Here is a 53,403-nt window from a genome sequence, read left to right as displayed (position 1 = left end):
GGGGGAACAGATGAATCAAAGGAAATACATCACTACAGAAAATGTCATCACAGCATTGTTGCGGGTCCTCATCCGCTGCAATCATTCAGAAGCTACGTATGCAGAAGGTATAGCCCTCAGAGCCGTGACAATGTCCGCCTTTGAGGTACGATTTCGCTACCTGCCGTCCGGCCTCATCAACAAGGGAATGGAGTGCGGATGGCGATGTTTCAGCCGTATATTGCAGGCAGACGCAGAGCCATTTCACGGGACGTTCAATGATATCCGGACGTTCAAACCAGCCTGTCCCCGGAGAAAGCCAGGAGCCGCACAGCTTGTCAGAAGGAAATTTAGTCTGCACAGACCAGGCAAACTCACCGTCAGAGCTGTCGCGGCGATTGACGCCGGGGATATACAGATTTTCAGCTTCGCGGACAACACGAGAGGCGAGAGAAGAAAAGACGGAATCATCAGCGTCTGCCGGCCCTTCCACACATAAGGAGAGCTGGAAATATTCTGGCTGGCTCCATCCTTCAGGCTTTTTATCGGGATTGACAGGCAAAGCATCACGCTTACTTTTCGTGTGTAAAGAAGTATTTTTTCGGGACAAGAATAATATTATCAAAACAAAGAACACAATAACAAATGCACCGCCGAAATACACAACATAGTCATCAACGAAAGTCGGGACACTCTGTTGCGATGAGGAATAAGCGCCACCCTCTGAGGGGTGCGGATAAAAATCACTCGGCATCAATTCATGCGTATCAACAGATCTGGCAGATTCAGATGTTGCCATATATAACCTCTAAATTAAAAAAGATGAAATAACTCCGCCGATGGCGGCAACGCCTCACAGATGCACAAATAAATTGTGCAACTGCTCACCGTTCTGAGGAGGAATAAGCTGATTAAATGTCGAATTAACCTGACAGGCCAGGGAGGCGATGTCAGTCTGGCCCGGTATACCCGGGCCGTGAGGTGGCAAACTTACAGAATATTCGCGATAGATTTAGCCAGCTGGTCTTCCAGAACAGGCTGTGCTTCCGGGAACTTGAGATTAACTTTGTTCGCACTGGAGACAACGCGCGTCTGGTATTTATGCTGATTACCGGTTTCGGTGCTGGTTTGCACTTTCGCACCGGAGGTACCCTGGCGTAATACCGCGACATTATCCGTCTGTACCTGGGTTTTGGCCCGTTCGGAGATCTGAACATCGGTGATCATCGTGTAGTTCACGTCTTCCACCATCGCATCAGCCGCCATGCCTACCAGTCCAGCTGCCAGACCGACACCGAGGGTCGCGCCGGCTGAACTGGAATTATAGGCGGTGATCCCTGCACCCAGCGCAGCCGCTGTTGCCGCACCTTCATAACCCCGGCTTAGCCAGCCCTGGGTTTCACGCAGGTCCATTTTATCGGCCTTCAGGACATTTGCCTGAATCCAGTAACCCGCGGTATCGGGATTAGTGACGACCTGGTAGCCTTTTGCTGTGACGGTACTGGTGATTTTCGACTGGAGCCCGCTCATATCTTTATCAGAGGTATTTTTGATTTGCAGATAAACGGTCTTATTATTTGACGGCTCCAGCCAGATTGTTTCGCTCATCTGTGTTTTTACATCCAGATTACGCTTTTTAATTGCTGTACCCATTGCGCTACAACCGGAAAGCACCAGTGCTGAACTGATGACCATTACAGCCATGATTTTATTTAGTTTCATCCTGAATCCTTGAGACATAATCAATATAAGTGAATACACATTCTCTTATTTCTTCGGAATGCGCATTCACTATAAAGGAATTTTAAGGGAAAGGTATAAATTTATTACGGTTTGAACAATCAATAATAACCCAAAGAAACTCTTAGCCTATTAATAAACTACCATAATTAATAGGCCTGAGAGTTTTCATTTTACATCTAGGATAAGCATGCGAGTGCTGTGAACTAATGACAATTAATGCAACACCCACATAAAACACAAATACAAATACAAATACAAATACAAATACAAATGACAGCTTAATTTATAAGCAGCCGAGTAAACCACATTTACTTAAACTACAACTCAAAGCTTACTCATGTCTACTGTAACCATATGGATTCCCCGCAACATCAACACCACCATTCATTGGAAGACCTGTTGCTGGATTATGCTCATCTATTTTTATGCCATCAAAACTACTACTGGTTGATATTATACTTTCGCCAACACGTTTACATGGTGTTAAAATATATGCCAACTCATTTATTTTATATCGATTAAAATCTATATTCATGTACACAGAGAAACCAATCACTGAAGCAATGATTGCAGACAAAAAACATATCGTACTTAGATTAAATAAAGCACAAAAGACAACAAGCACAGCATACCAAAAAGAAAACACGGCAGCGTATCTTTTTATTTTCTTGGAGAGAAAAAAATACATTTTCGAGTTAATTCTAAAGCTGTACGGAGCAGACAAATATAAAGAACGAGCGCTACCAATAAAAATTAAAGATAACAATCCTAAAACAAAAGAAGTTCCTATAGACACGACGACTCCGAGTCGCTCCTCACTAATATTAAAAGGTGAATATAATCGACCACTAAAAAACATTAGCGGCCAAAAAACAAACCAACTGCAAAGCATAAGCCCTGGCCATACACTTTTCCAAAACGATACCGACTTCAAACCACTATAACTTAGCACTTTAACTAAAACGCCCAATTCTTTTTGAATAATTTTCTCAGTTATCATCTTCTATCCCCAAATCCTAAGGGAGCTTATCTTCAAGATCTTTTGATCTCTTTAAGGCATTCTCCCTGAGTTTTTCCGTTGTATCACTTATCAACGTGTCTCGTTGAGAACTTATCTCTTTATTATATTGCTCACTAAAATTATTTCCTTCTTTTTTGTGGTGGTTTTCCAGACCGGTCTGCTGTGTTTTCACATCATCCCCCTGCTGCTGAATTCCCTGACGGCTTTCCTCGTGTGCCTGTTTGTTTTGAGACACCATCGATCCCACTGTCTGACCCACATTACCCTTGATTCCAGCATTATGCGTCATTCCATCAATACTGCCACTGTGCTGGTTATAATCGGCTTCTACGGTACCAGCCCCTCCACCTCCTGACACAGTAGGCATTCCCTGACCGATTGTGCCTCTCGCATCCTGATAGGCGCCATCAACCTTAGGCTCTACCTGTGCCTTAACAAATTCACGGGCCAGCGATTCTCGTTGTGCTGCCACTTCCGGCGAACTGGTATTTGTCAGGATAGCTTCTGCATTCTGTGGAGACCGTTGTTGGACAAAGTTTGCAAACTGCTGCGTCAGATTCTCACTCATCTGGCCGCTCATACTCTCTGTTCGAGAAGCCATTTCGCTAAATTCATGGCTGCGAGTACGGCTGTTTGTATATTGGTCGTAGCTGTTTTTCGCACTGGAAAGTGACGCAGAGAACTGGTCCACGCGGGAGCTTGCATTATTATCTGTCGTGTTACCTGATGTACTGGTTTTATGGCTGGTGATGTAGTCAGCCCCCTCTTTAAAATCTTTCGCCGCCTGGCTACTGGTATCATGTCTGGTATCTACTGAGTGGCGGCCGGATTGCCCTACAGTATCAGTTGAACCCGTGCCCGCAGTACCACTTGCTGCAACTTTCAGACCTCCATCGATACTGGCTCCTGTAGCCAATTTACCCAGTTTACCGGCAAGCTGATCTCCCGAGCTCCATTTCACCCCACCGTAAGCTTCACCCGTGATTGAGCCCCTTGTCGATTCATCCATCAAGTTCTGGAACGACTGTTCGTTACTTATGTTGTTGGCTTTTGCATTTGAAACAACCGCGTTCCACATTTTGCTTTTCGCCATTGAATCCTGCGACGACTCGGTATTATCTGCCCCCGTGGTGGTTGACGCGCTGGTCCCCATATTTGTGCCAAATTGCTTCAGGCTGTTCCAGGCACTGGTCACGCTGCTGTTATAGCCCTGCAGAGAGCTCTCTGCCTGGACGTCAGATTCACGTGCCATCTGCTGCTGTGCACTGGCTATCTGACGGCCAACATTAATATCCACCGGCAGTTTTGACATCGCACCGCTGCTGTCCCAGACCATCGAACCATCCCGGGTCTGTGTACCCATGCCTCCGTTCCCCAGTTGCCGGGACATCTGTCCAAATGCCGTTGAACTGTTGGTGTTCCAGCTGTTTCCGCTGACATTGTCCGTTTGCATATTCGAAAACGAGTAATTCCCGTCCACGACGCTGGAAGAGGCCTGCGACGTCGAGCTGAGGCCCGACGAGGCAAAATGACTGTACGCGCTGGAAAACCCTGCCCCCATACTTTTAATCATGGCCCAGGTTAAGGGGGGGATCATCATCGAGATGTAGCCCGCAGTTGTCGCAATATCGGAGTTCTTGAGCTGAACCTGAGAGAGTTCAGACAGGACCACCGGTACTCCATTTTGCTTCGCATAATACGCCATCGCGCTGTTCAGAATGGCGTACAGCAGAGGCCAGGACTGCAGCCACATCAGCGCATAAAAGTAACCCTTGATGACCTGCATTGTCATCATGTTGAACATGGCGGCCATCACCATGATCGGAAACAGGCCAATCATGATCCCCATCACCACCGTCTGCATCAACGGCAGGGAGCGTAATGCCTGGTGGCCCATTGTCGCCTGTGCCAGGCGTTGTTTCTCCAGCGAAGAGGTGTTGGCGATGTTCACCAGGCTGGCCGTATCACCACTGCGGGCCGCGTAGCTCTGAATACCGCTGCGCAGTGCATTCATGGTGACATTCTGGCGGATTATCTGTCCCGCGCTCTGCCCCGAGCTGTAGAAGAAGTTATAGCTGTCACCGATCATCTGGCTGAACAGCAGGTCCGGGTTGGGTTTGCCGCCAAAGAGCTGGCGCACATAGTAGTTCCAGGTTTTCCCGCCCGTCTGGGTATCCAGAGCCAGCCGTTGCTTCAGCTCCGTTGCCGCCACCTGACAGCTGATAAACGTGGTGCCAATATAGTCTTTCTCCAGAAACTTATAGCTGTTATTAGGAACCTGACGAAGTGGACTCGGCTGAGAAAATATCAGCGAGTACGGGTCAGCAGATTCCATCAGCTCCTCAAAGGAATACTTATGGTTGAGAAAAATATCGCCCATGACGCAGTTCTGCACATAGTCAGAGAACAACGTGGTGATCTCCGGGTTCTGCGATAAAAAGTCGGTGCTTTTAGCGATTAAATTACTGCCAAACAGCATCCCTGTCTTGCTGTACGTCACGCTGTCGGGCAGGGAGAAAATCATCTCATAGCTCTGTACCAGCGCATTCCCGACGCGTGTTGTCAGTGAGGCAGGAATCGCCAGGCCTATCGGGACATTGTCGACCTGATAGACCTGAGAGACATTACTGTAGTCGATAATCTGCACCGGTTTGCGAATGACGACCAGCATCGAGACCAGCGTCAGGGCAAACACCCAGCCGACCAGATCCATGACGTTGTGCTTTTTCACCCAGCTGCTGGCGACAATCAGTACGGAAAAGGCGATACACATTTTCTCAATGGAGGACCAGGTACCGGTACTCATGAAAGCGGCAATGGCATTCAGGTTGCCCCGAAACCAGTCGCCGCCGGCTATCGTGTAGATTTCCAGCATCAGAGGCTCCCTCCGAAGTGATAGTTGTTCTGGTAGCGGGTCATCATGCGGGCGGATACCTGCTGACGCATGTAGCTCATCTGCCGGTCAACGACCAGCAGCGCGTCCTGCTGCACCTGTATCCGGGACTGAAAAGCGGCAATCTGCACACTCGCCTGGTTCAGGTTCTCGAGGATCATGTCCATCGTCGACTGCGGGTAGTTACCGGTCGAGACCATTGCACGGGCCTGCTGGATCAGCTCCTGGATGTACTGCAGCAGTATGTCGAAGCCGATATAGTCCGTCAGCTGGTACAGCAGCGAGTTAGAGACCCCGAGCATCTGCGGGTCAACCAGGTATTTAAAGACCGGGATGGTGGTGCTGGAGATAAACCCTTTCTCCTGCTCTGTCAGCGCGGTATCCGTTACTGCTTTGTTCTGGATACTGCTCAGCAGAGCGGAGATCTGGTTCTTCAGCGCCTTTTTGTCTGAAATCGTCACGCTGGCATCGGCCACCACCTTGAGACATTTTTCTGAATCATTGCAGTGGTAGATTTTAGCCGTCCCTCCCTCCATCATCGCCTTAATCAGGTCCTGATCCGTGGTCCGTGCCGGCAGCGGTGTGATTTCACTGTTCTCGCCAAAAATCAGGGTACCGGTCAGCGTCATCACAAACTCTTTCAGCTCTTTGTTATCGTCGAAGAGGCGGTTTTTGGACAGGGCATTCCACATGACATTGATGTTCTTCATGACCCGTTCCTTGTCCTTGTCGCTGGCTTTGTCCTGCACCTTGTCCATCTGCCCGCCCACCGAACAGCCCTGTCGGGACGCGGCCCAGTCCGAAAAGATATTGCTCTCGCCGGCGATATCCTGGCATACCTTCTGCTGAGCGACCTGGGTTCGAGGAAACAGCCCGCCGACAATTCCCTGCGCGGCCTGGCAGCTGCTGAGGTTCATGCTGTTGATGTCGCTGGCCATCTTCTGCAGGAAGTCCTTTGCGGTCTTGATTTCGGGTACAGTGGTCTGCAGTGCCAGGTCAAAGAAGTAGCCCGCGGCGTTGGACATGATTTGTTTGCCGAAGCGCTGCAGCTGTTCGCTGTTGATAAAAGAGAACGAACCCAGATATGCATCGATGCCGCCGCAACCGGCATTAATATCCGGCAGGGTCATGCTGACCAGCTGGATCGTTTTCACCTGCGTTCTGGCATACAGCGAACCGCCGGAAGCGTAACCCGCCGCCTGCCCCTGCCAGACCTGAGGCTGACTGGTATTGGACGCGAACCCCAGCTTATTGAAGAAGTTGTTCATGTCACCGTTAACATCTGCGGCCGCCGTCAATGACACCCCTAGCAACATTCCACAAAGCACTGATAATGGTTTACGGATGAACATCAGGCTCTCCTTCTTTCATTTTATTTTTCCGTCGGAGGTTGCGGTTTAAATATCGCTGGAAGCTTTTTTCAAGGGCATATTCAAACCAGAAAGCCAGTTCGGCCATCAGTACTCCCAGCAAAGCCGTTGCCAGACAACCAATGGAAAGTGAGAAAAGAATAAAGGGAACGAAATACATCAGGACATTCCACAGATTCATGACGTTCTCTGCAGACCCCAGCTTCTCCGACGGGGTTAACAGCTCAGTGAACACACTGAAATACGCATGACTTCCCCACCACAGAAATAATCCGGCAGAACCAAACATAAAAGCGAGACAATAATAAACATCGAATCTCTTTTGCCGTGATAGCTTCAGGCGTTTATTTCTTTCCAGTACGGGTAACGAAGAATATATTTTGTTGAGACTATCCATTATCAGGTGCCCCCATCATTTGAAATACCGTATCCATTCTGGCCATAAATCCCTGAGCATCGGTGGCGCCCTGCAGAATCGGCCAGGCCGCCAGCGTATTCACATTCACCAGAAACGTGGTCGGGGTAGCTACCGGGATATTCGGGAAAAAAGTCTGCATCACGTCAGGCGGTACCGGCAGGGCTTCAGGGAACGCCTCGTCCCCCTGACCGTCGATCGTGTAAGAGAACACCGAGAATCCGTATTGTCCGGACAGCTGCTTCAGAACCGGGTCAAACTTATGGCAGTACGGGCAGTGCCCCTGCATAAACAGCACCACTTTCCAGTCACTGAGATTAACCTGTTGGCCGTTGCTGAGCCGGTACCAGCGGGCCTGAGAGACCGGCTTCACGGGTGCGGACACGCCAGCAGATGGCACCGGCGTCGTGCCTGTTATGCCCTGCGGGTCCCAGAGGGATTTTACTTCATCGAGCGTACCAGCCCAGGTCACGGGAGAAAGCGCCAACAGCAAAGCAGCCGTTGTGAAACCCGCCCTAATTGTCTTCAGGTTGCTTTTCACGGGCCTTCTCCTGTTTTTCTGCCTCAGCAATCAGGGCGTTGATAATTTTGTACCCGCCGAAAATAACCATCCCTAACCCCAGAATTTCTCCGGCCTGAATGGCCATCTCAGGCTGCTTCCTTACCAGCCGGGCGATAAGATGGAAAAATACGCCCACGGCCAGCACCCACATCCCGGTAATGTCTAAATCGGGAAAACGAATCTTTCGCATGACACTCTCCTTAAAAATTGGGTTTAAAGTCGCTGGAGACATAGAGAAACTGTTTTGCCAGGTCGTCCTGACTGATAAAGCCGTAACTGAGGGGTTTCACCTGCCCGCTTTTCGGGTTGACCAGCATCATCGCCGGGAAGTACTTCACGCCGAGCTGCTGTGACTGGCCCTGGTCCATCCGGCTGTCAGGGAGCAGGGGATTCACCACGCCGTCCACAGAGACCGGTATCACGCTCAGGCCGTAAGTCTCGCGAAAGTTCTGAATCACCTGGACCAGCTGTCCATCGATGGCCTCACGCCCCCGGTAGAAGAACATCACACCGTAGTGCTGTGCGAGAGTGGCGATAGCCTTTCGCTGTTCGGCATAGTCGGCAGCCAGCTGGTTTTTCACAGTGCCGTTGTAGTGGCTGTACTGCAGGTTGTAATCGAGCTCCGGGTTTTCCAGCATGGCTTTCTTTGCGCTCATCGAGAACAGGCCAGCCTGCTGCGTCCAGTAGTTCTGGAGACGGAAGAACTTCACAAAAGCCGGCACTGAGGGGTACAAGATGGCTTCCGCTAATGCTTTTTTCGTTGCATGTTGCAGAGCTGCCTGTTTCTCCAGAATATCCATTTGCGGCGGTGAGGCCGCTGGTGCCGGCAGTTGCTCTTCTTCCCGGGACTTCAGTTTCTCGTTGTACCACTGCCAGCCCGCGTCTTTTGCGTAAGCCGGCATCAGGGTGCAGCAAAGGCACCCCGCCAGCATGGCGGCATGTATTGTTCGCATGGTAAATACCCTTTTATGAATTAACGCGGCTGGCGTGACAGATGCTGATAGACGCTGTACTTATCAAGAAGACGCCGTGTTTTTCCTGCGTCATTGCGGGCTTCAAAGCGATACCCGCTGCAGTACAGGGGAAGCGAATTCATTTCCAGGTTCACCCGCTCCCCTCCTTTAACCACCCACGCGGCCTGAGAAACCCGGTCACACTGAATACCCCAGGCCCGGTTGGTGGTCATAAACGCATTAATCTGCTTATCGCGCCACAGGCTGTACGACATGACACAGACCAGGAAGACGACAAACACGCCGACAAACAGCATCACCACCCCGTATGATTTTTTCTCTTCCATGCCCCCCTCCTGGTCACATCGTGAAAAATAGTGGCATAGGCTGAGTCATCTTTTTTTCTCCTTACGACTGGTTTTTATCAGTCCCGCCAGAGCAGAAAAAAACAGGTAACTCACCAGCCAGAAAAAACCGACCATGAGAATAAAAACCACACTCTCAATATAATCACTACCTGACGTCCCTTTGACGGCATCCCATGAGAAATACAGCACAGGGGAGATAATGATTATTGTCAGCAGTAATCTCACCAGAAAATCGACGGCAGGATATTTATGAAAGTTAATTTTCATGGTTGTGTTCCTTATTACTGTTATCCTCCTTCACCTTCAGCCCGGCTTTCCCCGCGGGAAAACTGTCAGCAAAGCGAGTGGTACATTCCTCTGCGCCTTTTGATGTAAAGAATCCGGGGTCATCCTCCCCGATAATATAATCGGGGTAGGTAGTAAATCGAATATCAGAGTGATCGTCATAGTTTAACCTGCTATTATCCCTGAAAAAATCAACCCCTCCCTTATTTTTAAAGCGTTTTGCATCCTCACCTGATACTTTCATAACCAGCGAGTCGGGGTCGACCTCCCACATATCACGAGTATCCAGCATTGTCCGGGTAGCTTTAAATTCAGCTTCAAATCGTAACGTTTTCAGACCGGTGGCGTACATGGCAACCCGCCCATCCATTTTTGTTTTATTTTCACTTTGCTCCGTAACCGTATACCGGGAAATCATTCTTATTTTTGTAAAAAACGTTTCATCTGTTCTCTTACACTGAATGACAGTGCCGGGCATCTGCATTGAATACAGCTTCTCGAGTTCCTCTCTGCTTGCGGCATTTGAAAATGGCATTATTAGAATAAAAAACAAAACCGTGGCGGACCTGACCAGTCTATTCATTTAAACCATCCTTATTATTTTCAATACGGGACAACGTGATGACATAAAAAACAAGCGACAGTGCCCCCATCCCCATACACTCAGCCCCGTCCCGACTGGAGAGCAGAGAAAACGCGACAGCAACTGTTGCCTGTGATGTCAGAGCACCGAAAAATATCAGGATCAGGCTGCGGCCTGACATGAACACAGCAAGGATGAATGGAATTAAAAACAAGGTCAGCAGCTGAAATATCATCATAAATGACGCTGTCATTTTATCACCTTTAAATTTAATTATTCAGAAATCATTTTGCTGAAGACTGCGTGAGAAGTTCTTTTATGCGTTGTTTTGTTTTATCAGTCAGCTCACTGTTATCCGGTATTTTCTGGTTATTTATCAGGTCCTCCATGAAGTTCGTGAAGTCCAGCTGATTAAAGTTAATGCCCTGCAGTTCTGCTACCGTGATCCCCCGGCAGTCCGGACTGCTGGCACCACCGAACCCAATATGCAGCTGTCCGTTACGGCCTTGCTCCTGGACTATCTGAGCCAGTTTTGAGTCAAACTGGCAGTAACTGCGTTTTTTCTCCAGACAGATCCCCAGTACCTTCTTCGAGCAGAACTCACCAATACTGACTGTCAGCTTGTTGGTTTTCGCTTTGGCCAGCGCCTTCTCTTCGCTGCTGCAGCGTGCCAGGCCCACATCCTGGCCCCATCCGCTGTCCTTGCAGCAGTTGCTGAAGCCTGCAGCGAACTTCTTACAGAATTTTGCCTTGCCGGTGAATGCCCTGACGTCCACCCCGTTCAGCGCCGCAACATCTTTACCCGCAGCGGCCAGCGCCGCGAGCTCTGAAACTGCCTGTCCAAAGCCGTTGTTCGTGCCGCTGACCGCTTTATCGCATTCACCATCAAGGCAGAATACATCCCCGCCGCAGATCATCTGCTTACCGCTGGTCCGGGTTTCGCAGGAGTACGTGGCATACTCATGCAGACAGGTCCCGTCTTCACCGGTGAAGGCACACTGACGTGAAGAGAGCGTGCAGGCTGTATTGTTCATCAGGCTCTCACAGGAGCCATGATCCGCAGGCTGTGTGAGCCAGGTGTCCTTGTATTTCCAGCATGCTTCTGTGAAGGAATACGCCTTCCCGCCCAGGTTGAGGGTTTTTGTCCCGCCCGGGCTGATACATTCTTCACCTGTTTTCGTGCCTTCGTCCTTGCTGAACGGACAACTTTCAACCCAGACCACCTCTGGTGCAAATACGGTTTCCGTCTCCTCCATGACCAGTATGACCGTCACCTGAATGGATTTAACATTCACTGATGGCTGGGTTTTCGACGTTTTCGTTACCGGAAAGCTCTGCCCGGCGACAACGTTCCGGTCCATGCTGAAAGACTGATGAATTTTCCCGGTGCCATCGTAGTAATGACTTGTACAGTGTGTGTTCTGGCCCCCGGAGCACGTCGTCACCGTATTCGGCCAGGTCATCACATCGACAGGGAATGTTTTATCAAAGAGGCTGATGTTTTCACTGACTGCAAGCTTGCAACTGTCTCTGACCTTTCCTTCGTTGTCACATTCATAAATCCAGGGAACCGGCAGAGGTTCACCGTCAACAGACACGCTGAGCAGCCGCCCTGTCGACGGGATGGTCAGCGTCCCGCTCCATCGGGTGCTGTTTCGGGTGAAATTCATCGGGACAGCCTGCTGGTAGGTACGACTGACCTTTTGCGTCGTGGCGTTGTCTTTCAGCGTCGCCTCCCGCGTGCAGAAGTTCTCCACCTGCAAATCCCGCTCGCACGTATGGTTCGTGAACTCGCTACGATTAACCACCTGTGCCGTACAGGCCTGACCGGTATCGCCGACAATGCTGTCCGCCCGGGATTCGGTGTCCTGTGCCGCCTGAATAAAGGGGGCATCCGCTGAAATACTGTCAGGGGGCCGGTTGGTGAACGACTCCGTGATACTTTGTCCGGCCTCGTTCTGGCTGAACTCCGAAGCAGAGTCACTTTTCAGGGAACTGTCACCGCTGGCTGTCACGCCACCGTAGTATTTCGTCTGGTCGGGTCGGGAGGTATAACCGGGTAAGGTCTGCTCACCATTAAAGTTTTTCAGAGCATCGAGCCCCCCTCCCTGAACCTGTTTTGCGAAATCCGAACCGGCTTTGTAATCCGTACTGCTGTCGGCACAGACCGGCGTCATAAACCAGATAAATGTCCCGAGCACAGCAGCGTGCAGAGTAATAATGAGGGGAACCTCTTTCATGAGAACTCTCCTTGTTTTTTCACATAGCACGCAATGACATTGAAATCGCCTCGCAGAGAGCCCCGACGCCAGCGGCTTAAGTGGTTATGTGGCTTCGTCGGGCTTAGCCGAAAACAGAGGGAATACGTTGAATCAAAACTGCCGGTGATATCCCATCCCCAGTTCAGTACAGGATCTCCTGATTCAGCATCTTCACGCAGACACTGGCTGAGCCGTGAGGCCTTCGCAACAGACGAGGTGAAAGCGATATAAGGCATAATGGAATCAACCGGTAACCCGTACCCCTGACAGGATGCGTAGGTCCTGAACTCATGGGCGTTCATACAGGCCACCAGGTACCGGATATCCTTGTCGATATAATGGTACGGTTTTCCATTCATGGCTGGCTCCTGATGGCACCTGAGGACAGGTCGAGCATCTGTCGGGCCGTCTGCGCGCAGTCCCCTTTCTCTGCGACCTTCTCCAGCGCCTGCTTCAGCCTGATATTGCCATGCACCACGTCGAAGCCGGCCTGACAGCGCACCACCAGGGCCGGCACGCTACGGATGTTGTACTGCGTATACAGCGTCGGGTCGATTTGCACACCGTCAGTCACCCCGTCGTTCACCAGGTTCATCACCGCATCGGTCGTCGCTTTCATATCGTTGTTAACCAGCCCTCGCAACGTGGCAGGAATGCTGTACTGCTTTGTTTCGTGAAGCATTCGCTTCAGACCTTCTTCCGGTATCGAGAAGGAGACAAAGTACAGCGCCCCTTCAGTCGGTTTTTCCTGGTTAGCCTCCTTTTGTTGACTGGCCAGGTTGTCAATAAACTGACGATCGGACTGTGCCAGGGGATTGCGGTTAATCTGCGCTTCCAGTTCCTGCTGCAGCTGTTTGTCCGGATGCTGACGTAACTGTTCACTGAGGTTTTCCTGCTGTTTCAGCCACTCCCTGTCTGCCGTAGTCGGACTGCCTGGGCTACCGGCAGCGACGACTGGGCCTGACAATACAACCAGCGTCATTAATACATTCTTTAACTTCATCAGGGACTCCATTCAGAGGTAGACACAGTTACGTTTACGCCACATCAGGTAGCCGTAGTTTTTCCGCGTGTTGGGTGGATTTCTGCCCGCCTCCCAGCGCATCACACTGCGCCCGAGAGGGTGGCACTGACCGCTGTCCGGATACATATTCACCATCTGATAGCGCCACCGCTCTTTTGGGATGATCGGAGACGGGTATTCGTAGCAGACCGCCACATCTGCGCCGACGGTCTCCATGATTTGTCCCTGCCGGTGAAGCTTGTAGGCCATTCGCTCACTGAGTAACAGCGATGACTGCAGGGGACTGGACTCGTTGCTGGCCCAGCCAGAAAACGGGTACATCGAACCCTGAGAGCCGGCGCACCAGAACAAAATATCGAGTGGTTTGTTGAATGCACTGGCAATCGCATCTGCCGCACAGGCGCCCTGGGCGATCGGGTTAGCAAACAAAATCGCTTCCGGATTCAGAATGGTGGTCAGGCTGCTGTCCACCCAGGTCGGGTCGATTTCGGATAAATAGGCAATATCCATATCGCCTCCTTCCAGGCACCCGGCTGAGGTCATGATGTTCAGCCAGTAGGTCAGCGGATACTTGTACCAGTGGACGTGATAGAAGGCCCCGTTCACCTGCCTGTCATCCTTCTTAGCCGTACCCATCCCGGTCTTGCCGAGATTGATACTGAATCCCCCGAGGTTCACCATGCAGCCAGGTGAACGGCTGACATCCGTCATGGCCATCGGCTCCCAGTAGCCAATCGCCAGACCGATACGAACAAATATCGGGGGCGGTGCGGGACAGTACTGAACCGGACTGGCCGGATTCACGGTATCCGGGCCACCTCCGGCCGCAACCGACACACTCCCGATGGACATCGGAAAAATGCATTGCCAGCAGACATCGGTGATCGGGTTAACAAAACGTCCCTCGCAGGAGGGGTCCGCAGCCGCACTGAGGCTGTATCCCCACATCATCAGGGCACTCAGAAACAGGGTCAGGGATTTCACTGAAACGTCCTTATTTAACAGGAAAGGTTTCGATATTCAGCCGCTCACCGGAGGGCGCCGGCGTAATACGCGCCGGCACACTGGTCAGGCCGAACCGTTTTGAAAGCACACCGTTCTGGTCAAAATAAATCCGGCTGTCCAGCGCAGCCGAGGTGTCAGGGACGCTGCCCCGGACCAGGATAATCTTGCTCATCAGCGTTTCCGGCACCTGGCGTTTCATCCAGGCTATCTGGTCAGGATCGTCGCCGTTGATAAAGTACAGGGTCTGCATAAAGGGCACGGTTTTCAGGGGATTGATGAGCTCGCCCTGGTGAGCAAACACCCGCCCTTCGTTATCCTTCAGGTCTTCCGTCAGGCGAATGCTGGGGTCAAACCAGCGTTGCGCATATTTCTCCGCTCTGTGCAGCCCCTCCACCGGGGCCGGGCGCTGGCTGTTCTCGATCACCCGCTGCTTAAACTCGCCCATTGTCTTATCCCACTGGCCGGATTGTTGCAGTCCCTGCAGCCGCTGCGTGATAAGTTCCAGCATGTCCTGCTCACGGACGGGCCATAAATCCCCCCAGGTTCCGAGGTCGGCGGCATAGGTCAATGGCGACAACAGACAACTGGCTAGGAGGTAACGACGAAGACGTATCATTCGCGGCCTCCTTTCATCCGGCGGGCGATGTCCGTCTGGATTGTCCGGGTCACATCGGGAGCGCCCTGAACCACCGCCGGCGAGACCAGGATGAGGACATGATGTTGTAGCTGGTAATCCGCCAGGCTCTGCTCCAGCGCACTGTTAAACCGCTCCGACAGCGCTTTGGACTGCGCCTCTGACAGCTGTTTCTGACTGACACTGTCCATAAAACTGTCGAGCGTTTTCTTCATATCAAAGGCCACCACCCGCGGCGTGGTGTACTCCAGTACCACCCGCGTGAGGAAGACGTTGGTCGCCAGCGTGAAGAGCACCAGGGCAACGATGACGGAAACCCGGCGGAAGGTTGAGGACGTCGTGCTTGTCTGTTTTTCTGTACTGTTTTCCATCAGGCTGTATTCCTTACGTTATCGCGTGCGATGCGGGCTTCCAGGTCAGACATTTCTGCCGGGAAATTCCGGCTGGCCAGCTCGTACACCGCGTCGTGAATGTCCGTTCCCTGCTTTTTGCGACCTTTGATGTACTCGAAATCGGCCCCGCTTGAGGAGTACATTGCGCGGCTGAGGGGATCGACGAACAGACGATGCCAGGATGTATGTGCCTCCACCTGCAGCATGAAGGAGCTGAACCACTGGTCTTTGGCTGACCCAAAGCTGTTAATCATGTCCCGCTGCATTTGCGTAAACTGATCCGGGTAGAGCTGGTTATATTTGGCAAACTCTTTGGCAGACTGCTTAAGGATGACTTTGTATGAGGAGTTACCCCAGGCCGCCCGGGCCGCACTGGATGCGGTGGGTGAGTCGAAATCCACAATATTTTGCGTGATGGTGATATATGACCCCAGGTGGCGGCGCGCGGTACGGTAACCCTTCTCAATAAAGGTGCCGACTTTTTCGTTTTTGAAGTCCAGCAGCCGCCAGCCCTCGTCAATGACGTTCAGTTTCTTCAGGCTTCGGGGGGACTGATACATCCGGTTTTCAATGTAGATAATGAGCGAGAACATGACCGCGACCAGCAGGGAAGGCCGCGATTCAAGACCGCCCAGCTCGAGGACCACCATCCGGGCATCATCGTGCAATGACGGTTCATCGGAGTTGAAGTAATCGCCGTAGATACCATTCACCGTGTACTGGTCGAGCAGAATAATCATCTCGTCCAGGCGGCTGCGAATGGTCGGTGACTCGGCGTACTCCTGACTCTCTTTCGCGGTTTTGAGAAAATCGACCACATCATCGATACGGGCCTTATTACGCTTGCTCAGCCAGGCCGCCTGCACCGCCTGTAGCAGCAGACCTTCATGCACCTCATCCAGGTTGCCGTTCGGGCTCGCCATCACCGACATCTGGTCGCGGATACGCTCAGCCGACAGGTCAAAATTGGCGTCATCCAGAATGTTGGCAAACGGGTTGAATTTCAGTGAGTCACCGTCGAGGTAAACCCCGCCCATGTTCTCGCATAAGGACTTATAGCCGTCGCCCATGTCGAATACCCAGGCAAAACCGCCAGAGTCCAGCACGCTGCGGATCAGTGGCTGAATAAGGCCGGTTTTACCCGCCCCGGAGGTCCCGCAGACCGCCATATTGAAGTTGGTGTTGTTCATCCCCTCATAGAACAGGTCGATGAACGCCAGCTGGTTGCGATAGGTGGGCGCCAGTAATCCGGCAGGCGCTAACGGACTGTCGGCAACAACCGGCAGCAGGTTGGCCACATTGAAGGTTTCTGCCCGCTTGACGACACCTGCAGCCTGAAGCTCTTTGAAAAGCCCCTCACCGGATTTAAACGGCAGCATGGCCAGATAATTTCGCAGATGGTGGTAACGTGCGGGCAGCAGCTCAAAGCCGCCTTTACGATAGCTGTTGAGGATCTGCTGCTCGGTCGCCAGAGAGGCTTCGGCGTTATCGTCGGTGTAGGCCGTGATATTAAAGAAGTAACTCACCAGCGAGGACTGATTCGTTGCCAGCCTCTGGCGGATGTCCCCCCACTCCTGAACCTCTTTTTCCACGGACGGGAAATACTTCGCATAGGACGTTTTGCTTTTTTTCTCCAGATCGAGGTACTTCAGGTTGGCCTCGTTCTGGGTCTTCACCTGGTCCTCCACCATTAACGTCAGCGTGATGACAAACGGGCAGGAGATGGAGAGCTCCGGGTTCAAGAGGTTGGCGTAGTTGTCCGCACTGGTCCAGAGGAAGGCGATTTCCGGATCGCGGGCCAGATGATAATTGGTAACACGGGTGACTTTCTCTTTACCGTTCCGGTCCAGCAGACCAATCTTCAGGTGGTTTGCAGTGACCTGCATATCAAAACTGTCATCCACACACTGATAATTCAGGTCCTGGTACGGGTCCAGTTTGTAAGGCTTACGGTACATTTCACCCGGATCAGGGTTCACCTGTTCACGCACGATATCGACCAGGCCCTGGGCATCCAGTATCCGCGTTGGAATTTGCGCCCCCTGCAGGGAAGCCCGGATGATTTTTACCTGGTTCTCCAGCTCGACGATCTGTGCTTTCGAATGTTTCTTTCGGGGTACACAGCAGGAGATAAAGACACGGTAGTTACGCAGAGTCAGGGGTAAATCCATCCCCGGAGGCAGGGAGAACTGTGTTTCAGCCGCCCGAAGATAATAGGCGCGGGTAATGGCATTAAACTTTTTGGCCTCTTTACCGCTCCAGCTGAACTCCCGTAACCCATACTCAATATCGTCCCCGACCAGCTTGCTCGAGATAAGATTAATGGTCACCGGAACACCGCGGGGAATTTTGGTTCTCAGCAGGTTTTCCAGTGAGGCCACGATATGTGCGTTAGCGCCCGGTAAAGGCCGGGCCTCAAACATAAAGCCGACGGTTTTGGTATTAATAAACAGTCCGGTCGCAGAATCATAATCCTTATAGGGCAAAACCCGGCTGAACTGTGGGAAATTCATGCTGCCCAGCATGTCGTTGGCTTTGGCAGATTCGTCGGGCAATTTAAACGCAGACACCAGCGAATTCACGGCCTGAGCGACGGTATCCATGATGTTATTACTCATGCAGGCGTTCCTTAATGAGGGGGTAATTAACCATCTAAAATACAAATCAGATCATCGCGAAAATATCAGTATTAACGGTTTAATCACCGCAGGAGAAGGTAAGCAGGCATAAAAAACAGCAATAACATGGCGGCCCCCAGTTGCCAGAAGAAAATAACGTCCCACAAAAGCGCTCCCCGCCATAAACAGATAAGAAACGTAATAACTAACGCGGCCACATGAAAACCAACAACAGACCAAAAGAGTACTGCTGAGATTTCACTACCACTGTCTTTAATTCGTAAACAAGCAAGATAGAACACCAGTAAGCTACAGATAATAAAAACACCATCATGACTAACGCTCTGAATGAAATCAGGCGTGTACTCTCCCGCCAGTCCGTTATAAGTTAATCTGACACCAAGATAGATTAGCCAGTAAATAGCAGGAATAAGCAGAAATCCATTTTTTTTAACAAACCCCATTGTCATCACCCCTTTCATTTATTGATACCGTTCAGAGCTTTCAGTTGTTTTTCGCGAAATTTATTCATTTCACCCTCACGGATTTTTTTGCTTTCCATTAGCATTTCTTTTTCTTTACACCCTGACGCGAGTTCGTTTGCGTAACCGAGAGTTAACGGCTCAGACGAATTATCATCGTTAACGTCAAGGGCCAGCAGCAATACTTTACCCGCACAGGGTGTTTCTTTCGCAATTTCGCTCAGTTGTTCTGGAGTAGCTGGTAGTGTTTCAAGATAATCCTTGTAAAAAATACACAAAAGTAACACGCCAGGGATGCAAACTAATATAAAAATCAAGGGAGGTTTTAAAAAAAATATCTTCATTTATTTTTAGCCTCATACAATTTCCACTGCCGGATATAAACGTCATATTCAGGTTTAGGGACATTGATAGTGACACCCGCACAATCCAGTTTGTTGACAGTATCAGTAAACGTACCTGTTGGAATGTTCACCTCCAGGAGCTTGCAGTCACTCTTCCAGTGTTTCCCGGCTTCTAGCTCATCCATCGTGAATGCCCCTCTGGTAAAGACGACAACCGTGACAAACGCAGCCAACGTTATAAGCACACTAAAGATAAATGTATTACCTCTGTTGACTCGCAGATTAATTTTTTTAGGGATGATAAACATGGCCAGTGCCACGACAAACCCGGCAAAGATAAGAAATAAGCATACACCATTCAGCCAGGCAATATTAACACCGTCGATATAGTAAGCAGTCATTTCCCACCCCGGTGTATAGAGTCCATCGCATCGTTCAAAGACTCACTGATTTTTATTTCAATGCAGTACCAGAGTCTGATGCAAATAAAATGATATTCTTTCACTATCGTCTCAATCGAGATTATTGAAATTGCATGACTTCCAATCCATTCATTCATATCAGCAGTGGCTTGCGTTTCATCACGAGAGATAAAGAATGAACTCTCTTTATCGCCAGGAAAGTCTATAAAGTTAATCATCCTGTATCACTCCTGATTTTTGGATTTGTCATAAGCAGATATGGCCATGTCGTACCTGTCCGTCGCGACATTAACAACAATACCTGAACAATCCAGTCGGTTAATGTTACTGGTTAAAAAGCCGGTAGGAATATCAACCTCCTTCAGGGTGCAGTCAGTCGACCAGTATTTACCGTCCCTAATTAAGTCATCATCGCTGGGTAAAGATTCCTTGTAAATTAATAAAGCAATTATCAACACGCCAGTCAGGCAACAAAAGAAGTTTAAAACGTTATCATTACCCATAATGCTCTCCAGAAGAAAAAACACGCTACCGCCCATCCCTTTCAACGCACAGGGCACTCGTTTTAAATCCGGTATTAATTCAGTATTCACAGCGCCATTAACGGCGCTGCTAATTAGTTAATGCGGGGCTGGCCCCACGCCGATGGTGTAACAACAAATACAACCGTTGTGGGCTGGTGATAGACATCCTCAGAATCAACGTAAGGCGCTATCCATAATGACGCTGTTTGCTCACCCTTTCTTAGCGGCCTTGGATAATTACCGGGTACCGTAGACGGAGAGGTATAGGTACCAACACTAACCGGCCTGATATATACCGGAGCAGTCCGGGTTCTCAGGACGTCATCATGATTGACCGGTACCGTATTCAGGAACCCGGATTTATTGCTCACCGTCACAGCTGGCGCAGTATTTCGCACCGGATTAATGACTGGCTGAGGCGGCAGCGGGTATGAGTTTGGCGAAGACGTCCTGAAATTTCCGTCAGCCAGTCGTGGCAACCCTGCCGCAGCCGGCTTTGCTGATGCGTTTTCCTCCAGGGCTTTTGCTTTCTCATTCGCCTGCTCCATCGTCATACAGGTATCGGATGTTGTGGCATTACATTCAAAATCGGACTCTGTGCCCGCGCACCCGGTTAAGAGCAAAGCGCTGCCCAGAGGAATTAACAGTATTAATTCCTTCATATATTCCCCTTTATATTCCTGGTGGGTTATTTATGGTGTTTAACCCTTGTTGATACCCTGACTTACTGACCTGAGTTTTCGCCCCTCGACATGGCTCCCGGCGAGAACTGATGCGGGTCCAGCTTGCCCAGCTTCTTCAGCATCTCATCGGTATTAAAACCATTCAGGTTCCCGCCGGATTGCTCTGACCTGCTCTCAGGTTGTTCGGGTTGCTCCTGGTTCTGCGCCTGCTGTTGTCCATTTTTCTCCGCTTCGAGCTCCTCAATAGTTTTCAGCTGGAAACCGTCCTGAAACACTATGGTGACTTCGTTGCCCGCGCCGATCGGGATCACCGCGTGATACTGCTCAGCGCGTTTGATGTAGTAATCGCCTAACGTCTGTGCCGCTTTCGATGATCCGCCGCCAATCCCCATTTTCAGGACATCACCGGCGCCAACGGAGGCTGTGGCACCCAAACCAACAGCTGGCTGCGAAGCTCGCTCAATCCCTTGACCAATCCCTTCAACAAAGCCTGCCCCCCAGGCCCAGCCGAGGATTTTTCCGTTACGCATCACCACTTCCCCTTTTATGCCATTCTTGCCCATGAAAGAGACGTGCCCGGCTATCGGCTGGTCGATAGTTTTGTCGCCTTTGATACAGCTGATATTGCGGGTGCGAACGATGGCGCGCTCACTCGATACGTCCCCCCAGGCTTCGAGGCCGACAAAGCAACCCGTCAGGTCATAGGTTTTGCTGTTCGGCATTTCCACATGCCCAATAATTCTCAGCGACATCGGTACGGTTGATTCATTCCCGGTAACGGAAGCGTTGGCATCAGCACCTTCGATCAGCTTGCTTTTGGCAAAGCTGCCTGACGGAATGTAGGGCAGTGACTTCGTTTTCTTACCGCGGTCATAGCTGAACGTTTTGCGCTGTATCTGGTTCGGTACCGGTACGGCCTGATAGCTAACCTGTGGAGCCTGCACGGTGCCATTGCCAGGATAGAACGCTGTTGGCGGAGGGACTGCACCACCAGACTGCGCGGGGAAATTTGCCGGCTGCGGCTCCCCTTCCGGTCCCGGCGGCGGCGAGGGTGGCGAAGGCGCAGGCTCGCCGCCAGACACGGCTGGTTTCACGCCCAGCGTCTTCAGTTGCTCCTGCATGGCCACATTTTCATTGCTGAGTTTGTCGATACGGATCTGGTCTGCGCTGCGCGCTTTACTGAGCAAATCCACTTCCCCCTGCAGAGCGCCAAAGCGCTTATTCAGATCTGCTGCAGTGGCCTGCATTTCCGTGGTCGCATGTTGCTCCACCTTACTGTTGAACTGGCTGTCCACCACCCCGGTCATGTCCGGCGCCGGTTCACCCTGTACGGGGGCTTCTTCTTCTGAACTCAGATTCAGATCGGACAGATACATCCCGCCAGCAATCGCACATGCACCACCGACAAGAATGAGGACCAGCCAGAGATACTGTTTACGTTTGATTAGCGTATTAAAGTTGGCCATCAACGTGACTCCTCTGCCGTGGTGACCCAGACCTGCATGCGACCACCGCCAACCAGCTGACTCGCGGAGCCACTGAGCATGATGGCGCGCGTTCCCGCCTGCCAGAAATCGCTTTCCCGGATGTTTCGCGCCGACAGCGTTACATTTTCAACGTTGTACAGAACAACTTTTAGATGGTGACCGGTCAAGACCCGGGCCGCCGTGGCGCGAAGGCCGGCAGGCACGGATAACACTTCTGATGTGACAGGGATGGACTGGTATTCATCAGGGATCTGGCCCTGGCGAACAGCGCGGTTCAGCGAAACAAGAACGCTTTCATACGGGTTGGATTCCTCCCATGATTTAGCCGGCCCGGGCGTGCCAGTGAGCTCGGATACCAGCTGGATAGTCCGGCCCACTCCGGCACGCGGCACCGCACGGACAGAAAAGTTGAGGCCGCGCTCTGTTTCCACAATAAACGTGAATGGTTTCTTGCTGACCGTAGCAAGGATCGCCCCGCCACTGTCGGTCTGCTCCTGGTTCGTCAGCCCGCCATCCAGACTGTTAATGGCGGTGATCCGGTCTCCTGGTACCGTGAAGAGGTTTGGGTCTGTGTTGCTGACAGCGATGTTTGCCTGTCCGCCGTTGGCCAGGGGTACAACAGTCGGTGCCAGCGTACCGCTGAGGGTGGCCGATATCGCAGGTAGCGAAAAAAACAGGCAACCGGAGATAAATAACGGGTTAATTATTTTCATTATTTATTTCTCCAAAACGCGCCAGCCAGCTGACACCATCAACACGATTAAACTGCAGGACGTAACTTTTAATTTCACTGTAGGGCGCAGAATCCCCTATCCAGGTTTTCAGTTCTCCACGGTAATCCACCCGATTTTCTGCCGGATACGCACGAACAGACGTCATATAAAAAGTGGAGTTCACGTTATTGTCTTTTATCCGCTTCGCATCTTCAGCCAGCTGGACCTTAAGACTGTTCTGTGAGGCAGGTAATACATACCGGAGCAGCTGTTGATGCTGGGCGTCGACCGTTTCCGGCGTGACATTCAGACGTAATGCAATAAAGCTCATGCCCAGTTGTTCAAGATAAGAAGCGTCCGCCTGATTCTGAGAAACAGCGAAAGGCGCATTGAACAGCATGGGAGTCACCGCCACCTTCTGTTCGTTCTGAAGGCGGTAGTTATTAATCCCCAGAATGATATTGGTAGACAGACTGAGAAGAAGGACTGTCCCCATACAGATATATCCCAGCGCAATGACACGCGAGGTGCTGAGTCGGGCGCCATGTTCCATGTGTTATTCCCCACTGTTTTATTTAATCCACTGCCGGAAACAGGAGTCCGGGATATCGTGAAAAAATCCTTTAAGAAGGGATGTCGGCAGATACCAGTAAATAAGGTCGCGCAACCAGGTACTGCCCCGCCCTTTTTTGAGTTTCTTAATACCCCAGAAAACCAGTACCGCTGCAGCTATACCAAAGAGGAACTTACTGGTCCAGAAACCCCAGCCGAGGCAAATGACGGCCGGGATAAGCTCATCGAGATATAAACCAAACCAGCGGGACTGGTTTGTCAGTGTTTCCGGGAAACGGTATTTCTTTAATTCGTCTCCCGTCATCACCTTTATCCTGTTAGTAACCTGCGACCGACATACCGACGGTAATAAAGGTCGAAATGATGGCGAAGCCAAACAGGAACTTCACGTTTTTGGTCATCATATACATGATGCCGCCCGCGATAACTTCAGCCAGAACAACCCATTTGACCACGCTGGAAGACTTGCCGAAGGTGCCTTTCACGGTGGTATCACCGGATTTCATCAGGTCTGTTGCGGTGGTGGTGGCCATAGCAACGTCCGGGAAGAACGATGCCAGAACAGCCAACGGCAGCGCAGCCTTGGTCACTTTCAGCGCTGTCTTTTTATTGAAAACGCGTGACATAAAAGACGGTTTGGTTTCTTCAGAGAAAGCATTTCCCTGAACACTTAATACAGCATTCATATTTATTTCCTTTAAAAAGAATGATTATTTAAAACAGCTAGAAAACTTTAAACTACATAATTTATTATGTCTTTTTACCTCCTGGCTCAGTGATTTCTGAATTATAAAAATCCGGGAAACGTTCAAGGTGATCTTTCAATCGCAAATATGCCTCAGACGTTTTACTTCTTCTGCTTCTGTCTTTAGCTTTGATTAGCCGACGATTAGTCTCTTCATCCAGCTTCAGAAGCACATTTTTTCCTGGCGCAGATCGTGCGTTACTCCTAACCGCTCTTTCCAATCGTCCTCCAAAAAAACAGTTAATAAACTTTAATAAAGTTTACATTGACAAGAACAAAAGTAAACAAATAAAGGTGGGATTTTGAGTAAATCCCACTTACATTCATTTACCGGAAATGTCCTTTGATTATAGAAAACCCTTTTCGGGCAAGAGGCTTTGATATATTAGAAATGAGTATATGGTAAAGTGATGATGAGATTTGAAGTAAAATTAATTCATCCTGGTTACTAACCTTTAATACCCTTCGTATTTCCAAGGAATAATTTCTCGATGTTTTCTCACTAATACCAATAAGATTTGAGATCTGACCATGAGTAAAGCCGAAGGAGTGTAAATGTAGCACATACCATTTATTAACGTTCTCCTTAGCCAAAGAAGATATAAGATCGAGAAAAGAATTTTTAAAGGAAACCAACTTATCGGAAAAATCAAAATCCAGAGTTTTAATGTTAACAAAAGTCCACTTCGTATAAACCCTGTCACATACAAAAAAACCTTCAATTAAAATGCTACAATTATATTTACCGATCGTAACACCATCAACGATTTTCCCCCCTCCATATGTAATTACACGGACATCTTCCTCGTTAAGAGATCTTAAATCAGAGTGTGAGAATAGAGAAAAAACCTTACTTATATTAATATCTTCTAAAATTTTTGAAGTTAACAATAGATTGCTATGGACGATGATACCCGATGAATCCCGAATGAGACATGGACAAGACGAAACATCAGCCAGATGGAATAAAGAATTCACCAATTCCGTTTGACTGCATACTGAGTTTTGACTACGATCCTTCGCACACATAGGTTGCCTCCTTAGAAGGTTCTATGGATAGTTAGCGTCAGAGGGTGCATCCTCTGACGCTAATGTTTCTCAATTTTTAAACTACACCTGAATTATAAAACTCACTTTCAATAAAGTCACCAAATAAGCATAGATCTTTATTCTGAATAATCATCAATGAATAGAACAATTATTCATCCTTGAATAAAAAAGCACTCTATTTATACAATCAATCACCTTTCTACGAAAAGTCTTATTCTACTCTTCGTCTTCGCTCTCCTCGTCAGGGAAAAATCGGAGCATAACCTCCTGAACATCATCCCGGATATTTTCAATAAGTCCCGGCCACTCCCATCTCGGATTTCCACTGACATGAGGACTCAGGCATTCAATGCCGAGAACTTTATTAACTGTAAATTGCGTTTTAATCACACTTTCCAGTAAGGCCTTGTTGAAGGCCATCTGATTGAAACCAGATTCTTTGCGTTCCATCTGAGCTTCATAAACACGCAAGCCTAGTTCCAGCAACATTGTTGATATGCTTGAAAAGCTGATGTCCTTATCTTTTGCCCCTTCAACACGTCTTTTCTCAACAATCGCATTAATTTTATCAGCAACCTCATCACTGACATAAGCCTGAACTTTAGCCACGTCATACTCCTTATAAAAATCCAGATTTCATATTTTATAAACTCCAGCCATTACGCATGAATCGTCCACGATTCGAATCGTGAATCGAATCTAGATTCATACTGTTTTTTTGCAATTCACCAGGCGAATCACATCACGAATTGAATCTAGAGTCAATTCACCTTAACCACCTGAATTTAATATTATGAATCGTAAGCGATTCATTAGCGATTCGTTAATGAATCGTCGGTAATTCATTGACGATTCGCTATCGTATAATCTTATATTAAATAAATTAATTTAACTCACACTAAACCACTGTTCTTAAATGCAAATCTGCAAAATTTTAATTTTGCGTAGTGTGTGGTGATTTTGTGGTGAGGAGTGCATATTTGTTGAGTCTGGCCCTGGTCTGGGTTAACGTATTTGCAGGAATCGGCCCGGAGGGAGTCTTTTGAGAAAAAAACTGGCGTTTGCCGCCCTGCTTTTAATATCCACACCTGCATGGGCTACGGATTGTTTTGATATGGCGGGTCGGGATTATCAAATAGATCCGGATCTGCTCCGGGCTATTTCATGGCAGGAGTCTAAATGGGTGGTGAATGCCATCGGAAAAAATCCGGGATCGGGCTACGGTGCCGGACTGATGCAAATCGATTCGCAGCACCATGCCCGGTTATCGGAGTTCGGTATTAAACCGGAACATCTTCTGACGGATGCCTGCCTGAATATTTATACCGGTGCGTATTATCTGGCGCTGGCGTTTAAGAAGTGGGGCGTCAGCTGGGAGGCAGTCGGTGCCTACAACGCAGGATTCCGCAGAACGGACAGGCAGGCCATGCGACGACTGGCATATGCCAGAAAGATTGAAGCTATCTACCGGGCCATCAAGGCAAATAAAAATGCCGGACAATCCCGGCTGGTTAAAAACGAAAGACCTCATGAATGAGGTCTTTTTTTCAGGTATATGATTAGTCTATCGCCCGCCAGATTAAATGCCGTTCGGGATGATGAATAATGCTGAGATAATCTTTCAGCGCATCCTGACGGGAAACAAGATATTTACAGACGCGGGCATATTCCGGTCCCATATCAGCCACTTGCCATGACAGCCAGTTCATTATCATTAGTGTAGCAATAATTCCTGCAGCATCGGCGCTGACGTCACCGTCAAAATAATTGCCGGGGATGCGCATCCTGTAAGACTGTTTTCCTTCCGGTGCGATATACCCGGTCTGCGTAGTGATGAACTGGATGCGATTAGGCGTGATATTTCCGCCGACACCCTGCGGAATGATCCAGTAAGACCAGAAACCACCGTCGTAATCGGAGTGCTGGCGTAACCAGCTAGCCGCCATATTATCTGCTGACGGCGTAAAAAAGAGGGCCGGGATAAAATCCAGACGCTCATCACCATCGGTCACTGCATAACGCAGATATTTGTCTGTTTTAAATTGTTCGTCTGATTCACGAGTGGCGGTGTTGACCTTGGTGTTGACGTTAATTGTGTGCATGCTGAACTTCTCCTTCGCGGTTTATTAAATCGTTCGACTTCATCACTGAGCGGCAAAGGGCAATTTGCAGCCGACGGGGAGGAAATAAAGGGGCGCGAAGCGTTTATATACCCCTTTATTTTCGCCACGGCTGATGCTAAAAGCCGCCCTCCGCGAAAAGATGATGTCGGGCGATATAGCGCGGGGGTGAGCATGCACACAACCCGGAACGCCAATTCGGTCTTTATCGAATTCACGTTCCGGCCATCAGAGTGGCGGGTATTTATCGCCACGGTGACAGCGGCGCATCCTGATAAGGATGCAGCAAGCGCAATTTTGAATTTGCGTCAGGATGGAAGCCCGCTGCCCGGAGGTTTACCGAAGGGCCGGGCAGAGACAGCTTGCTGGCTCTGTTCACGACAGCCGTGTCCCGCCAGGGACGACGCCCGGACCAGTTTTTATTATTTTCAGCGCAAAGGGTAAATACCAGAAGAGATAAACAGCAGGATGCCGGATGAAATATAACAGTGACAAATAAATATTAATGAAGAGAGAAACCCGCGACGGACTAATACGGGCGGCGCGTAGCGCAGCCGGTATTAGTCTGCACCGCAGGTGCGCGGCCTTTTTTCCGCAGTCGGGCAGGTTATCCCCTGCCCTTCCGGTTATTTACGCAGCCTCCGGTATTCCGCGCATAAACTCCAGCATAGCCCGGTATCGGTTCTGGTCTGCCAGACGTTTTTCGAACTCATTGAGATAATACACGGGGGTGTATCTTACCCGCCGGATCTGCATCGTCAGCGTGTTCCCCGTCACCACTTCGGCGGCTATTCCCAGCACATACAGCTGGATGAATGCCATATCCGCCGCCACCGGATCGATATCGATGCAGCTGCCGAACATGTGCATGGAAGGATTGATATCTGCCTCAAGCAGGCACTCCGCATACGCAATCAGCATCCCGGCGGCACCACAGGCCGGGTCGCTGACCGTGGCTATCCCTTCCCGGCGGATAGTGTCCCTGACGCCCGGCATCAGCATCCGGGCCATGAGGGACTGGACCGGATATGGGGTAAAATACTGCCCGCGAAAGTTATCGCCCAGCTCAAGCACCATGAAAATGGCGCCGAGGAAATCATGAAATTTAGCCTCCAGTGCGCACACCATCATGCAGAACATCTCCTGCATCTTCGCGATATCTGACGCCTCATAACGCGCGCAGATTTTCCGGCAGTGCTCAATGCTTTCCGGCGCTCTTATCCGGGCCATATCCAGTTCACTGGCGGCCAGTGACAGAAAATCACTGAACACCTCCCAGCGTCCCAGATGGCGACCCGTGTCTTTAAACACGTGGATAAACCGGCTCCGGCTGTGCTGCTCACTCATCAAACGCTGAACAGAAGGCACCACTTCCGCGACCTGCGCCCTGACCTGGATCACAGGGCTATTCTCAGCGGTTTCTCTGGCCATGTTGAACACATCGGCAAAACTCAGCTGCGACATACAATTACCTCCGCTGTTGCCGCTCCCGAAGGAGCGGCTCACCTTATCAGTTACATGCGCGTTTGAGTTCAAGCGTGCGGAGCACCTGCCCGAAGGCGGTGTTGTTCATCGCCGGGATATGGACGCCGCGCCCCTTGCGAATGCTCCGGGCAATATGCCGTCCGAAGGCTTTCAGCGCCGGGTCAATCTCCCGCGCGGCGATGTCATCGCGCAGAATGCGCTGGTGACGGCGGGGCTTTACAGCCTCAGTGGAAGGTGAAAGAATAGTCAGGGTCATACAGACCTCCATATATCGTGTATGTGAAGCCGAAAAAATCGTTCCCGCGACTTTTACGGCGTGGATAAAGCAGGGTTTTCCCTGCTTTTTTCATTTCCGGAACAGGTTAAATTCCTCCTTAATGCGCGTTTTAATCTGCGCATGGCTCAGGTTGCACACATCCCGCAGCCGGAAATATCTGGCTCCGTAGCGGGCATAAATCTCTGTCACGTCACCACAGACCATTTCCTGCAGCATGAACGTCTCCCAGCCACCGCTCTCACTCGTTGACCAGTTGAGCGGGTACATCAGACCCAGCGCATCATGGAAGGCGTGAACATCGATTTCAGCGGGCGCTTTCACCGCTGCTTTCTGGCGACTCAGCCAGTATTCGCGCTCGGCTTCTGCTGTGACCTGCATTCCCGGACGGGCTGAGGATTCGGTGAGATGTAAGTGCATGGTTTTCTCCTTCGGGTTAAGGGATGGCAGCTACATGCCGCCATCCGGGGTTGTCTACTCGTTTGCCGCCAGTTCACTCAGCAGCACATCGCGGGCTTCCTGCGCACACTCTTCTTCGGCTAACGTCAGCAGATACCCACGTTTTGCCGCCGCACCCATGAATGCCGGGCGGTCTTTCAGCGGCAGCGCGCCCAGATAATCCAGCGCATCGCCCAGCACGCGCGCCTGATACAGCTCGTAATGCATCCCGCAGCAGCGCCCCGCCTCTTTCTCGATGCGTGCCAGCACCACATCGGCGCGGATAACATCGAACGGGTTAGCGGCGTGGATGTTGCGCACAAAGCCATCAGTACGCAGAACGGACGATATGGAATGAACGATGCGGGTATTCATGAGTGTTTTCCTTTTTCTGACTTTGAGGTTTTAAAACCGTCACCCGTTGAGTTGCCGGGGCCGCGGTTTTGACGTTTTGCGGGGACCTGCTGCTCTGCTCCGCTGGTTGTTACCTTCACCCGTTTGAGAGCCGTTCGCCGCAAGGGCGTAAACGAGCACGGCCCGGTGAAGCCGTCCATGCCGGACGTGAAAAGTTTTTGCGGATTCAGGCAAAAATTTTTTATGGCCGTGCGCCAGCAGTGCATGGACGGCAAGACGGGTTGTGCTTGTCTCAGCCCCGGCGAAAGGACTCAAAGGGGTGAAACGGCACCAGGTAAGGAAAGAGCAGGAACCCGCCGCAACGTCGGAGAAGCGGCAGCGAAAACGGCGTTGCCCCTTACAGCCCGGCGTCAGTTTGCCGGGGTGCGAAAAGCGCAGGTGACGGCGCGTAAAAGGGGCGGCGCATCCGGAACGGATGCTGCAAGCCTGCCGTTGACGTCAGGCATCAGACACTAGCCGGCAGGCCCGAAACCGCCTGGCGGGTTCGGCGGAGCTTACCGCGTCCTTTCGCGGTTAGCGGAGTGTGGCTCGACGACCGGACGCGCAGCGGTCGGGAGCCGAAGGTGTCCCCGGGTCTGGCCTGTCAGAAAGAAACAGCAGAAGAGAGAATGGAACAGGGGAAGATATCAGCAGAACAGCCAGAGTCAGCCCGAAACAGAGATACCAAACCTGTGACAGAGTGGCCGTGGCGGCGCGTCAGCGCAGCCCTGCCACGCGCCGCAGGCAGGTTTTCGGCGGGCGGTCAGACAGTGACGGGGGAACGAGTCCCCCGCCAGTGCATCAGACCACCGGCGGCAGCGCCCCCGGATAGTGCCGCGCGATAATGTCGTTCACCTTCTCCACCAGGTCTGGCCGGGTAAAGGTGACGTGCGCGGAGCCTTTTTTGTATGTGCGTACTGTGAAATACTCGCACGTAAACACCTCCCCCACGCTCTTCGCACCGCCCTGACTGATAAACGCGCTCAGGTTTGCCCCCTCGGAGACGCGATTATCGGGTATGGTCTTTCCGTCGAGGATCCAGAACGGGCGGGCAAGGTCATCGATGCGGTTCTGTGCATACGTGCGCACGGAAAAATACAGCCCGCGATGATTATCCAGGACACCATCAATGATAATTTTTTTTCCCAGAAAGCACGGGTTATGCGTTTTATAGTCCCATGAGAGGTTGCGGAACACGTCAATCACGCCCTGCTCAAACGTTTCTCCCTTGCTGGCGTTAAGCGCCCGGAACGTGGCGATCACGTTGTCGAGTGTGATTTCGGGGCAGTCGTCGCTGTAGAGCTGCGTGTCCCACTCCTTGCGCTGCGCCTCGCTCATCAGCGTAAACATGCCCGTGTCATTCATCAGGCGCGTCCAGATGTCGCGATCGGCATAACGGCAGATACTGCGTTTTAAGGCGGCTTCCCGCGTGGTGCTGCAGTCGGCTGACAGGCTGCGTTCGATGATTTCGGTCATGCCTGAGATCCACCCGCGCCCGGATGCTTCAAAAATGAGTTTCTGCGCGTCACGTAGCAGCCTTATGGCTTCCAGAAAAGCCGCCACGCCACTGTTACGCTGCGCCACAATGCGCTCGACGGGCAAAGACGGGATGACCTCTCCCGCGCCGCTATGGGGGGTAATGTCGACGCTGACAGCCTGTGTGGTGGTGTGATTCATGATGTCCTCCTTCTGCTGTTGCCGCCCCTTTCGGAGCGGCTCACCTGGTTAGTTAAATGCGCGTGTCAGTTCGAGGGTGCGGAGCACCTGACCAAAATCGGCGTTTTTCATCGCGGGGATGTGAACACCACGCCCCTTGCGTATGCTTTTTGCGATATGCCGCCCGAATGCCCTGAGCGTGGGGTCAATTTCCGGTGCGGGAATATCGACGCGGGGGATGCGGGAATGACGGCGGGGCTTTACAGCGCCGTCAGACGGTGAAACAATAGAAAGGATCATTGAGTTAACTTCCTTTGGTAGTTAATGAAGCCGCAAAAAATCGTTGCTGCGATTTCTGCGGCGTGGAACAAGCCGGGTTTACCCGGCTTTTTTCATCTCTGCGTTTTGCTCTCTGCTTCTTCTGCCTCCTTTTGCACGTTGTCGGTAATGTCTTCGGGATCGCCCAGAAACCAGCCCTGAACAGGTTTGTAACGCTCAATAAACGCCTTAATCGCGCCCTTTCCGGTCATGGCTTTCACGCGGGTAAACATCGGAATAACGCCTTTTGCATCGCGTCCGGTAAATGTGATCTGATAAACACGCATCGCCTGTGTCTGCATTTTTTTCCTCCTGATTTTTAAAGAACATCACCCGTTGAGTTTCATTCGTCGCGGTGTTGACGTTTCGTGGGGTGGCTGCCGGTTGTTTCCGGGTTGTGAACCTCACCCGTTTGAGAACCTTCGCCGCAACGGGAAAGAACAGACACGGGCCGGTGCAGATGTCCGGTACGGAGGCGACATTATTTGTCGGGTTTTCGGCAAAAAATGTCGCCGGAGAGCATCAGCGGTACTGGACAGCCAGGCGGTTTGTGGCGGGATATTCCCGGGCGAAGGGGCTTAAACGGTGAAAGGCGCACGGAGCACCAGGGCAGGCACCCCGGCAACGACGGGGCGCGACGAGCGAAACGGCGTTGCGCCTTACGTCCCGGCGTTTTTTTTGCCGGGATGCAGGGAGCGCAGGTCACGGCGCGTAAAAGGGCGGCGCATCCTGACAAGGATGCTGCAAGCCTGCCGTTGACGTCAGACATCAGACACTAGCCGGCAGGCCCGAAACCGCGAGCGGGTTCGGCGGAGCTTACCGCGTCATTTCGCGGTTAGCGGAGTGTGGCTCGACGACCGGACGCGTAGCGGTCGGGAGCCGAAGGTGTCCCCTGGTCAGGCCTGCCAGAAAGAAACAGCGATACTCACGCTGTCAGAAAGCAATATCAGAGAGGCAAAGGATTTGAGGGCGATAATGAAGTGCCAGGAAAAAGAGGGGCGCGTCAGCGCTCCTCTCTCTATCCGACTTTGTGCACTTTGTCTGTCAGATGTCGCAGGCTCCACATCGATGCACGCCTCAACCGTGCTTAACCAGATTCAGGTCTGAGATTTTCCCCGGAAATAGTCTGGTCGCCTCTCAAGCTCCCGATCTATCAGCTCATCAGCAAACAGAGGCGCTGTTTTGTTGACCCGCCGCTCAAGATTCCTTCGACGCGCAGCGGCTTTGCGCTCATCGCTCCAGCGCTTAATCTGCCGCTCATCGGGAAAATCCACGCACACCGCATACCCGGCGCCCGCCACCCAGAGCGACATAATGGATTCGGGCGCAGGCTGTCCGGCCTCCACCACTTCGGATGCCAGTTCATGCGGACCGGGACACGGTGATGGTAATTTCCAGCGCAGGGAGTAACGCCACCTCATCCCCGCCTCCGGTCTGTGAGCTTGTTCGGCACCTGCCAGCGCTCTGCCTGACGCACAGCCTCCGGGGTGTCACGCACAATGAAGCCGATTTCATGAATGACACCGTACAGCGGTTCCTTCGCGTCACGCAGCCAGTCCAGGGACGCCAGCGAGGCAAACCGCGACCGCCAGTGCCAGAAAGCCGGCTCCAGCTCGCGCGCGTCAAACTCTTCGGCCCACCGGCGGTACCAGCTGCTGACCGTCTCCGGGGACTGAAAGTTCAGCTCCGTGACGGCCTGCCCCAGCAGGTTCTGCCGCAGCCGCCAGTGATGCGCCAGCGTCCGTTCTTCCCGGCGCATCCTGCGGGTGAACGCGATGTTTCTGCGCTGTAACCGGCGTTCGGTCCGGGTATGCAGCACCTCCGGGAACAGTTCAGCCTGAACATCCACCGGCAGCGGCAGCGGGCAGCACTCCCCGTGGCTGGCAATCAGTTCATCAAGCGCCTCCTCCACCTGTTTGAGGCTGGTCAGGCGATGCTTCGGGTCCCAGTTGAGGCCGGGAATGCGCTGCGCCACGGTCGTGTTCATGCGGCTGTTCCCGGTCAGCAGACGCAGGAAGGTGCGCACGTGTGGCATGGCGGGCAGACGCGCACTGACACGGCGAGATTCCTCCACCGACAGGATCGCCTGCAGCGCTGCCTGTCGGGCTGGCTTCAGGGTCACCAGAGACGTTGTTGATGCGTTCACTGTGCGCCCTCCATGACCAGCATGCTGATGATGCTGGCCTGACTGTAGCCATCGGTATCGAGCCGGGCAACCAGACTCAGCGTGTGGCTGATGGCTTCCGGCGACCAGTCAGACAGGGTGCTGATAACCGAGAACGGACGACCGCTGGCGGGGATAAACACCACCATCCAGGCCGGAGAGATATCGCCGGGACTGCACACGGCGAGATGATAGTTACCGTGTGAAGGCGTGAAGCGGACCTGTACCGGGAAAAAGCCCCCGAACTCGCTGCGGTACTCCCCGTTCATGTCCCAGTTATCCGGGCAGTTCAGGTCACGCATCACGGCATGGGTCAGTTCGCGACGCAAATCCTCCCCTCCTTCGCGCCAGTCTTCGTACTCCTGTGGGATCATGGTGTTCAGGACTTCGGGGGTAATAATATTGCGCATCATCGTCTCCTTATCGCCGCCCCGCAGGGCGGCGTCTCCGTTATCAGGCAGCGTGTGAGGTAGGTTCGTCAGTGTCAGGCGTGATGTTTACTTCTTCCGGCGTTGCAGCATCCGGGGACTGCATCCATCCCGGCACCCATCGGGTCCCGGAGAGCCACTGTTCGGCATGACTGGCGGCATCGCCTTTCTTCATTTTTTCAGCATCCGAGGCGGCCCCGGTCAGTCCGGCGTCTTTCAGCGCCGCCACAATCTGATTTTTGCTGAGTAACCCGAGGAAGTTATCCGCCGTTGGCTGCCACCAGTCACGCAGGTGGAACCCGAGTGCCGCCTCGACACCGTCAAGGTCACTGCGGCGGGTATGCCCGTGTTCGCGGGTCTGGACGCCGTCCACGGAACAGGCGGTACAGAAGGCCATCAGCGACATCAGGGTCTGTCCGTCGAGGGCAAAGAAGGTGGTAAAATCGTTCTTCCAGCCCTCCGGCAGCAGCGCCTCCAGACGGGCTTTCTCCTGCATAAGCGACTGCCATGCCTGACCCTCTTCTCCGGTCGGGGCTTCGCTGGTGAGGCCGCTGTGGTGGACCTCAAGACGCATCACGAACGGGTGCCGGGTGGTGATACAGTAGTGGAACACGCAACTGCACAGCCGCCAGACCATCAGGGCCACGGCTTTCTGTGGCTGCCTGACCAGTTCCGCCTGTACCGCCAGCGTTCTCTCGGACGACATTTTTTTCAGGAGCGGTACGCTGATACCCTCTGCCACATCCGGGGTGCTGCTGGCGACCACATGGATGGAAGCCTGAGAAACGGTACTTTCCTGTCCGTCAGCGACCGCCGCCTGCGCCTTCTTCTGCACACCGCGCTGGATGCGAAGCTCGCCGTCACTCAGACTGATCACCACGCCACAGGCCGCTTTCTGCTCCGGTGTCCATGCCCGGATCGATGCTGCATCTTCAATCTCGTCAATCAGCACCTGAATGGCGGCTTCGTCCTCAAACGTTTCAGTGGCTTCCTGCGTGGCGTACAGCGTATCGAGACGCTGCTGTTCGTCAGCGCTGAGTTCGCCCTCCGGCTCCGGCAGGACCAGATAATGCTCGCGGTCGTCACCGTAGTTCCGCACAGCCCCTTCCCGTGCCAGTGACCATGACCAGCCCTCCTGCATTTCAATCGCCAGCGCGGCGGACTCCATTTTTTCCTGCACCAGACGCCCGACCAGCACCCCGTCTGCCGTTCCGTCGCCCTCCTGCACGCTGAACAGGTCCTCGCGCACTTCGCCCCCTGCGGCCTCATACGCTTCACGACCGACAAACATAAAGCGGGCGTCGCGAACCGATATTTCGGTGTCCGTGATGGCGCGTTTCAGCAGATGGGCCGGAGCGTTGCTGTATGAAGCCTTCACCTGCTCATATACCTGTATCTGACGCGCCGGGTCACTTTCCAGACTGAGCGCCTGACACTGCTCCACATCGAGCGTGTTCTCTGCCAGCAGGGCGATAAGCTCCGGGGCAAGGCTGGCGAGCTTCAGCATGCGCTGGACGTGGCGCGAACTGTAGCCCAGCTGGTCCCCGATTTGCGCCGGGGTCTTTCCCTGCTCAGACAACGTGCGGAAACCGCTGATTTGTTCTGCCGGGTGCATCGCCACCCGGTTGTTGTTCTCGACCATTGAGGCCACCACCGCCAGTTCGTCGCTGACGCGCTTGACGATGACCTGATGCCCGGCATCGATGCGCTGCTCGCGCTGTAAAAGCTGCAGGGCCGCCAGACGACGACCGCCCGCTGCGACGCCCGACAGTCCGTCCGGCAGGGTATGAACCACCAGATTCTGAATGAGGCCGACCGCGAGAATGGAGTCAGCCATTTCCCGCACGCTCTCCGGCGGATACGGGATAGTACGGACGTTCAGCGGGGATTTGACCAGTGCTGACAGCAGCACCATCTCAATCTGTGCGGCCTCAAGCGCGGCTTTCAGGGCGGCGGATTCGGCTGGTTTCACTGCTTTTTTGCTGGTTTTCGCGGGGGTTTTTGTTTTAGACTCGGTCACTGACATAGTTAATACTCCTTCAGATTATTGATGACTGTCTGCCGGACAGCCCACCTGTCCGGCACCTCTTACGGCTTATTGCGCTCTACGTACTCCGTAGTCCCGGATATAACGGTTCATCAGGAACTCACCGCCCGGTTCAAAATTCCAGACACGCCAGACCATGCTGTCGTCATCCTGATGACGGACGACAAGGCGAAAATGGGTACCCTGGTCATCTTCAATCGCCACATTCTGATACTGCGCCGCGACCGCTTGCGCCTGACTACGGGTGAAGGTGCCATCCGGCAGGGATTCAAGGGGGGACAAAACGTTGTGGTCCATGTGTTTCTCCTTTTCTGCCCCGCCTGAGCGGGGCGTGTTCATCATGGTTTAAAAGGGCACATCCTCATCGGTCAGCGGGTAATCGTCCGGGAAAGTCTGGGGAGGAAGCTGAGACGGAGTGGCGCTCTGACGGCCTTTTTTACCGCCCTTCGCTTTCGGGGATTTAGCCGGGGCCTGAGCAGGTTGAGCCGGGGCAGCAGGATCCTGCGGCTGCGCGGGCTGCTGCGGCACGGCGCTCTCAGGCTCACCAGTTCCACGACGACCGCCGAGCATCTGCATGGTGCCGTTCTGCCCGACCAGCACCTCGGTGACATAGCGCGTGGCTCCGGTATCGTCCTGCCAGCTACGGGTGCGCATCTGGCCCTCGATGTAGACCTCCGCGCCTTTACGCAGGTATTCGCCAGCCACTTCCGCTAGCTTGCCGAACATGACAACACGGTGCCATTCGGTGTTTTCGCGCAGTTCCCCGCTCTGCCTGTCACGCCATGTTTCGGACGTGGCCAGCGTCAGGTTTGCCACTGCGCCGCCGTTGGGCATATAACGCACATCCGGGTCCTGCCCCAGATGCCCGACCAGAATGACTTTGTTTACGCCACGTGCTGCCATGATGAATCTCCTTACTCTGTTGTTTGCTTTTAAAAACCATCACCCGTTGAGTTGCCGGGGCCGCGGTTTTGACTTTTGCGGGGACCTGCTGAACGTGCCCGCTGGTTGTTACCTTCACCCGTTTGAGAGCCGTTCGCCGCAAGGGCGTAAACGAGCACCGGCGATGGCAGATGTCCAGGGCGCGGTTTACCGCGTGCCATTTACCCTGGACGGCTGACAGCGACTGTGCTTGTCTCAGCCCCGGCGAATGGACTCAAAGGGGTGAAAAAACCAGGCAAGGAATGAGCAGTAACCCGCCGCAACGACGAAACGCGCGGGCGCGAAACGGCGTTGCGCCTTACAGCCCGGCGTCAGTTTGCCGGGGTGCGAAAAGCGCAGGTGACGGCGCGACTGGGGCGGCGCATCCGGAACGGATGCTGCAAGCCTGCCGTTGACGTCAGACATCAGACACTAGCCGGCAGGCCCGAAACCGCCTGGCGGGTTCGGCGGAGCTTACCGCGTCCTTTCGCGGTTAGCGGAGTGTGGCTCGACGACCGGACGCGCAGCGGTCGGGAGCCGAAGGTGGCCCGATGGCAGATTGTGTGAAAAGTAAATGAGGAAGAGGAAGAGGAAGAGGAAGAGGAAGAGCAGCAATATCAACAACATCAACAACATCAACAACAATAGCAGCAAGAGGCAAAGCCAGAAGCTGAAGCAGAGGCAGAGGCAGAGGCAGATTCAGATTCAGAGGCAGCGGAAGAGACAGAGACAGAGACAGAGACAGAAAGAATTCCGGTCAGGACAGAGACTCACTGCCACCGTCTTCGGGCTTCTGGTATTCGGGCGCATTTGCGCGCGGCAGCTGCTGGCTGTTGAGACGATGCCCCCGGAGCCGTTCACGAAAATATTCGCGCAGATGTTCGGGCTGTTCCCGCTCAACGAGTTCGTGAACAACAGGCTTGTTCATGCGTTCCTGCCATGCAACAGCGGCGGCCGCTTTATCGACGGAGACTTTGTCCTGCTCGTCTTTTGAGAATGAGGCGATATTCCATTTTGACATATCTACACCTGCAACGTTTTCCAGAAAGATACTGTGGATACTACGCGCATTTACAGACTTCATCGACGGATAATGGGGAAGGAAGACAGGAGAGGAGAATGCGCGGCGCCGGAGGCGCGGCGATGTTTCTCTCCGGCAGGCGCAGCCTGCCAGGGTTTTGCGCGCGGGCAGACAGGCGTCCTCCGGCCCGGACGCCTGCCATCGAGCTTACTGCTTACTGGCCCTTGCCGCCCTGTAAAATGAAGTGTCCGCCGATGTAGACGGCACACTGACAGGTCATGTAATAGCAGATTTCATCCATCACCTGGGCGGTGGTCAGTTCCCGCTGACCGGAATCACGGCGGCGGGCATTAATCAGGGCTTTGTACTGGCGCAGGATCTCGCGGCTTTGTGGTGCAAGTTTCATTTTTTTCTCCTTAACCGGCGGGCTTCCCCGCCGGACATTATTCAGTTTCTGAAGACATAACCGTCATGAAACACATACCCGCTGCTGAATAAATCCCGCGCGTATGCCTCATAATCGAAATACACGCGCAGGGATTCAGGCACCTCGTTTAACAGGTCGTTGTCCTCAACAAAGCCATAAGCAAAATCTTCCTCGCTTTCCGCTTCGCCGTAATATGCGTCATCAAAGGCGTCATAGTCGCACTCGCCGGTATATTCCGCCCAGGCCACAAAGGCGGCGGCGCGCCCGTCATTCTGTGCCTGCCGGAAAGCCTCAATAAACGCCCACTTAACAGAGGATTCAGAGGCAAACTGTGACGGGATGCCCTCGATGTCCTGAAACATCAGCTCGGGGTCTTCCTCGCCAGCGTGCAGCGTCCGGCAGGCGTCATAAAACGCGTCTTCGTCGTCAAAATCGGTTAAATCAAACCATTTGCCAAAAATACTGCCGCAGTTGTACTGGTGATACGTGCCCACGTAGACGGCCGGAGTGGTGATGGATGAATTCATTTTTTCGTCTCCCTTCGGGGCGGCATAGCCGCCCCGGTCGTTAATCAGTCCAGCGCGGCGTAAATGGCGTTGCATTCCGGGTGAAGGGTGATGTGATTCCAGAGCTGGGCATCACGCAGCATGTAAAGGTGAGTCAGGGCCGGGTTGCCGCTGTCATGATTTGCCGCCAGACGACGGTTAACGGCCAGCGATGTCAGAATAATGCCCGCTGCGTCGGCGCTCACAATGCGATCAAACCAGTTTTCACTGTTGACCAGATGAACCCGGCCACAATCCGGCATCATGTAACCGCCGCCCTCTGGCAGCCGGATAAAGTGCCAGAACTCACTGCTGTATTCAGGCATCCATTGTTTCGCCAGCGCATACACCTGCGATTCTGCGAGCATAAAATCAGCGCCGAACATGTAGGGCATAAAAGACAGGCGGTCACACTCTTCAACATTCAGGACGGGGCGTGTTGTCACATACTGCATGGTAAAACCTCCGTAATCACATGGACTGCGACACCGGGCGGTGCCGTGCCGACACGACAGCCCGGCGAAAAGCGGAAGATGCAGGGGCGACACCGGAGGCCGCAGCGCAGATAAAGCGCGAAGCCGGTCTGGACGGTTTTGGAGCGAAATTTGAGCGAGAAAACGACGGGAAGAACGGCGAGACTCATTAAAAACACTGCGACCGGGCGAGGATGGCGGCGTCAGCGCACCCTTGCATCTGCAGCGGCCGGGCTAAAGTGAAGGCACGGCACAGCCCGCACACGACACGGCGATAACAGAGGCGGGTTTTCACCCAAAAGGCCCGGAACCCGGGCCGGGTGAATGCGGAGCCGGCACGGTGACATCCTTATCGCATACGGACATCCCGCGCCGGTCAGTGGGGGGAAGTGATTTTTCTTCCCCCTCCATCATCATTCAGTTTGTGCGGGCGTCGCCCGGGCTTCACTCACCACCTCGCGCAGTACACGGCGATCAAGCCAGCGGCGGGCCGGGTCGCCGGGGAAACGCAGCATATCGGTGATAACGCCTGCGGCTTCGATTTCCTCCCGTCGTTCATTAACCACGGTCAACAGGATGGGGCAGAACGACGCCCCGCGCACCAGAACAGCGTCAAGGACGGCATCCAGTACGTCAGTGTCGTTTTCATCGAGCCAGTTTTCATGCTCGTACTCGTCAGCCAGTACGCGCCAGTCACCAAACCGCCGGTCCATCAGTCGCGGCGTGACGGACGGTTTCAGCGCAGCGGCAAGGCGGTGCGCATCCGGCCTGACGATTTCCGCTATCTGCGTGAGGGAGGCTTTCAGGAAAGCCAGCAGATCGTCACATTCTGCCGCCGTCAGCCATTCCTGTGCATAAGGCAGATGAAGTGTCTGGACGTCCGCCAGTTTTTCCGGGGGCATAAAGCCCTTTGCCGGGTACAGATACAGCCGCGCCGGGGTTCCCGCCAGCCGTCGGGCGCTGGCTGTCAGCAACCCGGCCCGGCCATATGTCAGCGGCTGGCAAAGGTGCGTGACCAGCGCCAGAATTTGCGCGGCATCGAGCGAGCCGGTGGCGACTGACCAGCCGGGCATGGTTTCAGGCGCGATTTGCATCATATCCACGCAAGGCGGCCAGCCCGTATCCTTTAGCATCCGGTCGCCGTGGCGGAGTATCAGCGCGTTGAGTGTGTCGTTTCTCATGTTATTTCCTTCGGTGAATGCCCCGCCGTTCAGCGGGGCGGACGGGTCAGGCGGCCAGTTCACGTTTCAGCCAGGCGATTTCTGCCTGAGCGTCAGCGACACTCGGATAGTGATCTACCGTCAGCGACGGCGAATGCTCGTCTTCTCCGTTAATCGCCTGTGCGGCAATATCCGTGATGCGATACAGCGTATCTACGGGGACGCTCACGCGGGGAATGCCCGGGCGAATCCCGGCGTACAGCGCCTGCACGGTGCGGAATGACACGCCTTCTTCGGTGTGCTCCCCCGTTCCCGTGCGGCCGATAAGCTCAAGCAGGGTGTGAGCCTCGGCCTCCGTCATGTTCCCGGCCAGGGCCATCACGTCTTCTTTCGTCCAGACCAGCAGGGCGTAGCGTTCTTCGTTCCCAAACATGCGTTTAAGTTTTTTGTTCAGTTCTTTACGGGTGCCATACAGCATGGTGTTGTCTCCGTGATTCAGTGGGGCGGCCTCGCCGCCCGGGATTCAGTCTCTGAAAGATTCATCGAGTAACAGGGCGATATTGAATGCCTCGTCCATCAGGACGTTGAGGCGTCGCAGGCTCACGCCAGCCAGCCGTTCCGGCAGTCCGTCGTGCTGGTAGTGGTATTTGTCTTCCAGCACTTTCAGGGTGGTTTTCAGGTCGCAGATGTTGTTCGCCAGCCCGGCCATATCGCGGCGCAGGGCTTCGTGTCCGTTGTAGTTCATTACGCCACCTCCGGAAGCCATTCATCATTCGCCGCAGGAGTGTTGACGGCCCGGCGCATGGCAGCCAGTCGTTCGGTGCCGGCCCGGTGGTACTGCGCCAGCATTTCAATGCCGATATAGCGGCGTCCGGCGCGGTATGCGGCGACGCAGGTCGAGGCACTCCCGGCGAACGGATCGAGGACAATCGCGCCCGGGGCGCTGAATGACTCAATCAGCGGCTGTAGTGCTTCGACTGGCTTTTGCGTCGGGTGTAACGGATTGCCGGTATAGGGGAAAGGCATCACGTCCGGCAGCGGTTTGAGGGGCGGCACCGGGCGGCCTTTGGCGAGCACATACGCCCCTTCATGGCAGTAGTTCACGAATCCGCGACGTCCGTTCGCGCTGCGGCGGTTCGAGCTGTAGTCTTTGGTGAACACAATCTGGCCCACGGCGTAGAAGCCCGCCGCCTTCCACGCAGCCATAAAGCGGTCCACCCGGTTCCAGCCGTAGAAGCTGACCATCAGAGCGTCTTTTTTGAGGACGCGGTACATCTCCTGCGTAGCCGGTTGCAGCCATTCGTCCGTCACATCCCCGGCAATCTGTCTGCCCTGACGGTCCTTAAAGCCCACTAAATAGGGCGGGTCGGTCACGATAAGGTCCACGGCACGGTCGGGGAATCCGCGCATCACATCAATACAGTTCCCGAGAATGAATCTGGACATGGCAGCACTCCTGTAGTCAGAGGGGACAGGAGGTATCACCGCGATACCGTTCCCTGCCGCACGCTGCCTGTTCATCGCGTCCGGTCACGGGTCAGGCCGACCGTGGAATATCGCAGCCGCCAGTGTTTTATGGCGGCGAGAATATGCCGCGAAAGCGGCTTGAAGGGCGTTCCTTAAAAGGGCGAGGGACTGGCGTACACTCTCAACGACGCCGGGCCTGAGCGGAAAAACCGCCCGTCCCGTAACAGGCCGGACGCGAGACACTGGCAGCGGGTGGCAGGCTTTCAGCGACAACAGGGGAAGGAGGAGTATCGGCATACCTGTCCACAAACGCGGGGTTTAAGATTGTGGATAACCTGAAGGCAGACAGCGGAGAAGCGCGGGAGGACAGGCGTCATCACGCCTGTTCTTTTTTCGTACAATCAGCGGCAAAGCATCAGCGGTTCCGGGACTTATCTCCGGCCACGGAGAGGCCAATATACACGCCCGTGCCCCAGATGACCTGGGAGAGCACGAAAACCCACAGCGGGACGTCGAACACCAGGAGCGGAAGCAGGCATACCGTCACAATGCCAATCATGCGACTGCCGTACTGCCTGCGTACCGGCTCGCTGCTGTCGACGGGGACGCCGGCAAAGCGAAGAACGTTTCTGAATCCAGGCGACATAAACACCTCCTCGGGTAAAAACTCATTTGTTTTCTGTATATTACAGGATACCGTCACCGCAGGTATCCTGACACACGTTTTTACAGTCAGTCATTTTTTTTCGCAACCACAGCAGCGGCTTAGCCCGGCGCTGCGTAAAGAGGCTTGCAAAAAAACAAAGGCGGCAAAATAATTACTGTATATAAATACAGTTAATGAGACGCTAAAGATGAAGTTTATTGCTGCCTCCCTGGAACCCGGGGTCATGACCCTCCCCCTTTTTACCGAGCGTTGCGCCGCCGGTTTTCCTTCACCGGCGGCAGATTACACGGAAGCGGAGCTGGACCTGAACGAGTACTGCATCCGGCACAGGGCCTCCACCTATTTTGTCCGGGCTATCGGCAACTCGATGACCGATATTGGCCTGAATTCAGGCGACCTGATGGTCGTCGACAAGGCAGAGAAGCCGGTGCACGGGGATATTGTCATCGCCGAAATGGAGGGGGAATTTACCGTCAAACGGCTTCTGTTGACGCCCCGTCCGGTACTGCAGCCCATGAACCCGGCCTACCCTGCCCTTCACCCTGACCCGGAGACGCTGCAGATTTTTGGTGTGGTGACCGCGTTTATCCATAAGACGCGCGGAGCGGACTGATGTTTGCCCTGGCCGACGTCAACTCATTCTATGCCAGCTGCGAGAAGGTGTTTCGCCCTGACCTGCGGGGGGAGCCGTGCATCTCGCTGGAAGAAGCCCCCCCGCCCAAACAGCAGATTGTCTGCAGCCGTTCTTTCGGAGAACGCGTCACGACTTACGAGGCGATGCGTCAGGCCGTCTGCCAGCATGCAGAACGCGCTGCGGAGAAGCTGCGCGGAGAGCACCAGTACTGCCGGCATATCTCGGCTTTCATCAAAACTTCGCCGTTCGCCATCAACGAGCCCTACTATGGCAATCTGGCCACAGAGAAGCTGACGACACCCACGCGGGATACCCGGGACATTATTACTGCAGCAGTCAGAGCGCTGGACAGGATCTGGGTCTCCGGCCATCGCTATGCCAAAGCCGGCATCATGCTGAACGATTTCTCCCCGACCGGCGTCTCTCAGCTGAATCTGTTTGATGACGTACAGCCCAGAGCACACAGTGATGAGCTGATGAAGGTTCTCGATGGCATCAACCATTCCGGCCTGGGGAAAGTATGGTTTGCAGGACAGGGGGTTGCCCCTGAATGGCAAATGAAACGTGAAATGCTTTCACCGGCTTATACAACCAGGTGGACAGATTTGCCCGTAGCACGGTTATGACTCTCTAAAGCCCAACACCTGCCACTTTTTCATTTTTCTATCTTGTTATCTTGCTGTCTTGTTATCTTGTTATCTTGTTATCTTGTTATCTTGTTATCTTAATTTCATTACAAATCATCAAGTTAATAACTTAACAAGATATTATCTTAATAAGTTATTGCAAAGGTGTCGCCTGCTTGGCAATATTAAGTTGTTAACTTAACAACTTAATATGAGGCTATAATGATAATAGTACTAGGTAGTCAAAAGGGTGGGGTTGGTAAAAGTACACTGGCGGTATCTATAGCTGCGTATCTGATGTCACTGGGCAATCGAGTGATTATTGTCGACGCAGATGACCAGAAATCAGTATTAACTTGGTATAACAACCGTCCTGAAGATCTTCCCCATATTCCAGTTACAGGCGCCACAGGCAACATCAAAGCCATGCTAAAGGAACACGAAAAATCATATGACTATGTCATCGCAGACTGTGCTGGACGCGACAGTGCAGAAATGCGTAGTGGATTGATGGCCGCAGACGTATTCATTTCTCCGTTGCGGCCTTCTCAGATGGACCTGGATGTAGTACCTCATACATGCTCCGTTTTTACGGCAGCAAAAGATTTTAATGAGAATATTCGGGGGTATCTCGTATTAAACATGACTCCCACTAACATGTTTGTTAATGAAGCTAATCAGGCAGCTGAAGTACTCAAGGATTATCCTGAAATGCGCCTGGCGAACTCCCGGGTATGTGATCGGAAAGCACATCGAGATGCCTGGGCAGAATCAATGACAATTTTTGAAACGCAAAATGATAAAGCACAACAAGAAATCGAAGCGTTAGTTAAAGAGGTTATTCTGTGAGAAATAGAGCAAATACCCCGCCTCGTGATGAGGCAGCATTTATTAACGGCGGTACAGCTGGTATTGACAGTGCCAAAGGGACCGCTGAGAAATCATTGGTTGTAAGTAAAGCAAAACCCGTGAGCATTTCCTTTTTTGAAGAAAATTTAAAAGACATTGATGACCTTATAACTGCAGAGATGGTTTCAGGTAAAGGCAGAGTTAATCGTTCTGATGTCGTCAGAGCTGCGGTAGAAGCACTAAAAAGCCTTTCAAAAACAGAGGTATCAAGGTTAATCGCAGAAGCGAAACAAAGATAACAACTTGCCATCTTGTTATCTTGTTATCTTGTTATCTTGTTATCTTGTTATCTTGTTATCTTGTTATCTTGTTATCTTGTTATCTTGTTATCTTAATTTGCAATCAACTAAAATGGCCTCATCAATGGTCTTTTTTACATCACTCGTTTAATTCCCCCGCCACCTGGACATAACAGTTATTCTGTCCAGGTGGGGAGCGGAGTCCCTCATGATCATCGCCATGTAGAACCTAGCCTTTCCTGTGTAGTAATGTATGTTATATTTTTCGACTACCTGAAGGCCTTAATATGCCGATAAATTTCTCCCCTAAAGTGGGGCAAATTCTCACGTGCAATTACGGAAACTACTTGAAAGATGAGAAAGGGGATGTAGTTTCGACTGCTGTCGATGCTCATATCCCCCCGGAAATGATTAAATGTAGACTCGTCGTTGTATTGAATGGGCGTCTGAATGGCAATGCGTGTATTGTGGTTCCAATTTCGACCACAAAAGATACTGCTAAACTTAATAATGGCCTTCACGTTGAGTTACCTGAGGGGATAATTAAAGCAGCAAAATATTTTCCTCAAACAACTAGTTGGGTTAAATGCGACATGGTACAAACCGTAAGTAATCAGCGACTTAGCAGGCCTATGGAAGTAGGCAGGGGATGGATAACGCAGATGCTTTCACGTGAAATTGTGACAAACCTACAAAAAGCTGTAATCAAAGCTATCAATGCAACTGCGCTTGTTCCAGCACAGCAGGAATCCGAACAATAGTTCACTATTGACACGAACTACTGATTTGCTAGACTAGCCATGTAGCCCATAGAGGCCATTCAGATTTTCTCCCCTTGAGGGACCGCGAAGCCCAGTTGAAAAGCTGGGCTTTTGCATTTCTGTTACCTCTTGATTAGCCACCTTCCTAACAACTACAGAACTTTATGGCAATATCGCTGGCATATGCGCCAGTGAGATCATAGAGCTGCTGGTAAATCCCTCAGTTACATAATCCCCGAACTGCATTGGATATTCAGGTGATTCTGTCCATGGCTGACATAACCCGTCCCCGTTTCGCTATCCAGTACCCACTTCAGCATGACAACCCCCACGAAGATTTCTATCGTACCTGAAGGCATATTCGAATCGTTTCCGTTACCGCTGGCTAGCGTCGTGACAGAACACTATGTCCTTTAAACAATGATGTTTTTCTAATCGGAAAAATTTACATTAAGCGCAAGCTCCCTTCACTTGCACTCTGGCATTTTTACTTTGCTCTGGATCAATGAGATCGCGATTATTAGGAATGCTTTACAGTAATAAATTAACCCATAATTGGGGGAAGGAAGCGGATGATAAGGCTTCAGGCGGGTTTGGATGTAAAAAAGCCCGACTGGTAATCGGGCTTTTTTACATCCAAAACTAAGCTGGTACTCAGATTTGGAATGGAACTATCTTTAACTGACGGTTGAATGATACCCCCCACTCTTTACTCTGATCAATCTGATTTACAAGAGCCAGCTAACACATTGATTAGACTCTGACTGACTAACAGGTGGTGCTGAGTCAGTACCATTACCTGAGTGGAACTATCTTTAACTGACATTAAAGACTAAAAACTGAGTGACAGAGTGGAAGGGTTCATTCGGTGTTCTACTCTCCAGAAAAGGAGAGAAAATGGAGACTCTTACAAAAGTCATCCAGGCTCTGAAAGCGCTCATTGTGCTTTTAGAGTTAATTCGCTGGTTCTTCTAACAACCAGCTCACCCAAGAGCCAGGATTCCCTGGCTTTTTTATTAACCAATCCTAGAGCGCTCGCCAGCATGTCACATTAGGGTATATGTCAAAGATACCGGCAGCCTCCTCCGCCTACAGACTGATGTGACCAGATATGTGAGGCCATAAACGGCAAGACCACTTAAATGTCTTCAAAGACGTCTGTAACTGTAGAGTGAATGGTATGCCAGGGAAGAGGAGAGGGGGACAGAACCACCCCGGCACTGCCCCCCGGAAGAAACATCAAGTCCCTTCCACGCGAATGTTAGGGAAGGTGCGAACAAGTCCCTGATATGAGATCATGTTTGTCATCTGGAGCCATGGAACAGGGTTCATCATGAGTCATCAACTTACCTTCGCCGACAGTGAATTCAGCAGTAAGCGCCGTCAGACCAGAAAAGAGATTTTCTTGTCCCGTATGGAGCAGATTCTGCCATGGCAAAACATGGTGGAAGTCATCGAGCCGTTTTACCCCAAGGCTGGTAATGGCCGGCGACCTTATCCGCTGGAAACCATGCTACGCATTCACTGCATGCAGCATTGGTACAACCTGAGCGATGGCGCGATGGAAGATGCTCTGTACGAAATCGCCTCCATGCGTCGGTTTGCCCGGTTATCCCTGGATAGCGCCTTGCCTGACCGCACCACCATCATGAATTTCCGCCACCTGCTGGAGCAGCATCAACTGGCCCGCCAATTGTTCAAGACCATCAATCGCTGGCTGGCCGAAGCAGGCGTCATGATGACTCAAGGCACCTTGGTCGATGCCACCATCATTGAGGCACCCAGCTCGACCAAGAACAAAGAGCAGCAACGCGATCCGGAGATGCATCAGACCAAGAAAGGCAATCAGTGGCACTTTGGCATGAAGGCCCACATTGGTGTCGATGCCAAGAGTGGCCTGACCCACAGCCTAGTCACCACCGCGGCCAACGAGCATGACCTCAATCAGCTGGGTAATCTGCTGCATGGAGAGGAGCAATTTGTCTCAGCCGATGCCGGCTACCAAGGGGCGCCACAGCGCGAGGAGCTGGCCGAGGTGGATGTGGACTGGCTGATCGCCGAGCGCCCCGGCAAGGTAAGAACCTTGAAACAGCATCCACGCAAGAACAAAACGGCCATCAACATCGAATACATGAAAGCCAGCATCCGGGCCAAGGTGGAGCACCCATTTCGCATCATCAAGCGACAGTTCGGCTTCGTGAAAGCCAGATACAAGGGGTTGCTGAAAAACGATAACCAACTGGCGATGTTATTCACGCTGGCCAACCTGTTTCGGGCGGACCAAATGATACGTCAGTGGGAGAGATCTCACTAAAAACTGGGGATAACGCCTTAAATGGCGAAGAAACGGTCTAAATAGGCTGATTCAAGGCATTTACGGGAGAAAAAATCGGCTCAAACATGAAGAAATGAAATGACTGAGTCAGCCGAGAAGAATTTCCCCGCTTATTCGCACCTTCCTTAGCATTTTTTGCCTGTGATATTATGACAGAGTTATTTTCAGAGCATGGACCAATGAAAAAGAAAACCACCACGCCCACACCCCACGATGCGACATTCCGGCAGTTCCTGACGCAACCGGATATTGCCCGGGATTTCATGGAGCTGCATCTCCCGGCAGAGTTGCAGGCCATCTGCGACCTCAGCACACTTAAACTGGAATCCGGCTCGTTTGTTGAGGATGACCTCCGTCAGTATTTCAGCGACGTTCTCTATAGCCTGAAAACCACCGGCGGCGACGGCTACGTTCACGTGCTTATTGAGCACCAGTCGTCGCCGGACAGGCACATGGCGTTTCGCCTGATACGTTACGCGGTAGCCGCCATGCAGCGCCATCTGGAAGCGGGCCATAAGAAGTTGCCCCTGGTGATACCGGTCCTTTTCTATACAGGTAAACGCAGCCCCTATCCGTACTCCACCCGCTGGCTGGATGAGTTTGACGACCCCGTGCTGGCAGGCAACCTCTACAGCAACGCTTTCCCGCTGGTTGATGTGACCGTTATTCCGGATGATGACATCGCCGGCCACCGCAGTATGGCCGCCCTGACTTTACTGCAGAAACATATTCATCAGCGCGACCTCGCTGAACTGGTTGACCGTCTGGCGCCCATTTTGCTGGCCGGATACCTGTCTTCATCCCAGGTCATATCACTGGTACACTATATAGTCCAGGCAGGCGAAACAGCCGACGCCGAAGCCTTTGTACGCGAACTGGCACTGCGTGTGCCGCAACACGGGGACGCACTTATGACCATCGCACAGCAGCTTGAGCAGAAAGGTATTGAGAAGGGTATCCAGCAGGGGATCGAGCAGGGCATCCAGCTGGGTGAACAACGTGGTATTGAAAAAGGCCGTAATGAAGGCAAACTGGAAGGCAAGCTGGAAGTTGCCCGCACCATGCTCAGGAGCGGCATTGACCGCAGTACCGTGATGAAAATGACCGGTCTGACTGAAGACGACCTGGCGCAGATCCGCCACTGATTCATCCCTCCTGATAACGCATTTACTGCCCGGATGAGGCAAAGTACCTACCCGGCATTTCATTCTGAACCCCTTGTCTGTTCAGAACTCGCTTCTGGACAGACAAGGGGTTGGACAAGCCTGCTGCGCGTCAGCCTGTAGCCGTTAAATTCGTTCTTTCAGCATCGCCACCGCCTCGGTCCCCGGCATCTGGAACTGAACCCGGTGACGTGCCGCCACATCGAGCGCAAACACCTTCGTGTAGACCTCCGTTGAGCTCACTGACTTGTGGCCCATCAGGCTCTGCAGGACCTTCAGCGGAATGCCGGCATACAGCATGTGCATCGCATAACTGTGCCGGAACGTGTGCGGTGTGACCGGCACAGAGAATGACACCCCGTCAGCGGCCGCATTCTCCACTGCTTCATTCAGCCAGGTCCGTACCGTCCGGTCAGTGACCTCCCAGATACGCGCCTTTTCGGTTCTGCCGGTACGCTTATTACGTCGCTCGAGCGGAATTTTCAGGGTGGCCACCATCATCTGCAGCTGGCTGACGTACTGGTGATCGGAGAGGGGCACCAGACGGTGGGCCTGACTGCCTGCTGGGGCACGGCCTGCTGTTCTGGCCGATTTCTCCGCTCGTTGTTTGAGCGTGGCCAACTGCACGAACGGATACGGTGGGGACAGCGAAAAATCCCCCCTTGTCAGCGCCAGCGCTTCGTTAATTCGCGCGCCCGTGTTCCAGAGCGTCGCCAGCAGCATCTTGCGGTGAAGATCCGGCACGTAGTGGAGCAGGGCGCTGACTTCCGGCGCCAGCAGGTATTTCGGGAGTTCGTCCTGAACGAGAGCCATCTGGCGAAGTGCCAGCGCTGCTGGGTAGTCTATGGCGACAGGTAATGATGTGTTGCTTACTGGTATACAGTTAGCGGGAAGCGAAGTCATCGACATATCCCTCAGTGAAGACGCTTATGGATGGTGTCGCTGCGGTAATTTCAGAATATGCCATCATCCGTCCTGTATAGTGCATCTTCCTGCAGAAGGGTTTCAGCCGCCACGGTAATAAATGCTCGTACCGTGCAGATAGCATTCTGCACACTCCCCGAACTGATATACACGGGTTCAAGAGATTCGGTAACTCCATTACGGTGTACCAGTGCGTTTCGGGTCTTGATTACACCCTTAATCTCCTCCAATGGCCACTCATGTGGCGTTGTCAGCATCCTTGAAAAATACCGACCTATCACTTTGTGGCTCTGAAATGTCTTCTTCGCTACAAGAGACTGAGCTCGCCAGGTATAAACCTTCTCAGGAGTGTCTTTATCCGGCTCCTGCTCGACCCATTTGGAAGCAAGTAATTTTCTTCTGTCTTCCTTATTAGGAACCAACGAATCAGCCTCGTGCAGGAACTTCTGTAAATGCGGGGGATGACTAAGAAGTGCTCTTGCGCTGTACATCAGAAAGCTGTCCAGTACACTCACGCAATGAACGTAAGCCATCCGCTCTACGATCCTGGGTTGGTTGAACTGCATCAGGCTCTCTAACTCATCCAGTTCAGCCTTTGCATCCTGCAGGCGGTCAGGAATACTGGCAAGCGAAGCCTCAAAATATTGCTGCTCAGCCGCCTCTTCCATCCAGTCCTGAAACCAGCTGTATTCCTGCGCTGCCGCATCCCATTCAGGAGTTCCTTCCTCAGCATCCGGATAATTTTCCGCAATCCATTCGTCACGCCGTTCCTCCTGCATTTCAAACAGCAGTTCTTTCATACTTCCCATTTAAACCTCGCCATCAATGATGTAATCCCGCCATCCATTACTCCTCTGACCTTCAGGGGGCGATAATGTAATAGCCTTTAAAATAGTCATCTATCTGACAGGATTGCCAGGGCGGAGCACAATGTTGGAACAGCGGTTTTTTGTAGTCACCAACCAGTTGCCATGAGTCCGAGTTATCCATTCGTTCTGCAACCATTCTTCCGTTACGTTTCAGGATTTTTGGCGATTTCCAGTTATGTCTGGCGTTAATCATTTCTGTTGGCGTTGCGTATGCCGCTCCTGAATACAGCCATAGCTCTTTATGGTCATATACATCCTCAAGCTCCCGGACCACATCGTAAAATGACCTAAATGTTGGTTTACCCATACCTCGCCTCAAAAATAGTATCCGGTTCAATAGTCACGCAGAGTAATGATGACGCGCAGCACAACCCTGCTTCTGTCACAGGGATGATTTTCCCATTCCGTTATCATTTTCAGGATGATAATAAGTAGGCATATAACCACTCTGTTAAATTACCGGACGGCCGTTCCGTCCGGATCCGACTTTTCACGTATAACGAAGTTTCCGGAAGTGTACCACGGTCAGGGAATAAGCAAAGCGCCCTTTTCCGGTGTTGAGCGGGCGGTCACGGGGCAGGGGGTTAACACAACATATAGCGTAACCAGCAGCTGATAACACCGCTACATATTGTGTCAGGGGGCCGCAGAGCGCCGGTGGGTCTGACGGAGATCCGGAACAGCCAGAAACCGGATCTGCGAGGCGGGAAATCCGCAATAGATATGATAATTAATGAACATGCATAAAATCATACTAAGAATGATATTTATCATTAATAATAAAATCATATCTGATATGATGTTTAATTGATTAGCAATAAACTATACATGATATGACTTTACACTTAACCAGACATTATCAGACGGAGCGTGCAGGATGGATGAAAAAGTATACTTTCGCCTCAGCTATGAAACGATGACCGCCGACACGGAAGACTTCATTAACGGGTGTCTCGAACGAGCCGGCCGCGCAGACTGCAATGACCCCGATGCGGAGATTGCCTGGGCACGCAGCGCGATCGAACTCTGGTACCACCTGGCGATGGCGGGCCGTGCCCCGGAAGACGTCGCCGACAGGGACCATCTGCGCCTCACCGGAATGCTCCTGCGCGCTCCCACAGCAGAACAACGTTCATGGCAGCAGTAACAACCTCCCGCAGGCCGTCGCCGCTGCAGCGACGGGTACTGATTGTGCTGGCCGCCCTCGATGCGAAACGTCCGGGGCCGGTGGCGACGCGGGATATCGAGCGGGTGCTGGAGCAGGGCGGGGACGCCCCGGTGTACGGACCGAACCTGCGCGCCTCCTGCCGGCGCATGGAAGCCGCGGGCTGGCTGCGCACCCTGCGCGCGCCGAACCTGCAGCTGGCCGTCGAGCTGACGGAGGCCGGTCGCGGCATTGCAGAACCGCTCTTCCAGGCAGAACGCGAGGCTGAAACGGCACGACAACGACTGACCGACGTCCGGCGTCTGCCGTTACGCCAGACGGCTGCCGGTGACGCGGTGGAGCTGCAGCTGGATGACGGCCATTACACCATCAGGGAAGCGGCCTACGTGATCCGTCTGGACGGTACCACCTACCTGCAGCTGACGGATGCCGGCGGCATACGCCGGATAAAAGAGGGCGATCCCCTGCAGGTGGCCAGCTGGTATCAGGCCTGTTTTGATGCAGGCCTGCCGGTCATCGTTCAGGTGAATGAGAGCCGGGACTGATCGCCACCACACAAGGAACAGGAGCATAAAATGAAAGTCACTGAACCCGGGCTGAATACGCTGATCGATAACCTGAACACCCTGATTTGCGAGGACAGCC

The 53,403-nt window shown here is 52.7% G+C and carries 71 protein-coding genes and 3 pseudogenes (1 of these 74 cut by a window edge); 13 read left to right on the top strand and 61 right to left on the bottom strand.

What is annotated here, in order from left to right; all coding sequences use genetic code 11:
* Positions 1-85: 85 nt before the first annotated feature.
* The 34 genes from HV127_RS31945 to traM all read right to left on the bottom strand — a co-directional run bounded on the left by HV127_RS31945 (position 86) and on the right by traM (position 25,738).
* The gene (locus HV127_RS31945; RefSeq protein WP_202395549.1) at positions 86-778 is read right to left on the bottom strand and encodes a hypothetical protein; all 693 of its coding nucleotides are present in this window, start codon (positions 776-778) and stop codon (positions 86-88) included.
* A 191-nt stretch (positions 779-969) separates the two neighbouring features.
* Entirely contained in the window at positions 970-1,701 is a 732-nt protein-coding gene (traT, locus tag HV127_RS31125) for a conjugal transfer complement resistance protein TraT (RefSeq protein ID WP_064386198.1), read from the bottom strand.
* Between the two features lie 352 nt (positions 1,702-2,053).
* On the bottom strand, positions 2,054-2,722 hold the full coding sequence (locus HV127_RS31120) for a hypothetical protein (protein WP_128317877.1): 669 nt from the start codon (positions 2,720-2,722) through the stop codon (positions 2,054-2,056).
* Between the two features lie 16 nt (positions 2,723-2,738).
* On the bottom strand, positions 2,739-5,618 hold the full coding sequence (traG, locus tag HV127_RS31115; RefSeq protein WP_064386194.1) for a conjugal transfer mating-pair stabilization protein TraG: 2,880 nt from the start codon (positions 5,616-5,618) through the stop codon (positions 2,739-2,741).
* Positions 5,618-6,988 carry a conjugal transfer pilus assembly protein TraH gene (traH, locus tag HV127_RS31110; RefSeq protein ID WP_182240941.1) on the bottom strand — a complete coding sequence of 457 codons (1,371 nt, stop codon included), beginning with the start codon at positions 6,986-6,988 and terminating at the stop codon, positions 5,618-5,620. The genes traG and traH overlap by 1 nt, the downstream gene beginning before the upstream one ends.
* Entirely contained in the window at positions 6,975-7,403 is a 429-nt protein-coding gene (locus tag HV127_RS31105) for a conjugal transfer protein TrbF (RefSeq protein WP_100663598.1), read from the bottom strand. The genes traH and HV127_RS31105 overlap by 14 nt, the downstream gene beginning before the upstream one ends.
* Positions 7,396-7,962, bottom strand: coding sequence for a type-F conjugative transfer system pilin assembly thiol-disulfide isomerase TrbB (gene trbB, locus HV127_RS31100; protein WP_100663597.1), 567 nt, complete (start codon positions 7,960-7,962; stop codon positions 7,396-7,398). The genes HV127_RS31105 and trbB overlap by 8 nt, the downstream gene beginning before the upstream one ends.
* Positions 7,937-8,173, bottom strand: coding sequence for a type-F conjugative transfer system pilin chaperone TraQ (gene traQ, locus HV127_RS31095; protein WP_182240939.1), 237 nt, complete (start codon positions 8,171-8,173; stop codon positions 7,937-7,939). Before traQ ends, trbB begins: the two co-directional genes overlap by 26 nt.
* Positions 8,174-8,183: 10 nt before the next feature.
* Positions 8,184-8,936 (bottom strand): type-F conjugative transfer system pilin assembly protein TraF, encoded by a 753-nt coding sequence (traF, locus tag HV127_RS31090; RefSeq protein ID WP_053390220.1) that lies wholly within the window; start codon positions 8,934-8,936, stop codon positions 8,184-8,186.
* A 20-nt stretch (positions 8,937-8,956) separates the two neighbouring features.
* The gene (locus HV127_RS31085; protein ID WP_053390219.1) at positions 8,957-9,283 is read right to left on the bottom strand and encodes a hypothetical protein; all 327 of its coding nucleotides are present in this window, start codon (positions 9,281-9,283) and stop codon (positions 8,957-8,959) included.
* A 45-nt stretch (positions 9,284-9,328) separates the two neighbouring features.
* On the bottom strand, positions 9,329-9,571 hold the full coding sequence (gene trbE / locus HV127_RS31080; RefSeq protein ID WP_053390218.1) for a conjugal transfer protein TrbE: 243 nt from the start codon (positions 9,569-9,571) through the stop codon (positions 9,329-9,331).
* Positions 9,561-10,172, bottom strand: a complete 612-nt coding sequence (locus HV127_RS31075; RefSeq protein WP_053390217.1) for a hypothetical protein — start codon at positions 10,170-10,172, stop codon at positions 9,561-9,563. The genes trbE and HV127_RS31075 overlap by 11 nt, the downstream gene beginning before the upstream one ends.
* Positions 10,165-10,425 carry a hypothetical protein gene (locus tag HV127_RS31070; RefSeq protein WP_053390216.1) on the bottom strand — a complete coding sequence of 87 codons (261 nt, stop codon included), beginning with the start codon at positions 10,423-10,425 and terminating at the stop codon, positions 10,165-10,167. The genes HV127_RS31075 and HV127_RS31070 overlap by 8 nt, the downstream gene beginning before the upstream one ends.
* Before the next feature lie 31 nt (positions 10,426-10,456).
* Complete coding sequence (traN, locus tag HV127_RS31065; RefSeq protein ID WP_064359956.1) at positions 10,457-12,412, bottom strand: type-F conjugative transfer system mating-pair stabilization protein TraN; 1,956 nt, start codon at positions 12,410-12,412, stop codon at positions 10,457-10,459.
* Positions 12,409-12,792, bottom strand: a complete 384-nt coding sequence (locus tag HV127_RS31060; protein ID WP_053390297.1) for a hypothetical protein — start codon at positions 12,790-12,792, stop codon at positions 12,409-12,411. The genes traN and HV127_RS31060 overlap by 4 nt, the downstream gene beginning before the upstream one ends.
* On the bottom strand, positions 12,789-13,436 hold the full coding sequence (gene trbC, locus HV127_RS31055; protein ID WP_064343536.1) for a type-F conjugative transfer system pilin assembly protein TrbC: 648 nt from the start codon (positions 13,434-13,436) through the stop codon (positions 12,789-12,791). Before trbC ends, HV127_RS31060 begins: the two co-directional genes overlap by 4 nt.
* Positions 13,437-13,448: 12 nt before the next feature.
* Entirely contained in the window at positions 13,449-14,408 is a 960-nt protein-coding gene (gene traU, locus HV127_RS31050; RefSeq protein WP_229295972.1) for a conjugal transfer pilus assembly protein TraU, read from the bottom strand.
* A 43-nt stretch (positions 14,409-14,451) separates the two neighbouring features.
* On the bottom strand, positions 14,452-15,078 hold the full coding sequence (gene traW / locus HV127_RS31045) for a type-F conjugative transfer system protein TraW (protein WP_064343535.1): 627 nt from the start codon (positions 15,076-15,078) through the stop codon (positions 14,452-14,454).
* Positions 15,075-15,467: a type-F conjugative transfer system protein TrbI gene (gene trbI, locus HV127_RS31040; RefSeq protein WP_064343534.1), complete on the bottom strand. Its 393-nt coding sequence runs from the start codon at positions 15,465-15,467 to the stop codon at positions 15,075-15,077. The genes traW and trbI overlap by 4 nt, the downstream gene beginning before the upstream one ends.
* Positions 15,467-18,106, bottom strand: a complete 2,640-nt coding sequence (gene traC, locus HV127_RS31035; protein ID WP_182240937.1) for a type IV secretion system protein TraC — start codon at positions 18,104-18,106, stop codon at positions 15,467-15,469. The genes trbI and traC overlap by 1 nt, the downstream gene beginning before the upstream one ends.
* 83 nt (positions 18,107-18,189) lie before the next feature.
* Positions 18,190-18,570, bottom strand: coding sequence for a hypothetical protein (locus HV127_RS31030; RefSeq protein ID WP_100663260.1), 381 nt, complete (start codon positions 18,568-18,570; stop codon positions 18,190-18,192).
* Positions 18,571-18,584: 14 nt separating this feature from the next.
* Positions 18,585-18,932 carry a hypothetical protein gene (locus HV127_RS31025; RefSeq protein WP_064386070.1) on the bottom strand — a complete coding sequence of 116 codons (348 nt, stop codon included), beginning with the start codon at positions 18,930-18,932 and terminating at the stop codon, positions 18,585-18,587.
* Positions 18,929-19,333, bottom strand: a complete 405-nt coding sequence (locus HV127_RS31020) for a hypothetical protein (protein WP_064386072.1) — start codon at positions 19,331-19,333, stop codon at positions 18,929-18,931. The genes HV127_RS31025 and HV127_RS31020 overlap by 4 nt, the downstream gene beginning before the upstream one ends.
* Positions 19,330-19,572 carry a hypothetical protein gene (locus HV127_RS31015; RefSeq protein ID WP_064386074.1) on the bottom strand — a complete coding sequence of 81 codons (243 nt, stop codon included), beginning with the start codon at positions 19,570-19,572 and terminating at the stop codon, positions 19,330-19,332. The genes HV127_RS31020 and HV127_RS31015 overlap by 4 nt, the downstream gene beginning before the upstream one ends.
* A gap of 6 nt (positions 19,573-19,578) precedes the next feature.
* A complete protein-coding gene (locus HV127_RS31010; RefSeq protein WP_064386123.1) occupies positions 19,579-19,857 on the bottom strand; it encodes a hypothetical protein in 279 nt (92 codons plus the stop codon).
* 113 nt (positions 19,858-19,970) lie between these two features.
* Positions 19,971-20,540 (bottom strand): type IV conjugative transfer system lipoprotein TraV, encoded by a 570-nt coding sequence (gene traV / locus HV127_RS31005; protein ID WP_074182910.1) that lies wholly within the window; start codon positions 20,538-20,540, stop codon positions 19,971-19,973.
* Positions 20,541-20,602: 62 nt separating this feature from the next.
* Positions 20,603-22,027 carry an F-type conjugal transfer pilus assembly protein TraB gene (gene traB / locus HV127_RS31000; protein WP_064386076.1) on the bottom strand — a complete coding sequence of 475 codons (1,425 nt, stop codon included), beginning with the start codon at positions 22,025-22,027 and terminating at the stop codon, positions 20,603-20,605.
* Entirely contained in the window at positions 22,027-22,761 is a 735-nt protein-coding gene (gene traK, locus HV127_RS30995) for a type-F conjugative transfer system secretin TraK (RefSeq protein ID WP_182240935.1), read from the bottom strand. The genes traB and traK overlap by 1 nt, the downstream gene beginning before the upstream one ends.
* Positions 22,748-23,314, bottom strand: a complete 567-nt coding sequence (gene traE, locus HV127_RS30990) for a type IV conjugative transfer system protein TraE (protein ID WP_064386078.1) — start codon at positions 23,312-23,314, stop codon at positions 22,748-22,750. Before traE ends, traK begins: the two co-directional genes overlap by 14 nt.
* An 18-nt stretch (positions 23,315-23,332) precedes the next feature.
* Positions 23,333-23,638: a type IV conjugative transfer system protein TraL gene (gene traL / locus HV127_RS30985; protein WP_032744112.1), complete on the bottom strand. Its 306-nt coding sequence runs from the start codon at positions 23,636-23,638 to the stop codon at positions 23,333-23,335.
* A gap of 13 nt (positions 23,639-23,651) precedes the next feature.
* Positions 23,652-24,020 (bottom strand): type IV conjugative transfer system pilin TraA, encoded by a 369-nt coding sequence (traA, locus tag HV127_RS30980; protein WP_064386081.1) that lies wholly within the window; start codon positions 24,018-24,020, stop codon positions 23,652-23,654.
* A gap of 64 nt (positions 24,021-24,084) precedes the next feature.
* Complete coding sequence (locus HV127_RS30975) at positions 24,085-24,246, bottom strand: TraY domain-containing protein (RefSeq protein ID WP_172686697.1); 162 nt, start codon at positions 24,244-24,246, stop codon at positions 24,085-24,087.
* 160 nt (positions 24,247-24,406) lie between these two features.
* Positions 24,407-25,108 carry a hypothetical protein gene (locus HV127_RS30970; protein ID WP_094898581.1) on the bottom strand — a complete coding sequence of 234 codons (702 nt, stop codon included), beginning with the start codon at positions 25,106-25,108 and terminating at the stop codon, positions 24,407-24,409.
* A gap of 237 nt (positions 25,109-25,345) precedes the next feature.
* Complete coding sequence (traM, locus tag HV127_RS30965; RefSeq protein WP_053390193.1) at positions 25,346-25,738, bottom strand: conjugal transfer relaxosome DNA-binding protein TraM; 393 nt, start codon at positions 25,736-25,738, stop codon at positions 25,346-25,348.
* Positions 25,739-26,243: 505 nt separating this feature from the next.
* On the opposite strand from traM, the gene HV127_RS30960 reads away from it, so the two are divergent.
* Positions 26,244-26,666: a transglycosylase SLT domain-containing protein gene (locus HV127_RS30960; RefSeq protein WP_077268549.1), complete on the top strand. Its 423-nt coding sequence runs from the start codon at positions 26,244-26,246 to the stop codon at positions 26,664-26,666.
* A gap of 22 nt (positions 26,667-26,688) precedes the next feature.
* Here HV127_RS30960 and HV127_RS30955 read toward each other — a convergent pair whose 3' ends face one another.
* The 5 genes from HV127_RS30955 to HV127_RS30935 form a co-directional block, all read right to left on the bottom strand.
* Positions 26,689-27,231, bottom strand: coding sequence for an antirestriction protein (locus HV127_RS30955; protein ID WP_053390246.1), 543 nt, complete (start codon positions 27,229-27,231; stop codon positions 26,689-26,691).
* A gap of 648 nt (positions 27,232-27,879) precedes the next feature.
* On the bottom strand, positions 27,880-28,713 hold the full coding sequence (locus tag HV127_RS30950; protein ID WP_053390248.1) for an N-6 DNA methylase: 834 nt from the start codon (positions 28,711-28,713) through the stop codon (positions 27,880-27,882).
* A gap of 46 nt (positions 28,714-28,759) precedes the next feature.
* Complete coding sequence (locus tag HV127_RS30945) at positions 28,760-28,990, bottom strand: hypothetical protein (RefSeq protein ID WP_032744242.1); 231 nt, start codon at positions 28,988-28,990, stop codon at positions 28,760-28,762.
* A gap of 90 nt (positions 28,991-29,080) precedes the next feature.
* Positions 29,081-29,428: a hypothetical protein gene (locus HV127_RS30940; RefSeq protein ID WP_053390249.1), complete on the bottom strand. Its 348-nt coding sequence runs from the start codon at positions 29,426-29,428 to the stop codon at positions 29,081-29,083.
* A gap of 54 nt (positions 29,429-29,482) precedes the next feature.
* Complete coding sequence (locus tag HV127_RS30935; protein ID WP_053390250.1) at positions 29,483-29,821, bottom strand: hypothetical protein; 339 nt, start codon at positions 29,819-29,821, stop codon at positions 29,483-29,485.
* Positions 29,822-30,119: 298 nt separating this feature from the next.
* Here HV127_RS30935 and HV127_RS31940 point away from each other — a divergent pair.
* A pseudogene (locus tag HV127_RS31940) lies at positions 30,120-30,239 on the top strand (hypothetical protein); the annotation flags it as partial.
* A gap of 401 nt (positions 30,240-30,640) precedes the next feature.
* Here HV127_RS31940 and HV127_RS30930 read toward each other — a convergent pair.
* From HV127_RS30930 to ssb, 9 genes are all read right to left on the bottom strand, one after another.
* Positions 30,641-31,516 carry a DUF4942 domain-containing protein gene (locus HV127_RS30930; protein ID WP_022644946.1) on the bottom strand — a complete coding sequence of 292 codons (876 nt, stop codon included), beginning with the start codon at positions 31,514-31,516 and terminating at the stop codon, positions 30,641-30,643.
* Positions 31,517-31,564: 48 nt separating this feature from the next.
* Positions 31,565-31,795, bottom strand: coding sequence for a hypothetical protein (locus HV127_RS30925; protein ID WP_020804025.1), 231 nt, complete (start codon positions 31,793-31,795; stop codon positions 31,565-31,567).
* Between the two features lie 92 nt (positions 31,796-31,887).
* Positions 31,888-32,115 carry a hypothetical protein gene (locus HV127_RS30920; protein WP_022644716.1) on the bottom strand — a complete coding sequence of 76 codons (228 nt, stop codon included), beginning with the start codon at positions 32,113-32,115 and terminating at the stop codon, positions 31,888-31,890.
* Between the two features lie 795 nt (positions 32,116-32,910).
* The gene (locus HV127_RS30915; RefSeq protein ID WP_022644947.1) at positions 32,911-33,234 is read right to left on the bottom strand and encodes a hypothetical protein; all 324 of its coding nucleotides are present in this window, start codon (positions 33,232-33,234) and stop codon (positions 32,911-32,913) included.
* Complete coding sequence (locus tag HV127_RS30910) at positions 33,231-33,959, bottom strand: plasmid SOS inhibition protein A (RefSeq protein WP_075809007.1); 729 nt, start codon at positions 33,957-33,959, stop codon at positions 33,231-33,233. Before HV127_RS30910 ends, HV127_RS30915 begins: the two co-directional genes overlap by 4 nt.
* Positions 33,956-34,390: a conjugation system SOS inhibitor PsiB gene (gene psiB, locus HV127_RS30905; protein WP_100663258.1), complete on the bottom strand. Its 435-nt coding sequence runs from the start codon at positions 34,388-34,390 to the stop codon at positions 33,956-33,958. The genes HV127_RS30910 and psiB overlap by 4 nt, the downstream gene beginning before the upstream one ends.
* Positions 34,391-34,430: 40 nt before the next feature.
* On the bottom strand, positions 34,431-36,431 hold the full coding sequence (locus tag HV127_RS30900) for a ParB/RepB/Spo0J family partition protein (protein WP_075809005.1): 2,001 nt from the start codon (positions 36,429-36,431) through the stop codon (positions 34,431-34,433).
* A gap of 69 nt (positions 36,432-36,500) precedes the next feature.
* On the bottom strand, positions 36,501-36,749 hold the full coding sequence (locus HV127_RS30895) for a DUF905 family protein (protein WP_075809004.1): 249 nt from the start codon (positions 36,747-36,749) through the stop codon (positions 36,501-36,503).
* A gap of 48 nt (positions 36,750-36,797) precedes the next feature.
* Positions 36,798-37,355 carry a single-stranded DNA-binding protein gene (gene ssb, locus HV127_RS30890; RefSeq protein ID WP_075809003.1) on the bottom strand — a complete coding sequence of 186 codons (558 nt, stop codon included), beginning with the start codon at positions 37,353-37,355 and terminating at the stop codon, positions 36,798-36,800.
* Here ssb and HV127_RS30885 point away from each other — a divergent pair.
* Positions 37,354-37,572 carry a hypothetical protein gene (locus HV127_RS30885; protein WP_181486544.1) on the top strand — a complete coding sequence of 73 codons (219 nt, stop codon included), beginning with the start codon at positions 37,354-37,356 and terminating at the stop codon, positions 37,570-37,572. The genes ssb and HV127_RS30885 overlap by 2 nt on opposite strands.
* Positions 37,573-38,130: 558 nt before the next feature.
* Here the strand turns inward: HV127_RS30885 and HV127_RS30880 are convergent.
* The 10 genes and pseudogenes from HV127_RS30880 to HV127_RS30840 all read right to left on the bottom strand — a co-directional run bounded on the left by HV127_RS30880 (position 38,131) and on the right by HV127_RS30840 (position 43,112).
* A complete protein-coding gene (locus HV127_RS30880) occupies positions 38,131-38,394 on the bottom strand; it encodes a DNA polymerase III subunit theta (RefSeq protein WP_075809001.1) in 264 nt (87 codons plus the stop codon).
* A gap of 214 nt (positions 38,395-38,608) precedes the next feature.
* Positions 38,609-38,800 carry a hypothetical protein gene (locus HV127_RS30875; protein WP_075809000.1) on the bottom strand — a complete coding sequence of 64 codons (192 nt, stop codon included), beginning with the start codon at positions 38,798-38,800 and terminating at the stop codon, positions 38,609-38,611.
* Between the two features lie 41 nt (positions 38,801-38,841).
* On the bottom strand, positions 38,842-39,348 hold the full coding sequence (locus HV127_RS30870) for an antirestriction protein ArdA (protein WP_075809032.1): 507 nt from the start codon (positions 39,346-39,348) through the stop codon (positions 38,842-38,844).
* Positions 39,349-39,392: 44 nt separating this feature from the next.
* Positions 39,393-39,821, bottom strand: a complete 429-nt coding sequence (locus HV127_RS30865) for an antirestriction protein (RefSeq protein ID WP_075808999.1) — start codon at positions 39,819-39,821, stop codon at positions 39,393-39,395.
* A 431-nt stretch (positions 39,822-40,252) separates the two neighbouring features.
* A complete protein-coding gene (locus HV127_RS30860) occupies positions 40,253-41,020 on the bottom strand; it encodes a hypothetical protein (RefSeq protein WP_075809031.1) in 768 nt (255 codons plus the stop codon).
* A gap of 46 nt (positions 41,021-41,066) precedes the next feature.
* Entirely contained in the window at positions 41,067-41,477 is a 411-nt protein-coding gene (locus HV127_RS30855; protein ID WP_060415454.1) for a DUF1380 family protein, read from the bottom strand.
* Positions 41,478-41,522: 45 nt separating this feature from the next.
* Positions 41,523-41,744 carry a hypothetical protein gene (locus tag HV127_RS30850; RefSeq protein WP_020804418.1) on the bottom strand — a complete coding sequence of 74 codons (222 nt, stop codon included), beginning with the start codon at positions 41,742-41,744 and terminating at the stop codon, positions 41,523-41,525.
* Complete coding sequence (locus HV127_RS30845; RefSeq protein ID WP_075808998.1) at positions 41,744-42,445, bottom strand: DNA methylase; 702 nt, start codon at positions 42,443-42,445, stop codon at positions 41,744-41,746. Before HV127_RS30845 ends, HV127_RS30850 begins: the two co-directional genes overlap by 1 nt.
* Before the next feature lie 71 nt (positions 42,446-42,516).
* Positions 42,517-42,711 (bottom strand): annotated as a pseudogene (locus tag HV127_RS31935) (hypothetical protein); the annotation flags it as partial.
* Between the two features lie 170 nt (positions 42,712-42,881).
* Positions 42,882-43,112 (bottom strand): hypothetical protein, encoded by a 231-nt coding sequence (locus tag HV127_RS30840; RefSeq protein WP_075808997.1) that lies wholly within the window; start codon positions 43,110-43,112, stop codon positions 42,882-42,884.
* A gap of 208 nt (positions 43,113-43,320) precedes the next feature.
* Between HV127_RS30840 and umuD the strand changes: the two genes are divergently transcribed.
* From umuD to HV127_RS30805, 7 genes and pseudogenes are all read left to right on the top strand, one after another.
* The gene (umuD, locus tag HV127_RS30835) at positions 43,321-43,746 is read left to right on the top strand and encodes a translesion error-prone DNA polymerase V autoproteolytic subunit (RefSeq protein WP_032743916.1); all 426 of its coding nucleotides are present in this window, start codon (positions 43,321-43,323) and stop codon (positions 43,744-43,746) included.
* Between the two features lie 59 nt (positions 43,747-43,805).
* A pseudogene (locus HV127_RS30830) lies at positions 43,806-44,393 on the top strand (DUF4113 domain-containing protein); the annotation flags it as partial.
* A 222-nt stretch (positions 44,394-44,615) separates the two neighbouring features.
* Positions 44,616-45,242: a ParA family plasmid-partitioning AAA ATPase gene (locus tag HV127_RS30825; RefSeq protein ID WP_023304044.1), complete on the top strand. Its 627-nt coding sequence runs from the start codon at positions 44,616-44,618 to the stop codon at positions 45,240-45,242.
* The gene (locus HV127_RS30820; RefSeq protein WP_071847026.1) at positions 45,239-45,541 is read left to right on the top strand and encodes a hypothetical protein; all 303 of its coding nucleotides are present in this window, start codon (positions 45,239-45,241) and stop codon (positions 45,539-45,541) included. The genes HV127_RS30825 and HV127_RS30820 overlap by 4 nt, the downstream gene beginning before the upstream one ends.
* Positions 45,542-45,828: 287 nt before the next feature.
* The gene (locus tag HV127_RS30815; RefSeq protein WP_023304043.1) at positions 45,829-46,302 is read left to right on the top strand and encodes a type II toxin-antitoxin system PemK/MazF family toxin; all 474 of its coding nucleotides are present in this window, start codon (positions 45,829-45,831) and stop codon (positions 46,300-46,302) included.
* Between the two features lie 1,333 nt (positions 46,303-47,635).
* Complete coding sequence (locus tag HV127_RS30810) at positions 47,636-48,616, top strand: IS5-like element IS5 family transposase (RefSeq protein WP_042934497.1); 981 nt, start codon at positions 47,636-47,638, stop codon at positions 48,614-48,616.
* Between the two features lie 200 nt (positions 48,617-48,816).
* Complete coding sequence (locus tag HV127_RS30805) at positions 48,817-49,782, top strand: Rpn family recombination-promoting nuclease/putative transposase (protein WP_023304042.1); 966 nt, start codon at positions 48,817-48,819, stop codon at positions 49,780-49,782.
* Positions 49,783-49,926: 144 nt separating this feature from the next.
* Here the strand turns inward: HV127_RS30805 and HV127_RS30800 are convergent, their stop codons facing one another.
* The 3 genes from HV127_RS30800 to HV127_RS30790 are packed head-to-tail and all read right to left on the bottom strand — an operon-like array spanning position 49,927 to position 51,900.
* A complete protein-coding gene (locus tag HV127_RS30800) occupies positions 49,927-50,703 on the bottom strand; it encodes a site-specific integrase (RefSeq protein ID WP_053011542.1) in 777 nt (258 codons plus the stop codon).
* Between the two features lie 50 nt (positions 50,704-50,753).
* Positions 50,754-51,533 (bottom strand): hypothetical protein, encoded by a 780-nt coding sequence (locus HV127_RS30795; protein ID WP_000535296.1) that lies wholly within the window; start codon positions 51,531-51,533, stop codon positions 50,754-50,756.
* Positions 51,534-51,585: 52 nt separating this feature from the next.
* Positions 51,586-51,900, bottom strand: coding sequence for a hypothetical protein (locus tag HV127_RS30790; RefSeq protein ID WP_053011541.1), 315 nt, complete (start codon positions 51,898-51,900; stop codon positions 51,586-51,588).
* Between the two features lie 570 nt (positions 51,901-52,470).
* On the opposite strand from HV127_RS30790, the gene HV127_RS30785 reads away from it, so the two are divergent.
* The 3 genes in view from HV127_RS30785 to HV127_RS30775 are tightly spaced (at most 30 nt apart) and all read left to right on the top strand, a layout consistent with a single transcriptional unit that may run on beyond the window.
* Entirely contained in the window at positions 52,471-52,740 is a 270-nt protein-coding gene (locus HV127_RS30785; RefSeq protein ID WP_020804424.1) for a hypothetical protein, read from the top strand.
* Positions 52,728-53,303, top strand: a complete 576-nt coding sequence (locus HV127_RS30780) for a hypothetical protein (RefSeq protein WP_182240954.1) — start codon at positions 52,728-52,730, stop codon at positions 53,301-53,303. The genes HV127_RS30785 and HV127_RS30780 overlap by 13 nt, the downstream gene beginning before the upstream one ends.
* A gap of 30 nt (positions 53,304-53,333) precedes the next feature.
* Positions 53,334-53,403, top strand: partial view of a hypothetical protein gene (locus HV127_RS30775; protein WP_048293717.1) — the 5' end (the start) only. It continues 425 nt past the right edge of the window; only the first 70 of its 495 coding nucleotides appear in the window; its start codon is at positions 53,334-53,336; the stop codon falls past the right edge of the window.

This window comes from Klebsiella sp. RHBSTW-00215, from assembly GCF_014103785.1.
Lineage (GTDB): Bacteria > Pseudomonadota > Gammaproteobacteria > Enterobacterales > Enterobacteriaceae > Klebsiella.
The sequence above is the reverse complement of the archived record's forward strand: the minus strand, read 5'-3'. Positions and strand labels throughout refer to the sequence as shown.

Bases quoted from the DNA above. Each gene is read 5' to 3' on its own strand.
- HV127_RS31015 (WP_064386074.1), bottom strand. From the start codon at position 19,572: ATGATTAACTTTATAGACTTTCCTGGCGATAAAGAGAGTTCATTCTTT.
- HV127_RS30940 (WP_053390249.1), bottom strand. From the start codon at position 29,428: ATGCACTTACATCTCACCGAATCCTCAGCCCGTCCGGGAATGCAGGTC.
- trbC (WP_064343536.1), bottom strand. From the start codon at position 13,436: ATGAAGTTAAAGAATGTATTAATGACGCTGGTTGTATTGTCAGGCCCA.
- traB (WP_064386076.1), bottom strand. From the start codon at position 22,027: ATGGCCAACTTTAATACGCTAATCAAACGTAAACAGTATCTCTGGCTG.
- HV127_RS30970 (WP_094898581.1), bottom strand. From the start codon at position 25,108: ATGTGTGCGAAGGATCGTAGTCAAAACTCAGTATGCAGTCAAACGGAA.
- psiB (WP_100663258.1), bottom strand. From the start codon at position 34,390: ATGATGCGCAATATTATTACCCCCGAAGTCCTGAACACCATGATCCCA.
- HV127_RS30895 (WP_075809004.1), bottom strand. From the start codon at position 36,749: ATGGACCACAACGTTTTGTCCCCCCTTGAATCCCTGCCGGATGGCACC.
- HV127_RS30795 (WP_000535296.1), bottom strand. From the start codon at position 51,533: ATGGGAAGTATGAAAGAACTGCTGTTTGAAATGCAGGAGGAACGGCGT.
- HV127_RS30870 (WP_075809032.1), bottom strand. From the start codon at position 39,348: ATGAATTCATCCATCACCACTCCGGCCGTCTACGTGGGCACGTATCAC.
- traF (WP_053390220.1), bottom strand. From the start codon at position 8,936: ATGCGAACAATACATGCCGCCATGCTGGCGGGGTGCCTTTGCTGCACC.
- traA (WP_064386081.1), bottom strand. From the start codon at position 24,020: ATGAATGCTGTATTAAGTGTTCAGGGAAATGCTTTCTCTGAAGAAACC.
- HV127_RS31025 (WP_064386070.1), bottom strand. From the start codon at position 18,932: ATGAAGATATTTTTTTTAAAACCTCCCTTGATTTTTATATTAGTTTGC.
- HV127_RS30860 (WP_075809031.1), bottom strand. From the start codon at position 41,020: ATGAGAAACGACACACTCAACGCGCTGATACTCCGCCACGGCGACCGG.
- HV127_RS31020 (WP_064386072.1), bottom strand. From the start codon at position 19,333: ATGACTGCTTACTATATCGACGGTGTTAATATTGCCTGGCTGAATGGT.
- HV127_RS31085 (WP_053390219.1), bottom strand. From the start codon at position 9,283: ATGGAAGAGAAAAAATCATACGGGGTGGTGATGCTGTTTGTCGGCGTG.
- traW (WP_064343535.1), bottom strand. From the start codon at position 15,078: ATGATACGTCTTCGTCGTTACCTCCTAGCCAGTTGTCTGTTGTCGCCA.
- HV127_RS30840 (WP_075808997.1), bottom strand. From the start codon at position 43,112: ATGTCGCCTGGATTCAGAAACGTTCTTCGCTTTGCCGGCGTCCCCGTC.
- HV127_RS30855 (WP_060415454.1), bottom strand. From the start codon at position 41,477: ATGCTGTATGGCACCCGTAAAGAACTGAACAAAAAACTTAAACGCATG.
- traN (WP_064359956.1), bottom strand. From the start codon at position 12,412: ATGAAAGAGGTTCCCCTCATTATTACTCTGCACGCTGCTGTGCTCGGG.
- HV127_RS31060 (WP_053390297.1), bottom strand. From the start codon at position 12,792: ATGAATGGAAAACCGTACCATTATATCGACAAGGATATCCGGTACCTG.
- HV127_RS30825 (WP_023304044.1), top strand. From the start codon at position 44,616: ATGATAATAGTACTAGGTAGTCAAAAGGGTGGGGTTGGTAAAAGTACA.
- HV127_RS30845 (WP_075808998.1), bottom strand. From the start codon at position 42,445: ATGTCCAGATTCATTCTCGGGAACTGTATTGATGTGATGCGCGGATTC.
- HV127_RS30950 (WP_053390248.1), bottom strand. From the start codon at position 28,713: ATGTCGCAGCTGAGTTTTGCCGATGTGTTCAACATGGCCAGAGAAACC.
- HV127_RS30800 (WP_053011542.1), bottom strand. From the start codon at position 50,703: ATGACTTCGCTTCCCGCTAACTGTATACCAGTAAGCAACACATCATTA.
- HV127_RS30945 (WP_032744242.1), bottom strand. From the start codon at position 28,990: ATGACCCTGACTATTCTTTCACCTTCCACTGAGGCTGTAAAGCCCCGC.
- HV127_RS31010 (WP_064386123.1), bottom strand. From the start codon at position 19,857: ATGGGTAATGATAACGTTTTAAACTTCTTTTGTTGCCTGACTGGCGTG.
- traC (WP_182240937.1), bottom strand. From the start codon at position 18,106: ATGAGTAATAACATCATGGATACCGTCGCTCAGGCCGTGAATTCGCTG.
- HV127_RS30935 (WP_053390250.1), bottom strand. From the start codon at position 29,821: ATGAATACCCGCATCGTTCATTCCATATCGTCCGTTCTGCGTACTGAT.
- trbI (WP_064343534.1), bottom strand. From the start codon at position 15,467: ATGGAAAACAGTACAGAAAAACAGACAAGCACGACGTCCTCAACCTTC.
- traQ (WP_182240939.1), bottom strand. From the start codon at position 8,173: ATGCGAAAGATTCGTTTTCCCGATTTAGACATTACCGGGATGTGGGTG.
- HV127_RS31945 (WP_202395549.1), bottom strand. From the start codon at position 778: ATGGCAACATCTGAATCTGCCAGATCTGTTGATACGCATGAATTGATG.
- traK (WP_182240935.1), bottom strand. From the start codon at position 22,761: ATGAAAATAATTAACCCGTTATTTATCTCCGGTTGCCTGTTTTTTTCG.
- HV127_RS30785 (WP_020804424.1), top strand. From the start codon at position 52,471: ATGGATGAAAAAGTATACTTTCGCCTCAGCTATGAAACGATGACCGCC.
- traT (WP_064386198.1), bottom strand. From the start codon at position 1,701: ATGAAACTAAATAAAATCATGGCTGTAATGGTCATCAGTTCAGCACTG.
- HV127_RS30850 (WP_020804418.1), bottom strand. From the start codon at position 41,744: ATGAACTACAACGGACACGAAGCCCTGCGCCGCGATATGGCCGGGCTG.
- HV127_RS30920 (WP_022644716.1), bottom strand. From the start codon at position 32,115: ATGCAGACACAGGCGATGCGTGTTTATCAGATCACATTTACCGGACGC.
- HV127_RS30875 (WP_075809000.1), bottom strand. From the start codon at position 38,800: ATGAAACTTGCACCACAAAGCCGCGAGATCCTGCGCCAGTACAAAGCC.
- HV127_RS30955 (WP_053390246.1), bottom strand. From the start codon at position 27,231: ATGCACACAATTAACGTCAACACCAAGGTCAACACCGCCACTCGTGAA.
- HV127_RS31105 (WP_100663598.1), bottom strand. From the start codon at position 7,403: ATGGATAGTCTCAACAAAATATATTCTTCGTTACCCGTACTGGAAAGA.
- HV127_RS30880 (WP_075809001.1), bottom strand. From the start codon at position 38,394: ATGTCAAAATGGAATATCGCCTCATTCTCAAAAGACGAGCAGGACAAA.
- HV127_RS30960 (WP_077268549.1), top strand. From the start codon at position 26,244: ATGGCGGGTCGGGATTATCAAATAGATCCGGATCTGCTCCGGGCTATT.
- HV127_RS30780 (WP_182240954.1), top strand. From the start codon at position 52,728: ATGGCAGCAGTAACAACCTCCCGCAGGCCGTCGCCGCTGCAGCGACGG.
- HV127_RS30865 (WP_075808999.1), bottom strand. From the start codon at position 39,821: ATGCAGTATGTGACAACACGCCCCGTCCTGAATGTTGAAGAGTGTGAC.
- umuD (WP_032743916.1), top strand. From the start codon at position 43,321: ATGAAGTTTATTGCTGCCTCCCTGGAACCCGGGGTCATGACCCTCCCC.
- HV127_RS30900 (WP_075809005.1), bottom strand. From the start codon at position 36,431: ATGTCAGTGACCGAGTCTAAAACAAAAACCCCCGCGAAAACCAGCAAA.
- ssb (WP_075809003.1), bottom strand. From the start codon at position 37,355: ATGGCAGCACGTGGCGTAAACAAAGTCATTCTGGTCGGGCATCTGGGG.
- HV127_RS30805 (WP_023304042.1), top strand. From the start codon at position 48,817: ATGAAAAAGAAAACCACCACGCCCACACCCCACGATGCGACATTCCGG.
- HV127_RS30915 (WP_022644947.1), bottom strand. From the start codon at position 33,234: ATGAGGTGGCGTTACTCCCTGCGCTGGAAATTACCATCACCGTGTCCC.
- traG (WP_064386194.1), bottom strand. From the start codon at position 5,618: ATGCTGGAAATCTACACGATAGCCGGCGGCGACTGGTTTCGGGGCAAC.
- HV127_RS30930 (WP_022644946.1), bottom strand. From the start codon at position 31,516: ATGAATCACACCACCACACAGGCTGTCAGCGTCGACATTACCCCCCAT.
- HV127_RS30790 (WP_053011541.1), bottom strand. From the start codon at position 51,900: ATGGGTAAACCAACATTTAGGTCATTTTACGATGTGGTCCGGGAGCTT.
- HV127_RS31070 (WP_053390216.1), bottom strand. From the start codon at position 10,425: ATGACAGCGTCATTTATGATGATATTTCAGCTGCTGACCTTGTTTTTA.
- traH (WP_182240941.1), bottom strand. From the start codon at position 6,988: ATGTTCATCCGTAAACCATTATCAGTGCTTTGTGGAATGTTGCTAGGG.
- traE (WP_064386078.1), bottom strand. From the start codon at position 23,314: ATGGAACATGGCGCCCGACTCAGCACCTCGCGTGTCATTGCGCTGGGA.
- traL (WP_032744112.1), bottom strand. From the start codon at position 23,638: ATGACGGGAGACGAATTAAAGAAATACCGTTTCCCGGAAACACTGACA.
- HV127_RS30925 (WP_020804025.1), bottom strand. From the start codon at position 31,795: ATGATCCTTTCTATTGTTTCACCGTCTGACGGCGCTGTAAAGCCCCGC.
- HV127_RS30810 (WP_042934497.1), top strand. From the start codon at position 47,636: ATGAGTCATCAACTTACCTTCGCCGACAGTGAATTCAGCAGTAAGCGC.
- HV127_RS31120 (WP_128317877.1), bottom strand. From the start codon at position 2,722: ATGATAACTGAGAAAATTATTCAAAAAGAATTGGGCGTTTTAGTTAAA.
- trbE (WP_053390218.1), bottom strand. From the start codon at position 9,571: ATGAAAATTAACTTTCATAAATATCCTGCCGTCGATTTTCTGGTGAGA.
- HV127_RS30885 (WP_181486544.1), top strand. From the start codon at position 37,354: ATGATGAATCTCCTTACTCTGTTGTTTGCTTTTAAAAACCATCACCCG.
- HV127_RS31030 (WP_100663260.1), bottom strand. From the start codon at position 18,570: ATGGGGTTTGTTAAAAAAAATGGATTTCTGCTTATTCCTGCTATTTAC.
- traV (WP_074182910.1), bottom strand. From the start codon at position 20,540: ATGAAGGAATTAATACTGTTAATTCCTCTGGGCAGCGCTTTGCTCTTA.
- traU (WP_229295972.1), bottom strand. From the start codon at position 14,408: ATGATGTGGGGATACAGCCTCAGTGCGGCTGCGGACCCCTCCTGCGAG.
- HV127_RS31075 (WP_053390217.1), bottom strand. From the start codon at position 10,172: ATGAATAGACTGGTCAGGTCCGCCACGGTTTTGTTTTTTATTCTAATA.
- HV127_RS30815 (WP_023304043.1), top strand. From the start codon at position 45,829: ATGCCGATAAATTTCTCCCCTAAAGTGGGGCAAATTCTCACGTGCAAT.